Genomic DNA, 55,915 nt, shown 5'->3' with positions numbered 1-55,915 from the left:
CCTTCCGGCTGGCCACCGAGCCGGTGGAGTTCGACGGGGTGACCGTGCCGGCCGGGGCGATCGTCATGGTCAGCCTGCTGTCGGCCAACCACGACCCGCAGGTCTTCGCCGACCCGGAACGCTTCGACCCGGCGCGCACCGACAACCAGCACCTGGCGTTCGGCCACGGCATCCACTACTGCCTCGGCGCGCCGCTGGCCCGGCTGGAGGGGGAGATCGCGTTCAACGGCCTGCTGGACCGGTTCCCGAAGCTGCGCGCCACGCAGCCGCTGGACGAGCTGATCTGGCGTCCCGGAGCGCTGCTACGCGGCCTCGATCGGCTGCCGGTCATGGTGAACTGAAAATTCCCCCAAGATCAAAGCTCCACTTAGTGCCGATTTGGGCATCCGAGTGGAGCTTTGATGGCATAAAAAGACCCCACCCTGAGGCGATCCCGTAGGGGAAAATGACAGCAATTCGGACATGATGTGATGCACATCACAGCATCGCAAGACGTGATGAACCGACCAGTAAGCCACCAGAAGGGGAGGAAAGTTCACCCATCAGGGCAGATGATTCCTGGTCGCGTTGGTGAGTCCAGTCACTGAGCAGGCAGTATGGGCGCTCCCGAATCAAAGGTGATGACGGAAAGGCCCCCAACCCCCGTGACTTACTTCAAACGTGGCAAGCACAGCGTCCCCGGCACCCTCGACAAGAGCCGTGACCGCCTCGCCCAGACCGGCGGAATGGTTCGCGGAGGTCTCGCCCGGCACTCCCGCCAGGCACTGGCCGTCACCGCACTCGCGGGTGTCAGCGCCTTCGGCCTGATCAGCGGCGCCGCCAACGCCAACGACAACGACCCCACCCCCGCGGACGCCGCGAAGGCGATCACCAGCGTGGCATCCTTCGACGCGCTCGCCGAACGGCAGGCCGTCGCGGACGACGCGAGCCGATACCAGCGCTCCGCCCCCACCACGACCAAGCCCGCCGCCACCCCGCCCAAGCAGCCAGCCGCGGCCCAGCCGAAGCCGGCCACCGTCAAGACCGCGCCGAAGCCCGCCGCCGCCCCCCGGCCCGCCTGGCTGATCCCGATGAAGGGCGCCCAGGTGACGTCCTGCTTCGGCCAGCGCTGGGGTGTGCTGCACGCCGGCATCGACTTCGCGATGCCCAGCGGCACCCCGATCCGCGCCGTCGGCGCCGGCACCGTGGTCAGCGCCGGTTGGGCGTACAGCGGATACGGCATCTCCGTCGTGGTCGACCACCACAACGGCTACCTCACCCACTACGCCCACATGTCGCAGGACAAGGTGTCCGTCGGCGATGAGGTCAAGGCCGGCGACATCCTCGGCCTGGAGGGCTCCACCGGCGACTCGACCGGCCCGCACCTGCACTTCGAGGTGCACAAGGGCATGTGGAACCAGATCAACCCGGACGGCTGGCTGGCCGACCGCGGGATCCAGACCTCCTGCTGACCCGCCCGTCCCCATACCCCCATCCCTCCCCCCGACGAGAGGCCCGGATCAGCGTTGATCCGGGCCTCTCGCCTGTCCGGGGTACGCCGCGACGGACCCTTCGTCCGGCCGCCCGCCCGGTGGCCGGGCAGGATGGGCTTGACCCTGACACCGTGTCAGCCCCCAGGGTGGTTCTCGACATGTTCACCATCGGAGACTTCGCCAAGCTCGGCGGCGTGTCGGTCCGCATGCTGCGCCACTACGACGCGCTCGGGCTGCTCCCGCCGGCCTCGGTGGACCCGGTCAGCGGATACCGGCTCTACCGCGCCGAGCAGTTGTGGCGGCTCAACAAGCTGGTCGCGCTCAAGGGCCTCGGCTTCACCCTGCAGCAGGTGCAGGCGATCCTGGACGACCAGGTGCCCGTCGCCGAGTTGCGCGGGATGCTGCGGTTGCGCCGCGAGGAGCTGGCCGCGCAGGTCGCAGCGGACACCGCGCGGTTGGCCATGGTCGAGGCGAGGCTCCGGATGATCGAGAAGGAGGGCCGCATGGCCACCCACGACATCACCCTCAAGCAGGTCGCCCCGTTGCGGATCGCCGAACTCACCGCCGTCGCCGCCGGCTACAGCCCCGAGCACATCGGGCCGGCCATCTCCCCGCTCTACCCCGAGCTGATGCGCCGCCTGGACAAGGCCGGGGTGAGCCCGCTGGGCGCACCGGCCATCGCGTACTACGAGCCCGAAGGCGACGGGGTGCTCGTCCACGCGGCCCTGCCGGTGGCCGCCGGCCCGGTGCCCGGCCAGGACTTCGCCGTCGTCGACCTGCCCGAGATCCACGCCGCCACGGTGATCCATCGCGGTCCGATGGACGACGTGCTGTACAGCCTCCAGGCGCTGGCCCGCTGGGTCGAGCAGAACGGCTACCGCATGGTGGGCTACCACCGCGAGGTCTACCTCGACTACCTGCCGGACCACCCGGAGAACGGCGTGACCGAACTCCAGATCGAGGTGACCCGCCCTTGATCATCGAACCTGTCCGGCACCTGTGCGTATCTTGAGCGCGTATTCGCCCAGGTGCCCGGCAAGTCTGACGATCAGCTGAGAATTCGCGAAGTGGGACATACACGGAATAGGTGAGTTATACGATCACTCGTATTCACCTATTCCGTGCCGACACGCCCGGCGAGCCGGCCGTGAAGGAGGTACCCATGTCCTCGCGGCGCCTGGCAGTCGCCGTCACCACCGCGCTCCTGCTCGCCGTCGGCGCGACCGCCTGCGAGAGCGGCAACTCCGGCGGCTCGGCCAGCGGCGGCAAGATCGCACTGCTCCTGCCCGAATCGCAGACCACCCGGTACGAGCAGCACGACCGGCCGCTGTTCGAGGCCAAGGTCAAGGAACTGTGTGCCAACTGCGAGATCATCTACAGCAACGCCCAGCAGGACCAGAGCCGCCAGCAGCAGCAGGCCGAGGCCGCGCTCAACAACGGCGCACAGGTGCTGGTGCTCGACCCGGTCGACGGCGCGGCGGCGGCGACCATCGTGTCGCTGGCGAAGTCGAAGAACGTGCCGGTGATCTCGTACGACCGGCTCATCCAGAACGCGCCGGTCGACTACTACATCTCCTTCGACAACGAGCGCGTCGGCCAGCTGCAGGGCGAGACGCTGGTCAACCGGCTCAAGGAGCTGGGCAAGACCTCCGGCGACATCGTGATGATCAACGGCTCGCCGACGGACAACAACGCGAAGCTGTTCAACAAGGGCGCGCACTCGGCGCTGGACACCTCGGGTTTCAAGACCGTGCCGACGCCCGACTTCTTCACGCCCGAGTGGAAGCCCGAGAACGCGCAGAAGTTCATGGAGGGGCAGATCGCCCAGCTCGGCAAGGACGGGTTCGTCGGGGTGTACGCGGCCAACGACGGCACCGCCGGCGGCGCGATCTCCGCGATGCGGGCCGCGGGCATCACGCCCGTCCCGCCCACCACCGGTCAGGACGCCGAGCTCGCCGCGATCCAGCGCATCGTCGGCGGCGACCAGTACATGACCGTCTACAAGGCGTTCAAGCCCGAGGCGGACAAGGCCGCCGAGGTGGCGGTCGCGCTGCTCAAGGGCGAGAAGCCCAGCACCGACCGCACCGTGAACAACGGCGCGACCGAGGTGCCGTCGTTCCTGCTCGAACCGCAGTCGGTGACCAAGGACAACGTCAAGCAGACCGTGGTAGCGGACAAGCTCTACACGATCGAGCAGATCTGCACCTCGGCCTACGCCGCCGCCTGCAAAGCCGCCGGCCTGACCTGACAGACGTTAAGAAGGGCACCTTCCGCTACGCATGGCGATGTGAAGGTGCCCTTCCTTTCCAAGGGGGTGGGCGGTGAGTGGGGGTAGGGAGCCGATTCTTGCCTTGCGGGGGGTCAGCAAGCGGTTCGGCGCGGTGCAGGCGCTGTCCGAGGTGGATCTCGACGTGTACGCGGGTGAGGTGGTCGCGCTCGTCGGTGACAACGGGGCGGGCAAGTCGACCCTGGTCAAGGCGATCTGCGGGGTGAGTCCCCCGGACACCGGGACGGTCACGTTCGCCGGGCGGGAGGTGCGCGTCGAGTCCCCGCACGCGGCCCAGGAGCTCGGCATCGCGACGGTGTTCCAGGATCTGGCGCTCTGCGACAACCTCGACGTGGTCAACAACCTCTTCCTCGGGCGGGAGCTGCGGCGGGGCGCGTCGCTCGACGAGGTCGAGATGGAGCGGCGCAGCGGCAAGCTGCTGCGCGAGCTGGCCGCGCGCATCCCCAGCGTGCGGCTGCCCGTCGCGTCGCTGTCCGGCGGGCAGCGGCAGACCGTCGCGATCTCCCGTTCGCTGCTGGGCGACCCGAAGGTGGTGCTGCTCGACGAGCCCACCGCGGCGCTCGGCGTGGCGCAGACCGCACAGGTGCTCAACCTCATCGAACGGCTCCGCGACCGCGGCCTCGGCGTGGTCTTGATCAGCCACAACATGGTCGACGTGCGCGCGGTCGCGGACCGGGTGGCGGTGCTGCGGCTCGGCCGCAACAACGGCGAGTTCCGCATCCACGAGGTCACCAACGAGCAGATCATCGCCGCGATCACCGGAGCGACCCAGAACGTGGTCTCCGAACGGGTGGCCCGGCTGCGCGAGCAGTCCGCCGGCGACGACCCGCTGGCGGCCGGCTCGGCGGAGGGCGGTGCCTGATGGTCGACCCCGTGACGGAACCGGCCGTGCCCCCGCCCACTCCGGCGACGGAGCTGAGCAGCCCGAAGGAGGCGGTCGGCGGCTGGTTGCAGACGCTGCGCACCGGCGACATCGGCTCGCTGCCGATCATCATCGGGCTGATCCTCATCGTGATCGTGTTCCAGAGCCTGAATCCGACCTTCCTCAACGCGTTCAACCTGGTCAACCTGTGCCTGCAGATCGCCGCGCTGGGCATCATGGCCACCGGCATCACGCTGGTGCTGATGCTCGGCGAGATCGACCTGTCCATCGGCTCGGTCAGCGGCCTGGCCGCGGCGGTGCTGCTGGTCACCCACGTGAACCACGGCTACGCGCCACTGCTGGCGGTGCTGGTCGCGGTGCTCGTCGGCACGCTGGTCGGCCTGATCCAGGGCTCCATCTTCGCCAAGATCGGCGTACCGTCGTTCATCGTCACGCTGGCCGGCCTGCTCATCTGGCAGGGCGTGCAGCTGCGTGTGCTCGGCGAGCAGGGCACCATCAACCTGCCCCCGGCCGGCACGCTGGTGCGCTGGGCGCAGTTCTCCTTCGTGCCGCGCTGGCTGGCGATCACCCTGGCCGCCCTGGCGCCGCTGCTCTACCTGCTGCTCAGCCTGCTGACCCGGCGTCGCCGGGCCGCCGCCGAGCTCCCGGTCACCCCGCTGTGGCTGCCGATCGCGGTCGCGGTGATCCTGCTCGTGCTGCTCCAGCTCGTCGTCGCGAAGCTCTACCTGGACCGCGGGGTGCCGTGGACCTTCGTATTCATGGTGCTGGTGGTGGTCTTCTTCGACTGGCTGCTGCGGCGGACGGCGTACGGGCGCAAGATCTTCGCGGTGGGCGGCAACATCGAGGCGGCCCGCCGCGCGGGCATCAACGTCGACTGGATCCGCATCTCGGTGTTCGCGCTGTGCAGCACCCTCGCGGCGGTCAGCGGTGTGGTCGCGGCGATGCGGCTCGGCTTCGCCAACCAGCAGTCCGGCAGCGGCGAGACGCTCATCAACGCGATCGCCGCCGCCGTCATCGGCGGCACCAGCCTGTTCGGCGGCCGCACCCGCCGCTACGCCCCGCTGCTCGGCGCGCTCGTCATCGGCTCGATCGCCAACGGCCTGGAACTACTGAGCCTGTCCTCGGACGTACGCCTCATCGTCACCGGCACCGTCCTCCTGGCCGCCGTGGTCATCGACGCCCTTGTCCAACGCTCCCGCACCTCCCACGGCCGCTGACCCCCACCCCCCAAGATCGCGACGATCTTGCGCGAACTGTTGCCCATATGCCCGTTACACCCGTGTCGTACCCACAGCCCGCGCAAGATCGTCGTGGTGGGGGGGGTCAGCCCTGGAGGTGGGGGTTGACGTTGGGGGGGCGGTGGGGGGTGGTTTCGGACTCGGTTGTGGTGGTGAGGTCTTCGGGGGCGGGGCGGGGTGGGAGTTCGCCGAATCTGACGTGGCGGAGGAAGGCTGATTCCTCGTCGGTGAACTTCTCGCCGGAGTACCGGTTGTCGGTCATGGGTGGGTGCCTTTCTGCCCGGTGGTGTCGAACAGGCATACCGCGGCGGTGGCGTCGTCGCTGACCTTCTGGCGGGGCCAGCGGGTGCGGTCGGGGTCGGTGTGTTCGGCGGCGCGGGTCGCGGCGATGATGCCCGCCGGGCCTTCGCGGTAGGCGAGGTCAAGGTAACCGCGCCAGTCCAGTAGGGCGTAGTCCGTGACGAGCAGGGCCGCGCCGTCGGAGGCCAGCACCGCGCCGTGTACGCCGGGGACCGTGCCGGTGCGGGCGTGCGCGGCGGCCTCCGGTTCGGTGCGGGCGATCCAGTAGCCGCCGGGGGTGTTGCGCTGGGACTGCTGGTCGGCGATGAAGCGGGCCAGGTCGTCCCGGGTGCCACGGTCGGCCGCGGCGGCCAGGTGCGGCGTGGCGAGCGCCTTCCACGAGTCGTCGATGACGGCGACCGGCCCGTCCGCGGTGTCCAGCACCACCGGGGAATCGGCGAGCACGAGGTACTCCGCACCCTGCGGCGTCTGCCGCACGATCGACACCGTCGAGCCGGGCGAGCCGGGGTGCCGCAGGTCGCAGCGCGGATGCTCGGCGGCCACCTCCTCGATGGCGAGGGCGAGGCCGTCGGCGAGCGGCGTCGGGCCGTCGAGCCGGCGCAGCAGCCGCGCGCCGAGGCGGGCCACGTACCAGGCGGTGCCGTGCACGCAACCGGTCTGCGGACTCTCGGTCAGCCCGTCGAGCACCACGGCGAGCCGGGGGAAGGCCCCGGCCCAGTCCAGGTTGACCGCGCCCGGGGTGGCCGGTTCGCTGGCGATGCTGACCCGCATGTTGCGCTCCGTTCCCGGCCGCGAGGTCGCCGCCGCGGATCCACCCTCCCATGATCGGCTGATGCGGTCGCATCGGGTGTTACCTCGGGGCGGCGCCGAAGCGTCATGGGGAGCATGGGAATGGGGAGCACACATGGCGCCACCTGACACCGAGCGCGCCTTCGCGGAGTTCGTCGCGGCCCGGTCCGACGCGCTGCTGCGCAGTGCCTGGCTGCTGACCGGCGACGCCGGCCGGGCCGAGGACCTGCTGCAGACCGCGCTGGCCAAGGCCTGGCGGCGCTGGGCCGCGGTCGAGCGCGCCGACAGCCCCGAGGCGTACGTGCGGCGGGTCATCTTCACCACGTACGTCTCCTGGTGGCGGCGGCGCTGGCGGGCCGAGACACCGAGCGGGGACCTGCCGGAGCGGGCGTCGCACGCCGACCACGCCGGCACGGTCGCCGCGCAGGACGCGGTCACCCGGGCGCTGGGGCGGCTGTCGCGCCGCGCGCGGGCGGTCGTGGTGCTGCGCTACGTCGAGGACCGGCCCGTGGCCGAGGTCGCCGCGCTGCTCGGCAGCACCCCGGGCGCGGTCAAGGTGCTGGCGTCACGGGCGCTGGCCGCGCTGCGCGCCGATCCGGACATGCAATCCCTCGTGCTGGAAGGAGCACCCGCATGACCGAACAGGACATCGCCCGGATCGTCCTCGCCGCGGTGCCGCCGCTGCCGCCGCCGCCGGACCGGCTCGCGTCCGTGCTGCGCCGGGCCAGGGCGCAGCGGGTACGCCACGCCTCGGTCACCGCCGCGTTCGCCGTCACCCTGGCCGCCGCCGCCTCCGGCCTGGTGCTCACGGGACCGGGCGGCTCGTCGCCGTTCGGCGTCGCGTCGTCCGGCAGCCCGTCGCCGCTCGTGCCGTCGCCGTCCGCGGTCGTCGCTCCGTCCGCCGAGGTCTCGCCGTCGACCGTCCCGTCGCGCTCGGCGTTACCAGAGATGCCGAAGACCGTGGAAGTACGGCTGGAGGCGGCGTCGCGCGACGCGCTGCACCGGGCCGCGCCCGGCGCGAACCTCATCGGCGACCTGCGCTTCCAGGACTCGTTCAGCGGTGAGTACGGCGCGATCCAGCTGCTCACCGCCGCGGGCCGGACCGGCACGCTCGTGGTCGCCGCGCGCCGCGCCACCGGCGAGGAGACCTGTGCCAGCGAGGTCGCCGCCGGCTGTACGCAGTCGACCGGGCCGGACGGCGAGCGCATCCTGTCGGTGCCCGCCACCGGCGACGGCAGCAGCGACGGCAAGCGCAACCGCGCCGTCGTCGTGCTCGTCGTCCGACCAGCGGATCGGATCATGGTGACGGTGCAGGTCGACAACGCCACCGAGATCACCCGGTATCCGGACGTCTCGCAGTACACCATGGAGCGAACCGGTTATACCGGCGAGCTGCCGCCGCTCACGCCGGCCCAGGCGAAGAAGATCGCGCTGGAGGTGGCGGCGAAGGCCGAGCTGCCGTGACCTGTGGTGCGGTCGGCGCCGCTCAGCGGATGACGCCGCGGCGCCGGCCCTCCGCGGTGGCGGCGGTGCGGTTGTCCACGCCGAGCTTGGCGAAGACCTGCACCAGGTGGGACTTGACGGTGGCCTCGCTGATGAACAGCTGCCGGGCGATCGCGGAGTTGGAGTGCCCGCCCGCGACCAGCTGGAGCACCTGGGCCTCGCGCGGGGTCAGGCTGATCCCGGGGGCGCGCTCGCGCGACACCAGGCGCGTGGCCACCGACGGGGCCAGCACCGTCTCGCCCGCCGCTGCCGCCCGCAGCCCCCGCAGCAGGTCGGCCGGCTCGGCGTCCTTGAGCAGGTAACCGATGGCACCCGCTTCGATCGCCCGCAGGATGTCGGCGTCACTGTCGTACGTGGTCAGGATCAGCACACGTGGCGGATCGGGCAGTTCGCGCACCCGCGCGGTCGCGGCCGCGCCGTCGCCGCCCGGGCCGAGTTGCAGGTCCATCAGCACCACGTCGGGGCGCAGCGCACGGGCCAGGCGCACCGCCTCGTCACCGCCGGACGCCTCGCCGACCACGCGGAGCCCCGGATCGGCCTCCAGCGTGGCGCGCAACCCGGCCCGCACGATGGGATGGTCGTCCACCAGCAGCACGCTGATCACGGCCGGGCCTCCCCGGCGGCGACGGATGACGTGCCGGGAGTCCGGACCGCCTCCCCCGCGGGCGACGCGACCGCCGGCGCGCCCGCCGCCCCGGTCACGGGCAGCGGAACGGTGGCGCTGATCGCGGTGCCCTCCCCGGGGGTGGACTCCACGACCAGCATGCCGCCGACCTCGGCGAGGCGGCTGCTCATCGCCGACAGGCCGAGGCCGGTGCCCGAGGACGGTGACGCGGCCGGGTGCCGCGGGTCGAAGCCGACGCCGTCGTCGGCGACGTCCACGCGTACCGCCGCGGGTTGGAAGGCGAGGGTGACCACGACGGTGGCCGCACGGGCATGGGCGCGCACGTTGGCCAGCGCGGCCTGGGTGACCCGCAGCAGCGCGACGGCCACCGGGGTGGGCAGCGGCCCGGTCTCGCCGTCGACCACGAACCGGGCCTCGACGCCGAAGTGCCGGGCGTCGGCGACGGCCCGCGCCAGCGCCTCGGGCAGTGAGCGGCCGGTCAGCTCGGCCGGGGCCAGCGCGCGCACCAGCCGCCGGGTGTCCTCGAGCGCGCCCCGGGCCGCATGCTCGGCGATCTCCAGCTGCGGGCCGGGATCGGCCGCGTCGCGAGCCGAGCGCAGCAGCAGGATGATGCTGGACAGGTTCTGCGCGACGGTGTCGTGGATCTCGCGGGCGAGGCGCTCGCGCTCGGCGAGGATGCCCTCGCGGCGCTCGGTCGCGGCGAGCCGCTCCTGCGCTCGCGTCAGCTCGCGGACCAGTTCGGCGCGGGCCTCGCTCTCCCGGCGCAGCCGCCGGTAGACCGCGGTGATCACGATCGCGACGGCGGCTCCGAAGACCGGGCCGAGCACGGTGCCGGAGTCCAGCCCGCCGCGGTGCGCGCCCGCCGCGGCGACGGCGATGGCGGTCAGCGCGGCCACGCCGGGCAGGCCTGCACGTGGTGGCAGCAGTTGCAGGCAGAGCAGGTACAGCGCGAACGCGAGCCAGACGAACGACAGGGACAGGGCGAGCAGCGCGGTCCAGCCGGCCGTCAGCACGACCAGCCACAGCAGCGCCATCCGGACTCCGGCCGCGCGGCGCGACAGCGCCATGCCCACGGCGTACCAGGCGGCGACCGCGAGCGTCGTGAGCAGCACCGCCACGCGGTGACCGCCGTCGGCCCAGGCCTCGCCGGCGCCGATCGCCAGCAGCGCGGCGAAGAGCACGTGCTCGGCGCGGCGCAGCAGCGTCAGCGCGTCCTGCCCGCGTCCCGCCCTGCTCATGGCGTCAGAGCGTAGCCGCCGGGCAGGGGGCGCCGCGGCCGCCAGGGGCAGCGGCCGCGGTGGCCGGGGCGCGGCGCCAGGCCGCGCCCCGGTTCACAGATCAGGTCAGGCGATGACGCCGTCGACCTCACGCTGGGCAACCTCGCGCTTGGCAACCTCGCGCTTGGCAACCTCCTTCTTTGCAACCTCCATGATCACACCTCCTCCTCGGACCTTGAAGGGCGCGGCACAGCACGCTCCGATGTCTGCATGGTCTGTCACCGGAGCGCCCTAGTGGCGCGTTAGGGACTGTAGCGATTGTTGACTCCGCAGTGAAGTCCCTCAATATTGATCTTCTGAAAACTCGTCGTGAACTGTCCCAATAGACGGCAATGAGTGTCACTGTGCCGACACATCACGGGTGGCATCCATTGAAATCGGCACCTAAATCATTCTTACGACAATCACTTATAAAGATCGCCGGCTATTGTGCGGCGTCGATCGACTCCTTTAGCGTGGGCCGCGGACGGGTACGAAGCTGTGGAGGTCCGTTGCCGATCCTGTGCGCCGACGACTACCGTGCCCTCGCCCGGCCCCTGCTACCCGCGGACGCCTGGGACTACATCGACGGGGGCAGCGGCGCGGAACTCACGCTCCACGCCAACCGCCGCCTGTTCGACCGCATCGAGCTGCGGCCCCGGGTGCTCGTCGACGTGTCCCACTGCGACACGGCCGGCACGCTGCTCGGCCTGTCGCTGCCCACGCCGGTCGGCATCGCGCCCACGGCATACCACCGGCTGGCCCACCCCGAAGGCGAGGTCGCCACGGCCCGCGGCGCCCGCGGCGCCCTGTTCGTGGTGAGCATCTTCGCCAGCCGCAGCCTGGAGGAGATCGCCGCGGCCGCGACCGGCCCGCTCTGGCTCCAGCTGTACTGGCTGCGCCGCCGCGCCGCGCTCGCCGAGCTGGCCCACCGCGCCCAGGACGCCGGCTACCGGGCACTGGTGCTGACCGTCGACGCGCCGCGCATCGGGCAGCGCCTGCGCGATGCGCGCAACGGCTTCGCCGTCGACCCGGGGATCCGCGCGGTCAATCTCGACGGCGCGATCATGGCGGCCGCGCACGAGCGCCACGAGGGCGTGTCCGCCATCGCCGCGCACGCCGCGCAGACCTTCGACCAGAGCGTCACCTGGGCCGACCTGGCCTGGCTGCGCGGGCTCACCGACCTGCCGCTGGTGCTCAAGGGCGTGCTCACCGCCGAGGACGCCGACCGCGCCGTCGAGCACGGCGTCGACGCGATCGTCGTGTCCAACCACGGCGGACGCCAGCTCGACGGTTCGGTGCCCGCGCTACGGGCGCTGCCCGAGGTGGTCGCGGCGGTCGCGGGGCGCTGCCCGGTGCTGCTCGACGGCGGCGTACGCCACGGCCGCGACGTCTTCGCCGCCCTCGCCCTCGGCGCGAGCGCGGTGCTCATCGGCCGCCCGGCGCTGTGGGCGCTCGCGGTCGACGGCGCGGACGGCGTGGCCCGGGTGCTGACGATGCTCACCGGCGAGCTGGAACACACGATGGCGCTGGCCGGGCGGCCGCGACTGGGCGACATCGGCCGTGACGCGGTGCTGCTGCCCGACTGGCGAGACGGCTGAACGGAGCACGTGTCCATGGTGGAGCGAGCGGAGCGAGCCCCGCGGCCGCGCACTGCCGGCGGGCCGGTGGAGCTGGTCAAGGAGGCGATGCACGCCTCGGTGAGCGACCCCGTCGCCGCCTCGATGAACTTCCTCAACGAGGTCGCCGGGCGTTACCCGGAGGCGATCTCGCTGGCCGCCGGCCGGCCGTACGAAGGCTTCTACGACACCGCCGACATCGCCCGCTACCTCGACGTGTACGTCGCGTACCTCGGTGACCAGGGCAGCACGCCGGAGCAGATCCGCCGTGCCCTGATGCAGTACGGCCGCACCAACGGCCAGATCCACGGGCTCATCGCCCGCATGCTCGCCGTCGACGAGGGCATCGAGGTGCCCGCCGAGGCGATCTCGGTGACCGCGGGCTGCCAGGAGGCGATGATCATCGCGCTACGGGGCCTGTGCGCGGGACCCGACGACGTGCTGCTGGCGGCCGAGCCGTGCTACGTCGGCATCACCGGCGCGGCCCGGGTGCTGAACATCGACGTGGTGCCCGTGCCGGAGGGCCCGGACGGCCTGGACCCGGCCCGGGTCGCCGAGGTCGCCCGCGCGGTGCGCGCCCAGGGCCGCCACCCCCGCGCGCTGTACCTGGTGCCCGATTTCGCCAACCCGTCCGGCCGCTGCCTGGACCTGCCCGCCCGGCACGCGCTGCTCGACGTCGCCGCCGCCGAGGACCTGCTGATCCTGGAGGACGACCCGTACGGCCTGTTCGGCCTCGACGACCGCCCCCGGCCCCGGCTGAAGTCGCTCGACCGCGACCAGCGCGTCATCTACCTGGGCTCGTTCGCCAAGTCCTGCTTCCCCGGCGCCCGCATCGGCTTCCTGGTCGCCGACCAGACCGTCATCGACGCCACCGGCAACCGCACCCTGCTCGCCGAGGAACTGTCCGCGATCAAGAGCATGGTCACGGTCAACACCTCGCCCATCGCCCAGGCCGTGGTCGGCGGCCTGCTGGTCGAGTCCGGATGCAGCCTCAAGGCCGCCAACGTGGACAAGATCGCCTTCTACCGGCAGAACCTGCTGCGCCTGCTCGACGCCCTCGACCGGCACCTGCCCGCGCCCTGGCGCGACGAGGCGGGCATCTCCTGGAACGTCCCCGCCGGCGGCTTCTTCGCCGTGGTCGACGTGCCCATCCCCGCCGACGAGAAACTCCTGGAGGTCTCCGCCTCCCGCCACGGCGTCCTCTGGACCCCGATGAGCTTCTTCTACACCGACGGCGGCCACCACTCGCTCCGCCTGTCCTGCAGCGGCCTCGACCCCGACACCCTCGAAGAGGGCGTACGCCGCCTCGCCGCCCTCCTCCGCGACTCCCTAGCCTGACCCCCGCTCACCCCACACCCCGGCCCGCCCCACGCGGCCGGTGCGTCTCCATGCCCCCCACCCCACCCCGCCCCGCCCCACCCCACCCCGCGCCAAGATCCCGACGATCTTGCGCGAACTGTTGCTCATTTGACCGATTCACCCGTGTCGTACCCACGGTTCGCGCAAGATCGTCGCGCGGGGTGCCGACCGGGGTTGCCTCCTTGACAACTTTTGTTGTCGGTGGGAGGGTGGAGGCATGTTTGAAGTCGGTGTGATCGAAGACGCGGCGGTGGCCGAGGTGTCGCTCGATCCGGTTCGGGCGCGGTTGCTGGCCGCGCTGGCCGAACCGGGATCGGCGACCACGCTGGCCGCGCAGGCCGGGCTCACCCGGCAGAAGGTCAACCACCACCTGCACACGCTGGAGGCCCACGGGCTCATCGAGCTGGTCGAGGAGCGGCGCAAGGGCAACTGCACCGAGCGCGTGCTGCGGGCGACCGCGGCGTCCTACGTCATCTCCCCCGCGGCGTTCGCGGCGGTCGCGCCCGACCCGGAGCGCTCCCCCGACCAGCAGTCGGCCCGCTGGCTGCTGGCGCTGGCCTCGCGTCTGGTCCGCGAGGTCGGCGAGCTGATCATCGGAGCGCGGGCCGCGCGGCGGCCGCTGGCCACGTTCGCGGTGGACACCGAGATCCGCTTCGCCTCGGCGGGCGACCGGGCCGCGTTCGCGGCCGAGCTGACCGAGACGCTGGCCGCCCTGGTCGGCCGTTATCACGACGGGAGCGCCACCGGCGGCCGCCGGCACCGGCTGGTGGTCGGCCTGCACCCGAGTCTGCTGCTGCCACGCGCGGACGGCACCCATTCCACTGAGCAAGACACCGAGAAGGAGTAGCGCCATGGGCAAGAAGTTCGAGATCGTGCGCGAGGGCGAGCTGCGGACCACCCCGGAGGAGTACTGGGACGCCATCACCACCGGCAACGGCGGCTGGCTGTGGCCGATGGAGTTCGAGCCGCGCGTCGGCGGGGCGGCCGCGTTCGGCGGCACCGTCACCGCGTGGGAGCCGCCGCACCACCTCACCTCCCGGATGGACGGTGACAACGGCTGGTTCAACCAGGTCGAGCACACCGTCGAGGGCCGCGACGGCGGCAGGACCTGGTTCCGCTACGTGCACAGCGGCGTGTTCACCGACGACTGGGACAACCAGTACGACGGCGCCGGCCAGCACACCGACTTCTACCTGCACACCCTCGGGCAGTACCTGGCCCACTTCAGCCGCCGCCCGGTCGTCTACACCTCGACCGACGCGCCGGCGTCGTCGAACTCGCCCGACGGCTTCACCACGCTGCGCGGCGCGCTCGGCCTGACCGGCCAGACCAGGCAGGACGACACGGTCCAGGTCGCGCTGCCGGGCGGGCAGACCGAGGCGGTCGTCGACTACCTCCACCCGAACTTCGTCGGGCTGCGCACCCAGGACGCGCTGTACCGCTTCTTCGGCCGCAACGCGTTCGGCGCCCCGGTCGGCGTGGCCGTCCACCACTTCGACGCGAACGCCGACGCCGCCGCCGAGCAGAAGGCGCTCGAGGAGTGGCTGCAGGGCGTCTACGCGTGAGAGACGTCGCCAGGGGCTCCGCTCACGTCGTGGGCGGAGCCCCTGTCACGTGGTGAACCACTTGCGGAGCTGGTCGGCGGCCTGGGCCAGGGCGCGGCGGCCGGCGTCGAGTTCGCCGCCCATGCAGAAGAAGCCGTGCACCATGCCGTCGTATCGGGTCAGCGTCACCGGCACGCCCTCGCGGCCGAGCCGGCGGGCGTATTCCTCGGCCTGGTCGCGCAGCGGGTCGTACTCGGCGGTGACGACCAGGGCCGGGGGCAGCCCGGCGAGGCTGTCCGCCCGCAGCGGCGAGGCCAGCGGGTTGAGGCCGTCCTCGGGGGTGGCCAGGTAGTTGGCCCAGTACCAGGCGACCGAGGTGGCGTTGAACAGGTAGGGGTCGGTGCCCTCGCGCAGCGAGGCGGTGTGCGAGCGGTGGTCGGTGTTCGGATACACCAGCAGCTGGCCGGCCAGCGGCAGGTCGCCGTCCGCGCGGGCCAGCAGGGTGACCGCGGCGGCCAGGTTGCCGCCCGCGCTGTCGCCGCCGACCGCGATCCGGGCCGGGTCCGCGCCGATCGAGGCGGCGTTCGCGGCCACCCAGCGGACCGCGGCGTGGCAGTCGTGCACCGCGGCGGGGAACTTGTGCTCCGGGGCGAGCCGGTAGCCCGCCGCGACGACCAGGCAGCCGACCGCGTTGGCGAGGCTGCGGCACACCGCGTCGGAGGTGTCGATGGTGCCCAGGGTCCAGCCGCCGCCGAAGAAGTAGACCAGCACCGGCAGCTCGTCGCCGGGCACGGGACGGTAGATCCGGATCGGCAGCGGACCGTCCGGGCCGTCGATCTCGCGGTCGACGACCTCGGCGACCGGCTCGGGGTCGCCCCCGGACGCCTGGATCGAGGCGAGGTCGGCGGCGCGGGCCTCGTCCACCGACAGCGTGTACAGCTGCGGGGTGTCGCTGGCTTCGCGGCGCGCGCGCATCGCCTGGACCTGCGGGTGCAGTGGCATCGGACTCTCCTGATCGTGCTGGGCGACCGTGCCGGAGGCAGCTCGGCGGGCCGCGGGTGTCGCGTCGTCGCGGAGCTGCTGTCAGCCGTCCGCGGCGGCCGCGTGGGCGAAGTCGGCGTTGCGCGGGTCCGCGAACAGCTCCCGCAGCGTCGGGGCGAGCGGCAGCACCTCGATGTGCCGGCGGAACCAGTCGGCGAGTTCGGTGAGCCGCCGCTGGGCGGTCTCGGCGTCGGCGGTGTGCACGGTGACCTCGCCCATCCGGGCGAAGGTGTTGGCCGCGCCGCCCTGGATCCGCATGCCCTTGGGCACGAAGATCCGGGCGTGCACCACGTCGGGCTGCGCCAGCACCTGCTCGGCGGTCGGGTAACCGAGCACGATGCCGGGGCGCAGCGGCAGGAACGTGGAGGCGACCACGCCATCGCGGACCCGCACGTCCGGCTCGCCCACCGGCTCCAGCAGGGCGCGCACCCCGTCCGCGGCCAGGTCGACGCCGTACTTGTAGCGGATCTGGTCGCTGATCGGGCCGCCCGCGCGGCGGGCCGCGCACTCGCTGAACACCAGCCGACCCGTGTCGGGCTGGTGGAAAAGCTCCATGTGGAACACGCCGTCGGTCAGGCCCAGCACCCGCAGGGCGTCGGCGACCAGCGGCGCCGCCAGGTCGTACGCTCCCTTGTCGGCGACCGGGTCGAGGCAGAACGTCTGCACCGGCGCCTTCTCCAGCACCGCGCTCAGGCAGGGCTGGGCATACCGGCCCAGGCTCAGGAAGCGCAGCTCCCCATCGGACAGCAGGCCGTCGGCGAACCACTCCTCGCCCGCGACGAACTCCTCGATCACGAAGGTGCGCGCGGCGGTGCTGTTCGCCCGGCACTGGGCGCTGATCCGGGCCAGGTCGGCGTCGCTGGAGACCACGAACGTGGACTGCGTCGCCATCCCGGCGACCGGCTTGACCACGGCCTTCGGGTACGGCAGCCGGAAGCCGGCGGGCAGCTCGCGGATGTCCTCGACGACCGTGCACGCGGTCACCGGCAGCCCGGCCGCGCGCAGCGCCTGCTTCTGCAGGGACTTGTCCCGGAACAGGGCGACCGTGCGCGGCGGGACGCCGCGCGCGCCGAGCATGGCGGCCAGCGCCGCGGCGGTCATCAGCGCGGGGTCGTCGTAGGCGTAGACCGCGTCGAACGAGCCGGGGCCGAACCCCGCACGCAGCAGCCCGTTGACGGCGGCGTCGATGCTCTTGTGGTCGTCGACGAAGACGGTGCGGACGCCCGCGGGCAGCGGCAGCCAGCCGTCCTTCGTGGTCGCGCCGAGCAGCACGGTCACCTCGACGTCGGGACCGGCCGCGGCGATGGCGGGTAGATCCGCTCCGACCATGAGCAACCGCATCGACCGACCGCCTCTCCACGCCGACGGACGGGGCTGACCGCCCGCGGATCGAAGGTCACCGTATCGACGACGACGGTGGGTGTCCAGAGCCTCACCACTCGATACCTACGGATACTTCAATGGCGACCTTTCTTGCTGGTACAAAGAACGCGACCGGCTTGAGAAGGAGTTCCGTTGTCCATCGCGACATCGCCGTCGCCCTGGCGCAGCAGGGTCGCCATCCCCGGCCTGGTCGCCGCCGAGGCGATCTCGGTCATCGGCGGCCGGATGTCCTTCCTGGCCATTCCCTGGCTGGTGCTGGTGACCACGGGCAGCCCGGTCAAGGTCGGCGTGGTGGCGGGCGCCGAGACGCTGGCGTACGTGCTGAGCGGGGTGCTGGCCGCGCCGCTGCAGGACCGGATCGGCTCGCGGACCACCTCGCTGCTGTCCGATGCGGGCAGCGCCGTGGTGATGGGCGCGATCGCGGTGACCGGGCAGTTCGGCTTCGGCGTGCTGATCGTGCTGTCCAGCCTGGCCGGGATGCTCCGGGCTCAGGCCGACCGGTCCAAGAACAACCTGCTCAAGCCCCTGATGGACGCCGCGGGCACGGACTTCACCCGGGTGTCGGCGGCCCGCGAGGGCGTGCTGCGCACCTCCGGGCTGATCGGGGCCTCGGTGGGCGGCGTCGCCATCGCCGCGTTCGGCGCGATCGGGGCGATCTGGGTCGACGCGGCGAGCTTCCTCGTCGGGGCGGCGCTGGTGGCGTTCTTCGTGCCGGACCCGGCCCGCAAGGACGGCGAGCCCGCGACACCCGCTCCGGCCGAGCCCTACCTGACCGCGCTGCGCGGCGGCTTCACGTACTTCACCCGGGAGCCGCTGCTGCGGGCGGTGACCGGGATGCTGTTCTTCACGAACCTGTTCAACCAGGCCAGCTCCGTGGTGTTCGTGCCGATGTGGGTGCTGACGGTGCTGGACTCGCCGGTGGCGCTGGGGTCGGTGTCGGCGGCGTACGCCATCGGGATGATCGTGGGCAGTGTCGTGTTCGCGACCCTGGCGCCGTACCTGCCGCGCTACAGCGCGCTGGTCTTCGGCTACTTCGTGGGCGGCGCGCCCCGGTTCCTGGTCTTCGCGCTCACCGACAACCTGACCGTGATCGTCATCGTGACGTTCCTCAGCGGCATGGTGATGTGCTCGGTGAACCCGACCATCGGTGCGGTGATCTACCAGCGGGTGCCCGGCCCGATGCTGGCCCGCGCGGGCGGCATCATCATGGCCGTGGCCATGGCCGGCATCCCGCTCGGCGGCGTGCTGGCCGGGGTCGTCGTGGAGCGGCTGGGCTTCGTCAACGGGGTGCTGCTGGCCTCGCTGCTGTACTTCGCGGTCACCCTCACCCCGGTCGTCCGGCACCGGGTCTGGCGCGAGCTCAACGACGCCGGGGCCCGCGGGCCGACCGCCGACCCGGCAGCGGCGCTGCCCCGGGGGTACGGGCTGGCCGCGACGGCACTCGGCCCCCGGGTCACGCTGCGCTACACCGACGGCGAGTGGACGCTGCAGGCCAGGGCGGGACTGCGCCGGCTGGCCCCGCGGCGGGCGCTGCGCGCCAAGACGGCGGCCCACGCCCTGGCGCAGCTCGACGCCCCGGCCGTGCACGAGGCGGTGCGCGAGCTGGCGCGGCGCGAGCACGACGGGACCGGGCACGAGGCGGCCCGGCTGCGTGCGGAACTCGCCCGGATGGAATTCACGATGAGTCAGATAAATGTCGGATTGCGGCCCTCTCATCTGCCATGAAAAGCCCGAATTTTGGCTGGTCCATTCACGTATCGACAGACTTAAAGCGAGCATTGCAAGTACATCGATCTGCTTGCTAGTCTCCGGATTCACCGGGTCCGTCGGGGGCGCACGGCCCAGGTTCCAGCACCCTTGCGACACCCTGGCGGAGCAATTATGAGCAATTCGGGATGGGCGACCGGCGCGCCCTTGACGGCGACCCCCGACTGGGTGGACGAGCTCCTGCTCGCCGGAGACGACCGCGACGTCTGCCTCCACTTCGGCTCCCCCGTCGACCGGGCGGGTCTGCGCCACGCCGTCGCCGACCGCGAGGACACCCTGCGCCGGCTCGGGCTGGCCCGGGGCGGCTCGGTCGTGCTGCGGCTGCCGCCGTCCCTGGCATACGCGGCGAACCTGCTGGCCGCGTGGCGGATCGGGGCGCAGGTCGCGCTGCTGGACCACCGGCTGACCGCGTACGAGACCGACCGGGCTCTCGACCGGCTGCGGCCGCAGGTCGTGGTGAGTTTCAGCGGGACCCTGCCGGGCGGGCTGCGCGCCTTCTACGAGGTCGCCGACATCGCCGAGGCCCGCGACGGCCGTCCCGCCGAGACCGGGCACGCCGTGGTGCAGCTCAGTTCCGGCTCCACCGGCCCCTCCAAGGTCATCGCCCGGACCGCCGCGCAGCTGGTCGCCGAGATCGACCGCTACACCCGCATGGACGGGGTGCCGCTGCCCGGCGAGCGGGTGGTGCTGCTGGCCTCCGTGGTCCACGTGCTGGGCCTGGTCGGCGGCCTGCTCTACTGCCTGCACGCGGGCGTCGAGCTGGTGCTGCCGGAGCGGCTGACCGTCGACGCGATCCTGCGCGCGGTGGCCGCCGGAGAGGCGCCGACCACGCTGCTGGGCGTGCCGTTCCACACCGAGCTGCTGGCCTCCAACCCGAACCCGCCGAAGCTGCCGCAGCTCAAGCGCATGACCACCGGCGGCGAGCTGGTGCGCGCCGAGGTGGCGCAGCGCTTCACCGACCGCTACGGCATCGTGCTGGGCAACATGTACGGCATGACCGAGGTCGGGGTCATCGCCACCGACCTGTTCGGCGAGCACCGCCCGTCGCTCCTGCCCGCGCCCGGCATCACGGTGCGGGAGCTGGACGGCGAGCTGCTGATCGCGACGCCGGCGAGCCCGTACATCGGGCTGTCGGACCCGACCCGCTGGGTCGACGGCTGGCTGCACACCAAGGACGCGGGCCGGGTCGACCCGGCGACCGGCCTGATGACGGTGCTCGGCCGGCTGGACTCGCAGGTGTCGGTCGGCGGCCTCAAGGTCGACCTGACCGAGGTGGAGCACACGCTGGCGGCCCTGCCCGGCGTCGAGAGCGCGGTGGTCGTCTTCGACAGCGGCATCGAGGCCTTCGCGGTGGTGCCCGATCCGGCCGCGGCGGCGGCGCTGGAAGGCGAGCTGGCCGTGCGGCTGGCCCCGTACAAGCGGCCGCGGGTGCTGCACATCGTCGAGCAACTGCCCCGCACCGCGACGGGCAAGCTCGTGCGCGACCGCGCGGTGCTGCGCACGGCGGACCCGACGTCGGCCCCCTAGCGCACGCGCCGCCCGTCCCCCGACTGCCATCCCGATCCGGGCCCGTTGGGCCGTTCCACCATGGAAGGAAGTCAACATGAGCACCGACGTACGCCAGTTCATCATCGACGCGATCGCGGACATGAACTACCCGATCGACGACGTCGACGCCGACACGCCGCTGGGTTCGGCGGGCGTGGACCTGGAGTCGCTGGCCGTCGCCGAGCTCGCGGTGCGGGTGGAGGACACCTACGGCGTGAAGTTCAGCGACGAGGAGGCCGAGCAGATGGCGGCCATGACCGTCGGCGAGTTCGCCGAGGCGATCCGCGAGCGCGGCAACCTGGCGAGCGCGTGATGGACGCCCCTGTCGCTGCCGCCGGGTCCCTCGGCGTGCCGCGCCAGCGCGCGGGCGAGCCGGCCGCACCGGACCGGGCGGCGGTCGTGGCGATGCTGGCCGGCTACGGCGAGCGCAGCCCGGAGCAGGTGCGCGAACGCATCGACTCGCTGGAGCTGGCCTGGCTGGTGCACCAGGTCGAGCAGCGCCACGGGCGGATGCTCGACCTCGACGACGACGTGCTCATGCGCATGACGACGGTGACGGGCGCGGTCGAGGTGCTGGCCGAGGTGCTGGCGGAGCCTGCCGGTGACTGAACCGCGCCCTACCGGTGACCGCGCGCAGGTCGTGGTCACCGGGTTGTCGGCGGTCAGCGCGTACGGCCGGGGCGTCGCGGCGCTGTCGGCCGGGCTGCGATCGGGGCGGCCGGCGTTCGCGCCGGTCACCCGCTTCGACGTGAGCGGCCGGCGGGTGGGCGTCGGCGCGCTGCTGCCCGGCGCGCCGGTGCTGCTGGACGAGCTGCTCGCGGTGGTGGACGAGGCGGCCGCGTCAGCCGGGCTGTCCGCGGCGCAGCGGGCCACGACTCCCCTGCTGCTGGCCGTGCACGGCGAGCCCGACGGGGCCCGCGGCCTGCCCGACCGGCCCGGCCGCACCGGCGCGTTCACGCTCACCGTCGCCGAGAAGGCGGGGCTGTCCGGGTCCGTGCGCACGTACACCAGTGCCTGCGTCGCGGCCAGCACCGCGGTCGCCGACGCCGCTGCCGCGGTGGCCGCGGGCGACGCCGACCGGCTGCTGGTGGCCGCCGGATACCTGGTCGATCCGGACCAGTTCGCGCTGTTCGACGCGGGCCGGGCGCTCGCCGCCGACGGCGCGGTGCGCCCGTTCAGCGCGGGACGCAAGGGGCTGCTGCTCGGCGACGGGGTGGCCGCGGTCGTGGTGGAGTCGGCCCGCGCCGCGTCGGCCCGGGGCGCGGCACCGCTGGCCCGGCTGCTCGGCTGGGGCCGCGCCGGGGACGGCTACCACGTGGTGCAGCCGCGCCCCGACGGCGCGGGCCTGGCCAGGGCGATCGCATCCGCCCTCGGCCGTGCCGGGCTGGCTCCGGAACAGATCGGCTACGTCAACGCGCACGGCTCGGGCTCCGCGCAGAGCGACGCCGCCGAGTCGGCCGCGCTGCTGCGCGCCCTCGGCCCGCACGCGCCGGAGGTCGCCATCAGCTCGACCAAGTCCCTGCACGGCCAGGCCCTCGAAGCATCGCCGCTGCTGGAGCTGGTCGCGACGGTGCGGTCCCTGCGCGAAGGCTGCCTGCCGGTCAACGCTGGCTATCTCGGCCCTGACCCGGACTGCCCCCTGCGCGTGCTCACCGAGACGACCGCGACCGCCCCGGCCTACGCCCTCAGCCTCAACGCCGCCTTCGGCGGCGCGAACACCGCCCTCGTGGTCGGTGCGCCGTGACCCGCCCCCTCCCGCCGCAACGCTTCAAGACTTGGGGCCACCAGCCGCCCTCGAAGCCGCACCTCTTCAAGAGTTGCGCGGTGGGGGCCTTCGGGGCGGGTGGGCACAAATGGGCGGAGGGCGCATGACCAATCTTGTGGAACTCGCGCGGGGGGCGTGGCCGGAGTCCGAGGTGGACATGGAGCCGCCGGTGCTGGCGGGGTTCGTGATGTCGACGTTCAGTCCGCTGGTGGCGGAGGTCGCGAAGCGCTGCCTGACCCGTGCCCACGGGCAGCCGCCGGTGGCGGCGGAGCGCGGCCTGCGTACCGCGGTGATCGTCTCTTCGGCGACCGGAGACGCCGCGACCGCGGCGGAGGTCGCCAGGGCCGTCGACGGCGGGCGGCGGCTGGGTCCGCTGCTGTTCTTCCAGGCCGTGCCCAACGCGGTGGCCGGGTACGTGGCCGCGCGGTGGGAGCTGGGCGGGCCGGTGGTCTCGCTGAGCCCCGGCGGCGGACCGGACCCGGTCGCGGAGTCCCTGGCCGAGGGGCTGGCGATGGCGTCGCTGCTGATCCGCGACGGCGACGCCGACGAGGCCCTGATCGTGGTGGCCGAGCAGGCCCTGGGCGACGGCGGGCGCGACCGCGCGCTGGCCGTGCTCGTACGTGACAGCGAAGTGAACCGACCGAAGGAGTGCAGCTGATGGGAACCAACCTGCGGGCGATCCTCGCCGCCGACGCCGACCTCGGCGCGGGCAACGTCATCACCCGGCTGCTGGCGCACGGCGCGGACCCGGCCGGCCCCGGGTTGACCTTCGACGTGGACGTCGACGGCCATCCCGCGTGGGAGCCGCTGACCCTGGGGCAGCTCGACGAGCGGGTCGCGGCCCGCGCCGCGTGGCTGCACGGACGCGGCATCGGCTGGCGCGATCCCGTCGCGGTGTACGCCAGCACGTCGGCCGACGTCATCCTGTCGTTCCTCGCGCTCAACCGCATCGGGGCGATCCCGGCGCTGCTCAACGGCAACCTCAGCGGCGAGATCGCGGCCGAGTACATCCGCCGGCTGCGGGCCGAGGCGGTGCTGACCGACGCCAGGCACGCCGCGCTGCTGGAGGGCCGCGACTTCGGCTCCCGCCTGCTCGGCGACATCACCGAGATGGGCTCCGCGGACCCGGCCGCCGCTCCCCCGCCGTATCGGCACCACCCGGACGACCCGATCTCGATCACGCACTCCTCGGGCACCACGGGCCTGCCGAAGGCGATCGTGCACTCGCACACCACGCTGTTCGCGGCCACCCGCCGCATCCGGCTGTCCGGCCCCCGGGCGCAGGGCACCGAGCGGGTCGTGTGCGCGCTGCCGTCGGCGCACACCGCGGGCATCCTGTCCATCAACCAGGCCCTGTGCAACCGCGCCGAGCTGGTGTTCCTGTCCTCGCAGCGGGGCGACTACGTGCTCGACGCGATCGAGCGGTTCAAGCCCACGGGCGTCTTCGGCTTCGCGGTGACCTGGGCCGACATGGCCCGCCACGACCTGGGCGAGCGCGACCTCGATTCGGTGGCGATCTGGTTCAACACCGGCGACTGCGCGCACGAGGCGCACATCCGGCCGCTGGTCGCGGTGGGCAGCCACAACACGGTCACCCGCGAGGGGGTGACCCGGGTGAAGGGCTCGATGTTCATCGACGGCATCGGCTCGACCGAGATGGGCCACTCCGCGTTCCACATCACCCACCGGGTCGACACCGAGCGCTACGACCGCTGCATCGGGCGGCCGCACGTGTTCGCCGACGTGGCGGTGCTCGACGAGCACGGCGAGCCGGTGGCCGCGGGCGTGGTCGGGCACCTGGGCCTGAAGTCGCCGACGGTGAAGCTGATGTACTGGAACGACTCGGTCACCGAGTTCCGCACCCGCCAGTCGGGCTACTACCTGACCGGTGACCTCGTGTACTACGACGAGGACGGCTACTACTACCACGTGGACCGGGCGGTGGACTCGGTCGTGCTGGACGGCGGGCAGTGGCTGCACACGTCGCTGACCGAGGAGAAGATCCTGGCGAGCTGCCCCGACGTGCTCGACTGCACCGTCGTGGCGGTGCGCGAGGGCGGCACGGTGGTCACCGACGTGCTGCTGGTGCTCAAGGCCGGCGCCGACGCCGCGGCCGACCGCCGGGACGCCGTCGTCGCGGCGCTGGGCGAGCACGCCGCGCCGACGCTGCGCGACGTCAACGCGGTGCACGACGACGACATCCCCACCGGCGCCACCGGCAAGGTGCGCAAGCTGGTGCTGCGCGAGCGCGCCCTGGCGGGTGCGTCCCGATGACCGGCTCCCGTCGGCCTGCCTGGACGGCAGACTCCCGAGGACTCCCCACCAGCGTCCGTCCTGACATCGTCGTCACGGGTATCGGCCTGGTCACCCCGGTCGGGCAGGATCTCGACGACATCTTCGACGCCCTGTGCACCGGCCGGTCCGGGATCGTCGCCACCCCCGAGGGGCACTCCGCGCAGGGCTCCCTGGAGGTCATGGGCAAAGGCCCGGACATCGAGGCGGCCAGCGTGCTGCCCGGGCCGGAGGCGCGCACGCTGGACCGGTACATCGTGCATGCCCTGGTCGCCGCGGCGCAGGCGATGGCCGACGCCGACCTGGTGGTGGGCCGCGACGTGGACCCGTATCGGGCCGCGACCGTGGTGTCCGGCACGGGTGGGCTGGCCACGCTGGAGGCGCAGGTGATCACGCGCACGCAGAAGGGGCGGCTCGGGGTGAGCCCGTACCTGCTGCCCGGGATGCTGCCGAACATGGCCACCGCGCGCATCGCCATCAAGTACGACCTGCGCGGCTACAGCTCCTCCATCGGCACCGCCTGCGCGGCGGGGGCGCAGTCGATCGCCGAGGGCATGCGCATCCTGCGCAACGACGAGGCGGACGTGGTGCTCGTCGGCTGCGGGGAGGCCCCCCTGTTCCCGACCCTGGCCGACACGTTCGGCAACACCCGGGCGCTGGCCAAGGGCTGGGCCGACGACCCGGCGGCGGCGAGCCGCCCGTTCGACTCGCGGCGCAACGGGCTGGTGCTGGCCGAGGGGGCGGGCGTGTTCGTGCTGGAGCGGGCCGCCGACGCCGACGCGCGGGGCCGCCCGGCGTACGCCACGCTGCACGGCTGGGGGGCGACCACCGATGCCCACCACCCGACCACCCCCCGGCCCGACGGCGCGGGACAGGCCGAATGCATGCGGCGGGCGCTGGCCGACGCGGGGCTGTCCCCGGCCGACATCGGCTACCTCAACGCGCACGCCACCAGCACCAAGCTGGGCGACGTGGCGGAGTCGCTGGCGGTGAACACGGTGTTCGCCTCGGCCATGCCGCCGGTCAGCTCGAACAAGGCGGTTACCGGGCACATGCTCGGCGCGTCGGGGGTGATCGAGGCCGCCGCGACGATCATGGCGCTGGGCCACGGGCTGCTGCCGCCGACGGTGAACCTCGACGACCCCGATCCCGCGTGCGATCTCGACCATATTCGCGGCAAGGCTCGGCAAAGTCCCATCGGTTTTGCACTGTCCAATTCATTCGGATTCGGCGGACATAATGTGAGCCTTGTCCTGGGTCGACCCACCACGTCACTCAGCCGTTTTACCGAGTGAGGTGTCACCGAATCGTTTGCGACTGACAACATACTGTCGCAATTAAATATTTGCGTAGTTAGGTATTGAGGGACATCAGCATAACCCGCTAGCGTGACAGTCAGACGGCCCTCGCCGGAGCGTTCGGCTCCGGCGGGAGGGTCGTGAACAACGGACGTCACAGGGGCACGACGGCCAATCGGAGCGTGGTGAGTTCGTTTGGCGTGCGCCGCGACAGCGGCAGCGCCGGGACGAGTCATGTTCCGTGGACCCGTTCCGCGCCCACCACCTGGCGAGGAGCGAGTCCTAGCAGTCAGTGCAAAACAGGACATCGTACGCCAAGGGGTAGGTAGCAAATGAACATTCTCGGCATCGACCACCTGGAGTTCTACGTCGGTGACGCCCGTCAGACGGCCTACTATCTGTGCACGGCATTCGGGTTCCGGATCTGCGGGCAGGGTGGGCCACAGACGGGCCTGGCCGGGCAGCGCTCGCTGCTGCTGCAGCACGGGGACATCCGCATCGTGCTCACCTCCGGCCTGGTCGCCGACCATCCGGCCACGCTCTACGTCGGCCGCCACGGCGACGGGGTGGCCGTCATCGCCTTCGAGACCGACGACGCCGCCGGCCTGTACGACTACGTCGTCGGGCGCGGAGCCGCCGCGCTGTCCGCGCCGACCGTGCACGAGAACGGTGCGGGCCGGGTCGTCGAGGCGAGCGTCTCCGGCTTCGGCGACGTCACCCACCGCCTCGTCGAGCGGCACGGCTCCCGCTGGGAGTTCCTGCCGGGCACGATCGAGATGACGGTGCCCGAGCAGTCGCACGCCGACGACCTGCTGCAGGTCATCGACCACTGCGCGATCTGCGTGCCGGCCGGGGAGATCGCCGCCACCTCGCGCTACTACCAGGACGTCTTCGGCTTCGCCGAGATCTTCGAGGAGTACATCGAGGTCGGCGGGCAGGGCATGGACTCCAAGGTGGTGCAGAGCCCGTCGCGGCAGGTGACGTTCACGCTGATCGAGCCGGACCTGTCGCGCCGCCCCGGTCAGATCGACGACTTCCTGTCCTGGCACGCCGGGGCCGGGGTGCAGCACGTGGCCTTCCGCACCAACGACATCGTCACCGCGGTGCGCACCTTCGCCGAGCGGGGCGTGGGCTTCCTCAGCACGCCGGGCACCTACTTCGACGCGCTGGAGCAGCGCCTGGGCAGCGTCGACCTGCCCATCGCGGAGCTGCGCCAGCTCGGGGTGCTGGTCGACACCGACCACTACGGCGAGCTGTACCAGATCTTCACGCAGTCCATGCACGTGCGCCGGACGCTGTTCCTGGAGCTGATCGAGCGGCACGGCGCGCTGACCTTCGGCAGCAGCAACATCAAGGCGCTGTACGAGGCCAAGGAGCGCGAGCTGGCGGCCCCCGCCGAGGCGGTGCCGGCGCCCGCACAGGACGCCCGCCCCGCGGGCCTGGCCGCCGCCTGAGACCGGGACACCCCCGTGCACCACCACACCCCCACCCCCACCCTGGCGAGGAGTCACCCCATGGCCGAACAGTTCCATCTGACCGACGAGGAGCGGGAGCTGCTGCCCTCCGACGAGGACGTCGCGTTCTACGCCGCGCACGGCTGGTACCTGACGAAGAAGCTGTTCACCGATGCCGAGGTCGACGAGCTGGTCGAGGCCAGCGAGCGCTTCTACGCCGGGGAGCGCAGCCGCTCCCTGCCGCTGCGGCCGCGCCGCCTGGCCTACTGGGAGCCGCAGCACGGCGACGTGCAGCGGCACAACGACTACGTGCACTACGAGCACGACGGCCTGGCCAAGCTGCTGCGCAAGCCGCTGATCGGCGCGGTCGCGGCGCGGCTGGCCCAGGCCGACGAGATCCGGATCTTCCAGTCGACCCTGATCTTCAAGCCGCCGCGCCCGGACGAGCCGACCAACGTGGTGCCGTGGCACTTCGACCGGCACTACTGGGCGTCGTCGACCTCGGAGCGCATGCTCACCGCGTTCATCCCCTTCCACGACTGCGGCGAGGAGATGGGCACCATCACCATGGTCGACGGCAGCCACGCCTGGCAGGAGACCGGCAACGACGACTCCACCGCCAAGCACTTCGCCGAGCGCGACAAGGAGGACCTGGAGGTCCTGCTGGCCCGCAACGCCGAGTTCAACGGCACCCAGGTCACCAAGGTGCCGATGATCATCCCCAAGGGCCACATGAGCTTCCACCACTGCCGCACCTACCACGGCAGCGCGGGCAACCGCAGCGACCGTCCGCGCCGCGCGGTCTCGCTGCACCTGCAGGACGGCGAGAACCAGTACCGCCCGTACACCCTCAGCGACGGCTCCGTCGTCGGCTACAACCACGACGAGCTGGTGCGCCGTACGCCCGACGGCCGCCCCGACTACGCCGACCCCGACTACTGCCCGGTGCTCTGGACCTCGGCTCAGCACTGAACGACCACCCGATCGACAAGGAGAGAGCAATGTCGCGTTACGACTGGGGTCAGACGCATCCGGGCATCACCCGGCTGGAGGAGGCGGTGAGCGAGGCCCGCGACGCGGTCGTCACCCACCCGCTGTACGCCGCGCTGGACAACCACGAGGCCATCGTCACGTTCATGGAGCACCACGTCTTCGCGGTCTGGGACTTCATGTCCCTGCTGAAGTCGCTGCAGCGCCACCTGACCAGCGTCAACGTGCCGTGGATCCCGAGCGGCCCGACCGGCAGCCGGCGCCTGATCAACGACATCGTGCTGGTCGAGGAGAGCGACGAGCTGCAGGGCGGCTTCATCAGCCACTTCGAGCTGTACGTCGGCGGCATGGACCAGGCCGGCGCGGACACCGGCGTCATCAACCACCTGATCAAGCTGCTGGGCGAGGGCAGCACGGTGGAGCAGGCACTGGTCGGCGCGGACGTCAACCCCGTCTCGGCGGACTTCGTGCGCACCACCTTCCGGTTCATCGACACGCTGCCGATCCACTGCCAGGCCGCGGCGTTCGCGTTCGGCCGCGAGGACCTGATCCCGGACATGTTCCAGCAGGTCATCAAGGTCAACCAGGAGGGCGGCAAGCTCGACACCTTCGTCGACTACCTGGCCCGGCACATCGAGGTCGACGGTGAGTTCCACACGCCGATGGCCATGCAGATGGTCACCGACCTGTGCGGCGACGACGACGAGAAGTGGGCGCAGGCGGCGCAGACGGTCAACGCGGCGCTGGCCGCCCGGCAGAAGCTGTGGACCGGCATCCTCTCCGCGATCAACGCGAGCTGACCGGCCTCTCTTTTTTCAGTCGCGGCTCACAACCGGCGTCGTCCGCTTGTGAGCCGCGACTTCGGCACACCCTCACCCCGGCTCGGAGAGCACCATGAACGAAGCACTGGCCCGACGCAAACTCCTCGGCATCCTCTCCGGCAGCTGGGTCGCCCAGGGCGTGTACGCGCTGGTCCGGCTCGGCGTTCCGGACCTGATGGCGGACGGGCCGGTGCACGTCGGCGACCTGGCCCACCGGTGTGGCGCGGATCCCCGCGCGCTGGGCCGCCTGCTGCGGGCGCTGGCCCTGACGGGCCTGTTCACCCGCCCCGCCCCGGACACGTACGGGCTCACCCCCACCACCGAGCTGCTGCGCGCCGACGTGCCCGGCTCGGTGCGCCTCAACGCGCTGATGCAGGGCGACGAGGTGTTCCGCTCGTTCGCCGAGATCATGCACACGCTGCGCACCGGCCGCCCGGCCTTCGAAGCGGTGTACGGCCGGCCGTTCTACGACTACCTCGGCGACAACCCCGAGGCCGCGGCGGTGTTCAACGAGTCCATGGGCGACCAGCGCCCGCCGGAGGCGCTGGCCGGCTGCGACCTGAGCGCGGCCCGCATCGTGGTCGACGTGGGCGGCGGCAACGGCAGCCTGCTGGTCGAGCTGCTGGAGCGCTACCCGGACCTGCAAGGCGTGCTGCTGGAGCTGCCCGACGCGGCCGCGGCGGCCCGCGCCAAACTCGCCGAGGCGGGCCTGGCCGGGCGCTCGGCGTGCGTGGAGGGCAGCTTCTTCGACGGGGTGCCCGACGGCGGCGACGTCTACACGCTGGCCCGGGTGCTGCACAACTGGAACGACGACAACGCGGTCGCGATCCTGCGCCGGGTGCATGCGGTGCTGCCACCGCACGGCCGGGTGATCGTGCTGGAGGAGTTCCTGCCCGAGGAGGCCGATCCGGCGGGCCGCTCCGCCGCCGGGCTCGTCGACCTGCTCATGCTGGTCACCCTGGAAGGCCGTGACCGCACCGAGCACGAGTACCGGGAGCTGCTGGGCAAGGCCGGGTTCGAGGTCGTCACAGCCCGCGCGGGAGTCCTGGAGGCCCGCGTCGCATGACCGGACCGCTCGAGATCGCCGGACTTGCCCGGCACACGTGCGTATCTTGAGCCCGCTTTCACCCACCTGCCTGGCAAGTCGAGCGATCTTGAGAAAGGAGAGGGCATGCGCGAGCGAGGCGACATGGACACCGGGCTCTACCGGACGATGCGGCTGATCCGCAGGTTCGAGGAGCGGGCGATCGAGCTGGTGCACGCCGGGGAGATCATCGGCGGGATCCACCCGTACATCGGGCAGGAGGCCATCGCCGCGGGTGTCTGCGCGGCCCTGCGTGCCGACGACGTCATCACCAGCACCCACCGCGGGCACGGGCACGTGCTGGCCAAGGGCGCCGACCCGGTGCGCATGCTCGCCGAGCTGACCGGCCGGGCCACCGGCCTCAACCAGGGCCGGGGCGGCTCGATGCACGCCGCCGACTTCAGCAAGGGCATCTACGGCGCGAACGGCATCGTCGGCGCGGGCGGGGCCATCGCCACCGGTGCCGCGTGGGCCGCGGTCAGGGAGGGCAGCGACCGGGTCGCGGTCAGCTTCTTCGGCGACGGCGCGGTCAGCCAGGGCGTGCTGCTGGAGACGTTCAACCTGGCCGCGCTGTGGCGGCTGCCGGTGCTGTTCGTCTGCGAGAACAACGGGTACGCCACCACGCTCACCGTGGCGCAGTCCGTCGCCGGGTCGATCACCGGCCGCGCCGAGGCGTTCGGCATCCCGGCGGTCAGCGTGGACGGGGTCGACGCGGCGGCGGTGCTGGACGCGGCCCGCGACGCCGTGGCCCGCGGCCGCGCCGGGGCCGGGCCGAGCTTCATCGAGGCCACCGCGTACCGCTTCGACGCCCACCACACCTGGGAGCACAAGGCCCGGGTGCGCTACCGCAGCGACGAGGAGGTGGCGGCCGGCCGGTCCCGCGACCCGCTGGACGTGCACGGCTCCCGCCTGGACGCCGACACCCGGGCCGGGATCGACGCCGACGTCGAGGCGCTGATGGCCGAGGCGGTCGCGTTCGCGCTGGACAGCCCGCGCCCCGACCCGGCCGGCGCGCTCGACCACCTGTACGCCACCGGCCTGCGCGGCCGCGACGGCATCGGACTCCTCGACACGGCGGTGCGCTGATGGCACGACTGTCCTACCTCAAGGCCCTGCAGCGGGCGCTGGCCGACGAGATGGCCCGTGACGCCACCGTGTGCGTGCTCGGCGAGGACATCGGCGTGGGCGTCAACAACGTCACCACCGGCCTGCTGGCCAAGCACGGTCCCCTGCGGGTCGTCGACACCCCGCTGTCCGAGCAGGCGTTCACCAGTTTCGCGACGGGCGCGGCGCTGGCCGGGCTGCGGCCGGTCATCGAGTTCCAGATCCCGTCGCTGCTGTTCCTGGTCTTCGAGCAGATCGCCAACCAGGCGCACAAGTTCTCGCTGATGACGGGCGGGCAGGCGAAGGTGCCGGTGACCTACTTCGTGCCGGGTTCGGGCTCCCGCAGCGGCTGGGCCGGCCAGCACTCCGACCACCCGTACGGGCTGTTCGCCCACGTCGGGGTGAAGACGGTGGTGCCGGCGACGCCGGAGGACGCGTACGGGCTGTTCCTGACCGCGATCCGGGACGACGACCCGGTGGTGCTGTTCGCCCCGGCCGGGGCGCTCGGGGTGCGGGCCGACGTGGACATGGACGCGCTCGGCCCGGTCCCGCTCGGGGTCGGCCGGGTGCACCGGGAGGGCACGGACGTCACCGTGGTCGCGGTCGGCCATCTCGTGCAGTCGGCGCTGGCGGTCGCGGAGCAGCTCGCCGACCAGATCTCGGTGGAGGTGTTCGACCCGCGCACGCTCCACCCGTTCGACTGGGACGGGCTCGCGGCCTCGGTGGCCAAGACCGGGCGGCTCGTGGTGATCGACGACTCCAACCGGATGTGCGGCATCGCCGGGGAGATCCTGGCCACCGCCGCCGAGCAGATGCGGCTGACGGTGCCACCCAAGCGGGTCACCCGCCCCGACGGCGCGGTGCTGCCGTTCGCCCGCGAGCTCGACCTCGCCGTCCAGCCGCAGCAGGATCAGCTGCTCACCGCCGTGCAGGAGGTCTACAAGTCCAGCCGCTGACGCCGACGGCAGCCGCCGGGTGGGATCCGGCGGCTGCCTCACCTGAGGAGGAGGCCTCAGTAGACGCTCACGCCGTAGACGCTGAGCGGCTCGGTGACGGGCTGGAAGTAGGTCGTGCCGCCGGAGCTGCAGTTGCCACTGCCGCCCGAGGTCAGGCCCAGCGCGACGGTGCCCGCGAACAGCGAGCCGCCGCTGTCGCCGCCCTCCGCGCACACGTTGGTGCGGATCAGGCCGGTGACGGTGCCCTGCGGGTAGTTGACGGTCGCGCCGGTGCCGAGCACGCGGCCGCTGCGCAGGCCGGTGGTGCTGCCGCTGCGGTACACGGTCTGGTTGACGGTGGCGTTGCCGGCGCTGGTGATGTCCTGGTAGCTGCCGTTGTAGAGGTAGACGTCGCCCGGGTGGGAGATCGAGCTGTCGTAGCGCACGATGCCGTAGTCGTTGCCGGGGAAGCTGGTGCCCACGCGGGTGCCGATCAGCTGGGTGCGGGCCGAGTTGGCGTACCAGCTCGTGGCCAGGTTGGTGCAGTGGCCGGCGGTGAGGAAGTAGTAGACGCCGCTGGCGCTGCGCACGTTGAAGCCGAGGGAGCAGCGCGAGCCGCCGCCGTAGATGGCGTTCCCGCCGGAGATGGTCGGGCTGAGCGTGCCGGCCGTGGTCTCCACCCGCACGGCATCGCCGAGACGGTCGGTGACGGCCTTCAGCTTGGCCAGCTTCGACCCGGTGACGGTGCTGTCGGCGGTGACCACGACCTGGTTGCTGATCGGGTCGGTGTACCAGGAGGTGCCGGAGATGCGGGCGAGCCGGTCGAGTTCGGCCTTGGCGCCGTTCAGCTGCGCGGCGCTGCGGGCGACGAGGCGGGCGACACCGCCCGCGGCGCGGACCCGGTCGGCGGAGGCGCTGTCGGTGACGGTGACGACGATCTTGCCGGCGTTGTCCTGGTAGACGCCGGCCGAGTCGACCTCGGCCGCGAGAGCGGTTGCCGTGTCGGCGGTCAGCGCGGGCCCGGTGCCGCCGGCGGGGGCGGCCTGGGCGGTCGCCGGGACCAGCAGACCCGCGGCGAGCAGGGCGGCCGCGGCCGCGCGCACGGCGATACGCCGGAACGGGGATCCGGTGTGGAGCATGGTTCCTCCTCGGGGTTATGGCATGTGGTGACATGCCGGAGGTGACCGGGTTGCCCGGTTGGGGCGCTCGGTCCTGGAACACGATGCCAAACGTTGCAAGAATCTTCAATATTTAGCTTGCTAAATGGATGTGCCAACTCTGCTCAGCGTGCAACCCTGACGGCTCCGGGAGCGTCCCGCCACGGCCACGAATGATCGCGGCACGTCACGGCGGAGTAAGATCGACTCGTGACCACCGCTCTCGTTCTGATCGACCTGATGCCCCGCATCGTGGCGCTGCCCGTCGAGCCCCACTCCGGCGACGACGTGCTGCGCCGGTGCACGCGGCTCGCGGACGCGTTCCGGGCGGTGGACCGGCCGGTGGTGCTGGTGCGCGTCGAGCGGCCCGACGTCACCGTCCAGCCGCCCGGCAGCGACCTGGTCGAGGGCCTGGCCCAGCCCGGTGACGTCGTCGTGGTCAAGCGCACCATCGGCGCGTTCCAGGGCACCGACCTGCAGGAGCAGTTGCAGCGGCGCGGCGTGACCACGCTGGTGCTGGCCGGGCTGGTCACCACCATGGGCGTGGAGTCCACCGCGCGGGCCGCCGGCGACCTCGGCTACGACCTGGAGTTCGTCGAGGACGCCATGTCCGGCCTGGCCACCGACGAGCACGAGATGGCGGTGCACCGCACCTTCCCCCGCCTGGGCCGGGTCCGCACCACCGCCGACTACCTCTGACCGTCCCCCGGTCAGGCCGTGCCGTCACGGCCCAGGTGGAGGCCGAGGCGGCGCACCGTGAGCGCGGCGCAGATGCTGTGGCTGCGCAGGTTGCCGTGTACGCCGTCGGCGCTGTAGCTGGCCGGGTCCCGCTCGGCCGGATGACCGGTGCAGTTGACGTGGATCGCGCCGAGCCGCCGGGCCAGCGCCGCGGTGCGCGTCGACAGCATCCGCATCCGCTCCCCCACCTGCTGCTTCACCGGCTCCGGGAAGGACGGCGCGAAGGACACGTCGAACATGCCGACCGTGATGACATCCGCACCGGCCGCGCGCAGCGCGATGATCATCGCGGCCAGTTCCTCGTCCACCGCGTCCGGCTGGTACGAGCGACGCATCGCGTCATTGCCGCCCGCCGAGATCAGCGCCAGATCCGGCGCGAAACGCAGCGCGCGGTCCAGCTGCTGCGCACGGATCTCCGCCGCGCGCAGCTCGCGCACCCCGAGGTTGAGATAACACAGGTCGGGCTGCTGCTCGGCCAGCTCACTGCGGATCCGGTCGCACCAGGCCTGCGCCACGTAACCGGGCACCGGATCGCCGACGCCGGAGGCGACGCTGTCGCCCAGCACCACGAAACGTTTCCAGGGATGCCCGGCCAGCAGCGCCGCCGCCTCGCCGGGGCGCAGGCAGTACGGGTCGGCCGCCTCCAGGGTGGCGGCGTACCCGTCAGCCATGGCTGGTCGCCTTGCTGTTGGGGTTCTGCTGCACCGGCAGGCGCACCTCGCTCAGCTCGGCCATCTCCGACAGCCCGGCCAGCTTCGCCTCCAGCTCGGCCAGCTCGCTGCGCATCCGCTCGGCCTGCCGGGACGCCTCGGTCTGATCGACGGTGAGCGCCTCCTCGACGCTGCGGCGCACCCCCGGCACGTCCAGCAGGGCCAGCATGTTCAGCGCCTCGGAGCTCTTCACCAGGTGTCGCGAGCCGAGCAGGGCACGGCCCTTGCGCACCTCGACCAGCCACTGGCCGTTGGCGTAGGCCAGTGTCACGGACAGGCGGGCGGGCAGCCGGGCCGCGCCGGTCAGCACGGCCGGCGCGCCCGCGCTCAGCTGCCGCCAGGTGCGGTACGCGAAGACCGGGGCCAGCAGCGCCACCAGGTACGCCCCGGCCGCGGCGGCCAGCGCCCAGCGCAGCTCCAGCCGGGGCAGCGCCCAGGCCGCGGCGGCCGTGCCGAGCGGCACACCCAGGTAGGCGAAGCCGGCGGCGAACCCGCCGACGCGGCTGCGCACCGGCACCGGCACCCGCTGCGACAGCAGCATGCCCAGCGGCGGCGTCACGGACGACAGGGTCGCCCCGCACACGGCCGCGACCACGGCGATGATCAGCTGCACGGGCGGCAGCCCGGCGACGACGGCGGCGGCCCCGCCACCGGCGAGGAAGGCCAGCGCCGGCAGCAGGTGGCGCGACGGTGTCCGGGTCAGCCCGGTCAGCACCACCGACCCGGCGACCGCGCCCAGCGCGAACGCCCCGCCGACCAGGCCGAGCAGGTCCGGCTCGCCCAGCACGTGCGCCATCCACGCCGCCACCAGCAGCACCGCCCCGCCCTGCACCATCAGGTTGGTCACGAACAGCACTGCCGCCAGGCGGCGCACCAGCCCGTCGGCCCGCAGCTCGGCCATGGCACTGCGCCGCAGGTCACGCGCCTGGGTGCGGGCGATCGGCAGGGCCTGCCGACCGTCCCCGGCCGGGCGCGGCTCCTCCGCTGCATGCCGCCCACGCGTGCCCGAGGCGTCGCCGCCCCGATCGGTGGCGGTAGCTGCCGAGGCGTCGCCCGCCCGATCGGTGGCGGTAGCTGCCGAGGCGTCGCCCGCCCGATCCGCGCCGGTGGCCGTCGACGCGTCGTCGGCCCCGCCGGTGGCCGCCGAGGCGTCGTCCGTCCGCGGCGCGGCCGTCACCCGGCCGTTGAGCGGCGCGTCGCCCGCGGCCCGGGACGCGACGGCGACACGGCCCCCGCCCGCCGCATCGTCCGCATCGGACGCCGTGGTGTCGCGGTCAGCCGTGCGCGCCCCCTCATCGGAGCGGGTCGCGGCGGGACCCTGCGTGGCGCCCGCCGCGCTCCCCGAGCCGGATTCGGCGGGCAGCACCTCGCCGCTGAGCACTTCGGACGGCGGCGACGCGGCATCGGGCCGCGGCCGCACCGTGACCGCCTGCACCAGCATCGCCGCGCCGAGCGCGCACAGCACCGCGTCGAGCCACAACACCCCGGCCGGGCCCAGGCGCACCGCCAGCACACCCGCCGCCGCGCCGCCCGCGAGCACCACGATCACCTGCAGCGCACGGACCACACCGGACCGCGGTGGCCGTACGCCGTCGTCACCGGCGTCGCGGCGCACCGCGTTCCGGGCCCGGTCACCGATCGCGCGCAGCGCGCCGGCCAGCGCCGCCAGCGCGCCCAGCCCGGCGGCGCCGAGCAGTCCCGGCGCTGCCGCCAGGGCCGAGTCCGGCAGCGCGAAGTACGCGATCCCCGCCAGCGCCGGCGCGCTGAGCAGGTCGGCCGACACCGCCAGCCGCACCGGGCGCAGCCGGTCGGCCAGGGCCACGCCCACCGGCCCGGCCAGCAGGTATGCCAGCACCTGCGCCGCCGAGACCAGTCCGACGGCACGCCAGTCGGCGTCCGCGGCGAGCATCAGCCACGGCACGACCAGCAGCGACATCCGGGTGGCCAGGGTCGACACCGCCTCGGCGGCCAGCACCGGCAGCGCGGCGGCCTGCTCGGCCTGCTCCGGTGCCGGGTCGCCGACCGCGGGTGCGGCGTTGATCGTCATCAGTGCCCTCCAGGACCGGTGCGGGCGGCGTACCGCTCCCGCAGAACCTTCTTGTCGACCTTGCCGGACTCGGTCAGCGGGAACTCGTCGATGAACTCGACCTGCTGCGGCGCCCACATGGCGTTGAGCTCGGCGGTGGCCAGCGCGATCAGCTCCGCGGCGGTGACCGTGCCGTCGGGCGTGCGCACCACGTACGCGTGCACCGCCTCGCCCTCCAGCTCGTGCGGCACGCCGATGACCGTCGCGGCGACCACCTCGGGATGGGCGGCCAGCGCGTCCTCGACCGGGCGGCAGAAGACGTTGGTGCTGCTCAACCCGGTCACGATCATGTCCTTGACCCGGTCCAGCAGGTACAGGTAGCCGTCGGCGTCCAGCCGGCCCACGTCCCCGGTGCGCAGCCACCCGTCGACGAGCGTCTGCGCGGTCAGTTCGGGCATGCCCCAGTAGCCGCGCATGAGCAGCGAGCCGGTGATCCAGACCTCGCCGACCTCGCCGGGCGCCAGCACGGCCCCGTCCTCGCCCCGGACCTGCACGCGCACGTCGCCGTACGGGATGCCGCACGAGGACAGCCGCTCGGGGTGCGCCGGGTCGTGGTCGAGCCCGGGCAGCGCCGAGATGAACGGGGACTCGCTCATGCCGTACACGATGCGCAGCACCGGGCCGAAGCGCTCGATGGCCTGGGTGAGCCGGGCCGGGGAGGCCGCCGCGCCGGACACGGTCAGCGTGTGCAGGCTGCTGAAGTCGACCCCGGCCGACTTCGGGTCGTCGAGCAGCACGTACAGCAGGGGCGGGGCGAGCAGGGTGCTGTTGATGCGCTCTCGCTCGACGGTGTCGTAGAACAGCGGGTAGTCCAGGCCGTCGTGCAGGAACGCGGTGCCCCCGGTGAACAGCGTCATGAACACCGCCGTCTGCGCGCTGACGTGCCAGGTGCCGGCGACGAGCAGGTGCCGCAGGGTGGGCTGGCCGCCGCTGAGGTAGTACTCCGACAGGGCGTGCAGCGCGGCGAAGAAGCGGTGCCCGTGGTGCACCAGCTTCGGCGAGCCGGTGGTGCCGCCGGTCTGGAACAGCGACGACGGCTCGTCGGTGACGGCGGCCGGGTCGAACGGCAGCTCGGTCGCGGGCGGCCCGGCGGTGAGATCCGGCCCCGCGCCGCCCGGCCCGAAGCAGAACACCGGGCGGGGCGCGGCGAGCGCCGCCAGCTCCGCGCCCATCTCGGGCAGCTTGCCGGCGTCGTAGACGAAGGCGTCGACCTCGGCCAGGTCGAGGAAGCCGCGCCGGAAGCGCGGCGGGGCGTTGTTGGCGATCCACGCGGTACGGCAGCCCATCAGCCCGGCCGCGAGCTGCAGGAAGACCGACTCGGCGGGGTTGCGGGCGAGCACGCCCAGCGCCTGCCCGGGACGGATGCCGTGCGCCCACAGCGCCCCCGCCATCGCGATCACCTCGGCGCGCACCTCGGCGTAGGAGTAGCGCCGGCCGTCGACCGCGACGAGCGCTTCGGCGTCACCGTATCCGGTGAATAGCGTCAATGCCTTCGCGGCGTAGTTGTCTGCCGGATCGTATGTCCGATCGCCCACGGTCGAGTCACCCCAGTTCGGTCAGGAGACAGCGGATTCGCTGGTGGCAGGCCGGTTCCGGGAGTGTGGCAGCGGCCTACGCGGGGACGATACCGCCGCCGGGATGAATCAGCCACCACCTAGGGTCGTCGATTCGTACAGCCGTCATTTTCCAATCGGGACATTTGCGTATGCAGACGTCTTGAGCGGACGGTCCATCGATTCCGATGGTGCCAACGGCGCTTCGATCGGCTTAGACTGCCGACCTGAACACCACCGAGCCCGGTGCGCCGCCGGCGCCTGCGGCCGCATGGCGACGCCCGGATCCCGGTGACCGATGGTCGACACACCCCTCAGCGACCGAGGAGCTTCGCGCCGATGAACAGCCCCCGGCAACGGCAATTCCTGATGGCACTGGTCACCCTGGTGACCGTCGGCTCGACCCTGCTGGTCGCCACCGCGAACAGCCAGGCCGTCGCCCCCGAGCCGGAGGCCTGGACGGGCTCCTGGTCCGCGGCGCTGACCCCGGCCGGCGCCGGCAAGTCCAAGGACGGCTTCTCCGACCAGACCATCCGGATGTTCGTGCACACCTCGGTCGGCGGCACCCAGGCCCGCATCCGGCTGTCCAACCGCTACGGCACCGCGCCGCTCACCATCGGCCGCGCCACGCTCGCGCTGCCGTGGCCCGAGGCCGGTCCCGGCGACCTGAAACCCGGCTCGGTGGTCGACGCCACGTTCAACGGGCAGAAGCAGGTGACCATCCCCTCCGGCGGCAGCGCGGTCAGCGACCCGGTGCCGATGGAGGTCCCGGCCTCGCAGGACGTCGCGGTGACCCTCTACGTGCCGGCCCAGCCGAAGCCGAACCCGGCCACCTGGCACATCTACTCCCGGGAGACCACCTACATCGGCACCGGCGACCACGCGAGCGAGGCCAGCGGCGCGAAGCTCGCCGAGACCCGCAACAACTGGTACTACCTCGCCGGCCTGGACGTGCTCAACCGCAGCGGGCAGGGCTCGATCGTGGTGCTCGGCGACTCGATCACCGACGGGCTGAAGACGACCGTCAACGCCGACCGCCGCTGGACCGACTACCTGGGCGCGCGGCTGGTCAAGGAGGCGCCCGAGGGCCGGGCCCCCGGCATCCTCAACGCGGGCCTGTCCGGCAACCGGCTCACCCTCAACGGCGCCGACCTCGGGGTCAACGAGCTCGGCATGAACGGCGCGTCCCGGTTCCACTTCGACGTGCTCGGGCAGACCGGGGTGCGCACCGTCATCCTCGCCCTGGGCATCAACGACGTCTGGCTCAGCCAGGACACCGCGGACAACATCATCGCGCGCATCCAGCAGATGGCGTCGGTGGCCCGGCAGTCCGGGCTGAAGGTCATCGTGTGCACGCTGAGCCCGTGGAACGCCTTCGAGTCCGCGCCGGGCGTGGTCGCGTACACCCCGACGCTGGACTCGGTGCGGCTGCAGGTGAACTCGTACATCCGCACCAGCACCGAGTTCGACGGGATCATCGACTTCGACGCCGCGCTGCGCGACCCGGCCAACCCGACCAAGCTGCGCCCCGAGTGGGACAGCGGCGACCACATCCACCCCAACGACGCCGGCAACGAGGCGATGGCCAAGGCCGTGCCGCTCGACCTGCTCCTCGCCGACGACGCCGACGAGGACTGACGTGGCCGCCGAGGTCTCGCTGGCGGCGCTGCACACCGACGAGGTGCGCCGCGACCCCTACCCGTTCTACGCCGAACTCCACCGCCACGGCCCGGTCTGCCGGGTCGCGCCGGGCGACCGGTACGGCTACGTGGTGCACGGCTACGAGGCCTCGGCGGCCGTGCTGCGGGACTCGGCGACGTTCAAGGTGATGGACTCCACGCTGCTCGGCGCGAAGCCCACCTGGGAGGGCAACCGGGCGCACGCCGTGTTCATGAACTCGGTCTTCTTCACCAACGCGCCCCGGCACACCCGCATGCGCAAGATGTTCAACCAGGCCTTCACCCCGCGCCGCATCAACGCGCTCGAACCGGCGCTCGACCGGATGACCGCGGACCTGCTCGACCGGCTCGCCGCACAGGCAGCCGGCGGCGCGAAGGTCGACTTCATGAGCGAGTTCGCGTTCCCGCTGCCCGCCAACGTCCTCGGCGAGCTGCTCGGCGTGCCCGAGGCCGACCGCGCCTGGTATCGCCCCCGCGCGCTGGCGCTCGGCGCGATCCTGGAACTCGGCGGCGCGACCGCCGACAACGTGGCCGCCGCCGACACCGCGGCCGAGGAGATCACGGCGTTCTTCGCCGACCTGGCCGCGCAGCGGCGCAGGGACCCGCGCGACGACATGATCACCACGCTGGTGCAGGCGCTGGAGTCCGACGGGACGCCGCTGAGCGAGGAGGAACTGCTCGCCAACCTGATCGTGGTGTTCAATGCCGGGTTCGTCACCACGACACACCTGCTCGGCAACGGGCTCACGCTGCTGCTGGAGCGGCCCGACGAGCTGGCGCGGCTGCGCGCGGACCTGTCGCTGGCGCCGCGGTACGTCGAGGAGATCCTGCGGTACGAGGTGCCGACGCACTTCTCCGTACGGTGGGTCGCGCAGGACACCGAGGTCGCGGGGGTGCCGATCCCGGGCGGTTGCTGGGTGCTGGTGCTGCTGGCGGCCGCGAACCGGGATCCGGCGCAGTTCGACCGGCCGGACGTGTTCGACCCGGATCGGACCGAGCCGGCGACGCTCAGCTTCGGGGCGGGAGCGCACTACTGCCTGGGCGCCGCGCTGGCCCGGCTGGAGGGCCAGCGCGGGCTGGCGATGCTGCTGGACCGGTTCGGCGACATCCGGCTCGCCGCGCCACCGGGTACGCCTCGGCAGCTCATGCTGCGGGGCCACGAGCAGCTGTGGCTGACCCTGGCCTGACCAGGCCCGCCGTGGTGGACGGCCGCCACCGGCCGCGACGCCGGATCAGGCCGGCGGCTCGCCGCTCGTCACCGGGGGGCGCGGCGGGAGTTCGGTCTGGATGCGGCGCCAGTGGTAGATGTAGACCGGCACCGCGATGGCCAGCGTGGTCGCCGAGCCGACGATGCTCAGCACCGCCTGGCGGCGCTGCGAGTCGCGGGTCAGCTTCTCGATGCGTTTCTGCTCCACGGCGAACGCCGCCTCCTCGGCGGGCGTGCATGCCTGACCCGGCTTGCTCTCGGCACAGCGGGGCACGTAGCCGTAGTAGCCGGGGTCGGGGTAGAGCAGCTCGACCGTGCTGCGGACCAGGTTCACCGCGGCGAAGATGGAGATCACGAGGGTGATCAGGCAGACGAGGTACAGGTACATGTTGCGCAGGGTCATGCGGTCCTGAAAGGCCATCGCGACTCCTTGCCTCGCCCGGCGGCAGGGCACCGGTACTGCGCACATTGTCCAACAGCGATGGCCCCGCGCGCGGCAGGTATGCGTCTTCCGGTCACCGGCCGATCAGGTTGAGCCCGATCGTGCAGACCACCGAGAACAGGATCGAGACCGCGATCATGGCGAGGCAGCCCCACGCCCCGCCGACCGGTCTGATCTCCGTGTTGCCGATACGCATCATGCCCCGCCGGCGAACTCGGCTCCGGCCGCGGCGAGCGCCGCGCCGACGATGCCGGCCTCGTTGAGCAGGACCGCGGGCACCGCCGGGGTGCGGATGTCGATCAGCGGAAGGAACTTCTCGGACTTCTTGCTGATGCCCCCGCCGATGATGAACAGGTCGGGGTTGAACAGGTTCTCCATCTCGCGCAGGTATTCCTCGACGTGCTTGGCCCACTTGCTCCAGCCGAGCTTGTCCACCTCGCGCGCGTGCGCCGACGCCCGTTCCTCGGCGTCCTCACCCTTGATCTTCAGGTGCCCGAACTCGGTGTTCGGCACCAGCCGGTCGTCGATGAAGATCGCGCTGCCGATGCCGGTGCCCAGCGTGAGCATGATCGTGACACCCTTGCGGCCGCGGCCCGCGCCGAAGGTCATCTCGGCGACGCCGGCCGCGTCGGCGTCGTTGAGCACGGTCACCGGCGCGCCGACGGCCTGGCTGAACAGGTCGCGGGCGGGGGCGCCCAGCCAGGACTTGTCCACGTTGGCGGCGGTGCGGGTCACCCCGCCGAGCACCACGCCGGGGAAGGTGACCCCGATCCGCTCGGTCGCGTCGAAGTGGGCGACCACCTCGGCGACCGCGGCCACCACGCTCGTCACGTCGGACGGCTGCGGTGTCTCCACCCGGAACCGCTCCTCGACCAGGCTGCCGGTGGTGATGTCCACCGGGGCCCCCTTGATGCCGGAGCCGCCGATGTCGATACCCAGAATCGCCATTGCCCCAGTCTAGGCCGCACCGACCCGCGTCCACGTCCCACAAGCGACCAGCCGGCCGCGGAAAACGGCGTGATCAGGTCAGCGGACCGCGCGGGAGACTCCCGCCAGCGCCTCCCGCAGCAGCGCGGCGCGGCCCTCGGCGTGGGCGTATTCGGCCAGCACCGCGCTGAGGTTCACCGCCAGCACCCGCGCCCGTGCCTCGCGCTCGGGCGAAACGGGTCCGTAGGCATCGAGCAGAGCGGCTCGGGCGGGGCCGGCGAAGCCGCTGTATGCCAGAGAGAGGTCCACGGCCGGGTCGGCCAGGCACACGTCACCCCAGTCGATGACGCCGGTGGCCTGCCCGTCGTCGCCGAGCAGCAGGTGCCGCTGGTGCAGGTCGCCGTGGACCAGCACCGGAGGGCCGTCGGCCGGGCCGAGCGGCTCCGCCTCGTCGAGCAGCCGGAACACGGCCGGGTCGGGCTGCCACACACCCGACGCGGCGAGCCGGGCCAGCCACTCCCGCGCCTGCGGCCCCCGCACAGCGGGGTCCCCGCGCCGCATCGGATCGTGCGGCAACACCGCTGCCGGACCGGACGCGCTCATGACCAGTGCGGCCAGGGCCGGGTCGTGCAGTGCGCGGAGAAAGCCACCCAGGTCCACGGCGGCGCGGGTACGCCGGTCGTCGGGCAGGCCGGTGTCGGCCAGTTCCACCCCCGGCACCAGGCGAGCGCCCCAGAAAGGCCACGGGAAGCGGGCCGACGGCACGCCGATCAGCTCGGGGAACGGGATCGGCAGCGGCAGCCTCCCGACGAGCTGTGGCAGCACCGCGGTCTCGTGGGCCAGCAGCCGCAGGGCGATCGCGCGGCGCGGGAACCGGAACACCCACTCGCCGCCGACCAGGTGCACGGTGTTGTCCCAGCCGGTGGCGAACAGCGTCACGGAAGCCGCGCGCAGCGCGGGGAACTGCTCGGCGAGCAGCGCGGCCGCCTGCTCGGCGTCGACCTCGTGTTCGGGCGTCCAGGCGGGTGTGACCGGGCCCGCGCGTTTGCCGGCCTCGTGCGCCGGTGGCACGGCGGGGGTGGTCATCGGGCGGCGGCGCGCCGTACGGCGGCGATCGAGGCGGCCACGTCGGCGTCGTCGGTGGACCAGTTGCTGACCGACACCCGCAGCACGTCACGGTCGTGCCAGCGGGAGCCGGACATCCAGGCGGTGCCCTCGGCCAGCAGGCGCGCGGTCACCTCCCTGGTCCGGGCGTCGTCGGCGAAGGCGGCGCAGACCTGCGTGAACACGACGTCGTTGAGGACGGTCGCACCCTCGATCGCGCCGATGCCGTCGGCCAGTGCGCGGGCGTGCCGGGTGAGCCGCTCGACCAGGTCGGCGACGCCGGTGCGGCCGAGCGAGCGCAGCGCCGCCCACACCGGCACGCTGCGGGCGCGGCGGGACAGCTCGGGGACCTTGTCCTGCGGGTCGGCGGGGCCGGCTACGGCGCGTACCAGGTAGCTGGCCTGCGTGCCCATGGCCGCCCGCAGCGCGGCGGGGTGCGCGACCGCGACGATGCCGCAGTCGTAGGGCACGTTGAGGATCTTGTGCGCGTCGGTGGCCCAGGAGTCGGCCAGCTCGTGCCCGGTGAGCAGGTGCCTGGTGGCCGGAGAGGCGGCGGCCCAGAGCCCGAACGCGCCGTCGACGTGCACCCACGCGCCGTGCTGCCGGGCGAGCGCGCAGGCCGCGCCGATGTCGTCGTACGCCCCGGAGTGGATGTTGCCCGCCTGCAGGCACAGGATGGTCGGCCCGGTGCCGCGGGCCAGTTCGTCGGCGAGGGCGTCGAGGCGGATGCGGCCCTGGCCGTCGGCGGGCACCAGGATCGGCGCGCCCAGGCCGAGGTAGCGCAGCGCCTGGTCGAGGGTGGCGTGGCGTTCCGCTCCGGCGATGACGCGCACCCGGGGCGCGCCGGTCAGGCCCAGCGTGTCGAGGTCCCAGCCGGCCTGCGCCAGCACGTGCTGGCGTCCGGCGGCCAGGCCGGTGAAGTTGGCCATGGTCGCGCCGGTGACGAACCCGACGTCGGCGTCGCCGGGCAGGCCCAGCAGGTCGAGCACCCAGGCCGCGGCGGCTTCCTCGATCGCCGCGACGGCGGGCGTGGCGTACCGCAGCGTGGCGTTCTGGTCCCAGGCGCTGACCAGCCAGTCGGCGGCGAGCGCGGCGGGCAGCGTGCCGCCGATGACCCAGCCGAAGAAGCGGCCCGACGGCATCGCCATCAGGCCGGGCTCGGCCTGGCGCGCGAGCTGGTCGACGACCTCTGCCGCGTCGGTGGGAGCGTCGGGCAGCGGGCCGCCGAACACGGCCGCCAGCTCGTCGGCGTCGGCGCGTGGCCGCACCGGGCGGTCGGGCAGCGAGGACAGCCAGGCGAGGGTATGGGCGACGGCGTGGTCGAGCGCGGGCGCGTAGTCCTCGGGTCGTGCGGTCATACCTGCACTCTGCTACATCGGACCCCGGCCGCGATCGACGGGCGCGCACGTGGGAGCGCTTCCAGGTACTCTGCCACGCATGACGATCATCCGTCCGTACCGGCCGAGCGACCACGACGCGGTGTACGACATCTGCATCCGCACCGCCCACCACGGCGGCGACGCCCGGCCGCACTACCGCGACCCGGGCATCCTCCCGGAGATCTTCGCGCTCCCGTACGTCCACCTGGAGCCGCAGTTCGCCTTCGTGCTGGCCGACGCCGACGACCACGCCGTCGGATACGTGCTGGCCACCGGGGACACCGAGTCGTTCGTGGAGCGGTTCCGGCACGAGTGGCTGCCGCTGGTGGCCGACCGCTACCCGCCGCCGGACGGCGCGGAGCCCCGCGACGGCGACGAGCTCATGCGAGACCTGCTGCACCGGCCGGAGCGGATGGTGGTGCCCGCGCTCGCGGCGTACCCGGCGCACCTGCACATCGACCTGCTGCCCGAGCACCAGCGGCAGGGCCACGGCCGGGCCCTGATCGGCCGGCTCGTGCTGGCGCTGCAGGAAGCCGGCGTGCCCGCGGTGCACCTGGGCATGGCCACCGAGAACACCGCCGCGCGGGCCTTCTACGACCGGATCGGCATGCACGTCGTCGACGTGCCCGACGCCGGCCCGCTGACCTACCTCGGCCTCAAGGTCTGATCGACGTCCATCGACCGTTACGCCACAGTAGACGGTCCGATGGTCGCTTGAGCGGGCGTTCCGCCGCCCCGACGCTGTGCGGATGGGCCGACACATCGCTTTCGTCAACGCGCCGACGGTCGGCGAGGTCTACCCGACCCTGCCGATCGTGGCGGAACTGGTCCGGCGGGGCCACCGGGTCGGCTATGCCACCGTGGCGGCGCGCGCCGAGGCGGTGTCGGCGGCCGGTGCGCTGGTGGTGCCGTACACGTCGAGCCTGCCCGCCGAGAGCGACCGCGACCTGCGGCGGCCCGACCGCGCCGACTACATCACCGCCGTGCGGGAGGGCTTCCTCGGCGAGGCCCGCGCCACCCTGCCGCAGCTCGCGCCGTACTTCCGCGACGACCGCCCCGACCTCATGGTCTTCGGCATGCAGAGCCTCGCCGGGCGGCTCATCGCCATCCGCGACGGCCTGCCCGCGGTGCAGTTCCAGAGCTTCCAGGCCGCCAACGAGCACTGGTCCATCGCCCGGCACCTGGCGCTGACCGTCACCCCCCGCCCGGGATTGCCCGACCACCAGGTGCAGCTCGACGACTTCGTGGCCGCCCAGGGCATCGAGCCCGACGCGGTCCGCGCCTTTGCGCCGTCGGCCCAACTGCTGCTCTACCCGCGGTTCATGCAGTTCCGCGCGGACACGTTCGGCGAGCGGTGCCACTTCGTGGGGCCGTGCACCGGCCCGCGGCCGTTCCAGCCGCGGTGGGCGCCGGCCGACCGGGACCGGCCCGTCGTGCTGATCTCGCTCGGCACGGTCTACAACCGGCTGCCCGGCTTCTACCGCACCTGCGTCGAGGCGTTCGCCGGCACACGCTGGCAGGCCGTGCTGGCCGTGGGCGAGCGCACCGACCCGGCCGAGCTGGGTCCCGTGCCCGGCAACGTGACCGTGGCGGCGACCGTGCCGCAGCTGGACGTGCTGGCGCACGCGGCCGCCTTCGTCACGCACGCCGGCATGGGCGGCATCCTGGAGGCGATCCGGGCCGGGGTGCCGATGCTGACCGTGCCGCAGACCCCCGAGCAGGAGGTCAACGCGCTGCGCGTGGCCGAGCTGGGCGTCGGCCGCCCGCTCGGCTCCACCGCGCCGACCGCCGGCGCGCTCCGCGCCGCCGTCGAAAACATGACCACCGACCAGGGCGTACGCGAAGCGCTGACGCGCCGGCAAGCCGAGATCCGCACCTACGGCGGCGCGACCCTGGCCGCCGACGTCATCGAATCCGCCCTCCCCTGACACCGCGAGGTGAAGGCGCCCTTCCGTCAGCCGGTGGCACCGGCCACGCGGCGGGCGCGGAGGGCCTTCTTGTCGACCTTGCCCACGTCGGTGAGCGGAAGTTCGCGGATGAACTCGACGGCGTACGGGGCCCAGAGTTCGTTGAGTTCGGCGACCGCCCATTCACGCAGCTCGGAGGCGGTGACGGTGGCGTCGGGGGCGGGGACGACGAAGGCGTAGACCGCCTCGCCCATGCTCTGGTGCGGCACCCCGATCACCGCGGCACCCCGCACCTGCGGGTGGCGCATCAGCGCGTCCTCGACCGTGCGGGAGTACACGTTGGTCGACGTCGCGCCGGTGACGATCATGTCCTTGCGGCGGTCGACCAGGAACAGGTAGCCGTCGCCGTCGACGCGGCCCAGGTCGCCCGTGCGCAGCCAGCCGTCCACGATGGTGCGGCTGGTCAGCTCCGGCTGGCCCCAGTAGCCGGCGGTCATCAGCGCCGCGGACACCCACACCTCGCCGACCTGCCCGGTCGGGGCGACCGCACCGCGGTCGTCCCGGATCTCGACCCGCACCCCGGGGTAGGGCCGCCCGCACGAGCCGAGCCGTTCCGGATGTGCCGGGTCGTGGGCCAGGTTCGGGTACGCCGCGATGAAGGTGGCCTCGCTCATGCCGTACACCGGACGCAGCACCGGCCCGAACCGCTCCACGGCCTCGGCCAGGCGCGACGGCGCGGCGGCGCTGCCCGCGCAGGACAGCGTGAGCAGGCTGCCGGTGTCGGTCTTGGCCAGCCGCGGGTGGTCGAGCACCTGGTAGAGCATCGGCGGCGGCAGGATGGCGCTGGTGATGCGCTCCTGCTCCAGGGTGGCCAGGAAGTCCTCGGCGACGAACCGGTCGTGCAGCACCAGCACCCCGCCGGTGAACAGCGTGATCATCGCGGCGACCTGCTGGCTGGAGTGCCAGAATCCGCCCACGGCCAGGTGCCGCAGCGGGCGGCCGTCGGTGACCTGGTAGCTGGCTGCGACCGCCTGCACCGCCTTGAAGAAGGCGTGCCGGTGGTGCACCAGCTTCGGCCGGCCGGTGGTGCCCCCGGTCTGGAACAGCGACTGCGGTTCGCGCACCGACGGCGGCAGGCCGAGCTGCGGCGCGCCGGGCCGTCGCGGCGCGGCCAGGTCGACCCCCGCGCCCGCGCCGAAGCAGAACACCGACAGGTCACCCGCCCCGGACGCGAGCTGCTCGCCGAGCACGGCTTGGGTGCGCGCGTCGTACGCGAACGCGTCGACGTCGGCCAGGGCCAGGTAGTCGGCGCACAGCTGCGGGGGCGCGTTCGGGGCCAGCCACACCGAGCGGCAGCCGAGCAGGTGCAGGGCGAACTGCACCTGGATCGACTCGGGCGGGTTGCCGGCCAGGATGCCGACCGCCGAGGAGGAGCGCACGCCGTGCTCGTACAGCGTCGCGGCCATGTCCCGGATCCCGGTGGCCAGGTCGGCGTAGGTCAGCCGGCGGGACCCGTGGACGATCGCCTCGGCCGAGCCGAATCCCTCGAAGACGGCGAGCGCCTGGGCCGCGTAGTTTTCCTGGTCGCGCTGGTCCATCGCGGACACTCCCGTGGCTCGACCGATCACTGGGCGCACTGGCGACGTTGACATGGCGCGCTTGTAGAACCGGCACCATAGCGCTGGTTACGAGATCGCAACCATTCGTCGACAATCGAGATGCATATGTCTCCTCAGTGGACGCAGCTCGGTCGGAACTGTGCTATGGAGCGCTTTCCCGGTCAGGCGTGCTCAAGTCCGAGCTGGTCGGCCAGCTCCCGGGCGCGCTGCCGGGTGCGCAGCCACGGCGCGTCGAGCGCCTCCCGGACCGTCGCCGCGGCCTGCGCCGGGTCGCCGGTCAGCTCCCACAGCGCGCCCGCGGCCGCGAACCGGTCCTTGAGGTCGGCGTCGCTGTCGCGGATCTCGCGCAGGCGGGCCGCCACGTCGGGATCGGCGTCGCCGAACACCTCGGCGGCGGCGACCGCGGCCAGCACGTCCCGGCGCGGGGCCACCGCGATCGCGGCCCGCAGCGGCGCGTCGTCGCCCCCAGCCAGCCACAGCAGCCGCAGGTAGATGACCTCGCCGTTGGCCATCGCGCCGATCGCGTCGAGCACCTCGGGGTTGCCGCGGCCCGCCTCGGCCAGGAACTCGGCCACCCACAGCCGGGCCGGCCAGGTCATCTGGGCCAGGTGCCGGGCCAGCGTGCCGACCACCGCCGGGTCGGCGGCGGCACCCAGCACGCGCAGCAGTCCCACGAGTTCGCGCTGCTCCTTGGCGGTCGCCTTGGGCGAGCGGTTCACGTCGATCGTGGTCGCCAGCGCGACGGCCCGGCCCAGCACCGCCTCCCGCAGGGACCCCTCCGGCGGCGGGAGCTCCGCCAGCGCGCCGGGCAGGCGCGGTGGTGTCCAGCCCTGGCGCAGCGCGTCCTCGGCGTGCGCGCGCCAGCGCGGGTCACCGACGCGGATCAGCGCGTCCAGCGCCGAGCGGCGCATGCGGGCCCCGCGCGCCACCGCGTCGGCCAGCCAGTCGGCCTGGCGTCGGGTCAGCGTGTCATCGGCGACCACGGCCCGGTACGCGCAGCGGCGCACCCGCTCCTCCGGGTCGTCCAGGAACGAGCAGAGCAGGGCCTGCAGCGCCACCGGCAGGCGCTGCCCGGCGGCGCGGTCGGCCAGGGTCTGCGCGACGTCGCGGCGGGCCTGCGCCTGGCCGTCGCGCGCGATCGTGGTGAGCAGCTCGGCGTCGCGCCCCGGGTCGCCGCCCGCGGCGTACTCGACCAGGTCGGCCAGCCTGCCGCGGCGGGTCGTCCAGCGCAGCGCGTCCGGGTCGGCGGACCAGCCCGCGGCCAGCGCCGCGGCAGCCTGCGCGGTGGGCGCCAGCCCGGCCTCGCGCATCGCCAGCACCGCCGCGACCCGGACCGTGGACGACCGCGACGGGTCGAGGAACTCCGGCAGCCAGCCCGCCGCGGCGGCCGGATCGAGCTGCGCCGCGGTCACCAGCGGGGTCACCCGGCGATAGTCGTCGGCATACTCCCGGGCGCGGGCCAGCAGCACGGCCGACAGCTGCGGATCCGGGCCGCACCAGCCGAGCAGGGCGGTGGACTCCTCGACGACGCTGTGATCGTCGAGATCGGACAGACTACGCAGCGTGACGGTGAAGGCGCGCAACTGCTGGCGCACCGGCTCCCCGTCGGGGTGCGCCGCCAGCTCGCGGACCAGCATCAGCAGCTGGTCGGGCAGGCGGGTCTTGAGGTCCGCGGCGAACGCCAGGATCGGCGCGACCAGCTGCGCGGCCAGCGGATGCAGGCCGTCGGCGGGCAGCAGCACCTGCTCCAGCTCGTCCATGCTGTCGTAGTCGTGCGCCGCGGATCCGATGAGCCGCAACAGATCCACTGGTTCCACACCCTGGGTCACCGACTGATAGTAGGCCCGCGGGACGACGCTACGCATGCACGCCCGTCTACGATCACCCGATGCGCAGGCTGGTGCGGTCGTTGCTCGTGTTGCTGGCGCTGGCACTGACCGGCGTGGCGGGGATCGAGGTGTCCCGGCTGCACGCGGCGAGCCCGCTGGCGCGCACCGACACGGAGATCGTCGCGGACGCGCTGCCGCGCCTGGCCTTCCAGCGCGAGGCGCTCGACGGCGGCAGCGCCGCGCGGATGCAGCAGCTGTTCCCCGAGGGCTGGTTCTTCAGCTACACGCTCTACGGCCTGACCTGGCTCGACGTCGGCGCGCGCAGCACGCCGCTGCGGGCGCGGGCGCTGGCCGAGGCGCGCTGGGCGCTGTCCCACGTGGACTCCGCGGAGGGCAGCGCCGCCTTCGACGCCTCGCTCGACCCGCCGTACGGCGTGTTCTACCAGGGCTGGGCCACCTGGCTGCGGGGTGGCGTGGTCGCGCTCGACGGGCCGGGCGCGCCGGAGCGGGCCCGGCTGGCCGCCGACGCCGACGCGCTGGCCACGGCGTTCCGGCGGCAGCTCGACGCGACCGGGTCGCCGTTCCTGACCGCATACCCGGGGCAGGCCTGGCCCTGCGACAGCGCCGTCGGCATCGCCGCGGTGCGGCTGGCGGGCACGCTGACCGGCGTCGACCGCGCGGGCCTGGTCCGCGCCTGGCTGGCCGCCGCGGACACCCGCCGCGACCCGGCGACCGGGCTGCTCCCGCACACCGTGGACCCGGCGACCGGCCGGCCGACCAGCGGCGCGCGCGCCACCTCGCAGGTGATGGTGCTGCGCTTCCTGCGCGAGGTGGACCCCGCGGTCGGCGCCCGCGACTGGGCCGCCTTCCGCGCGCGGTTCGCGTCGACCGTGCCGGGCGCGCCCGGCATCCGCGAGCACCCGCGCGGCGTCGACCTCGCGGGCGACGTCGACTCCGGGCCGCTGCTGTGGGGGCTGAGCACGTCGGCGAGCGCGGTCGCCCTCGGCGACGCCGTCGTCTACGGCGACGCCGAGGCGGCCGCCGCGCTCACCGGCCTGGCCGAGGGCAGCGGACTGGCCGTGCAGTGGGACGGCACGCGCCGCTACCTGGGCGGCGCGCTGCCCGTCGGCGACGCGTTCCTGGCCTGGTCGCTGGCGGCACGGCCGTGGACCGGCGGCAACGTCACCGCCGCCACCGGCCCGTCGTGGACCTGGCGCCTGCCCTGGTATGCCGCGCTGACGGCCCTGCTCGCCCCGGCCTGGCTGCTGGCCCTGGTCGCCGCCCGGATCCCCCCGTTCGGCCGGGCCCGGCTCAGAGCACTCGATCCAGCGCGGTGAGGCCGGGCACGGCGACGGTGCCCAGGCGCTGCCCGGTCGCGGCGTCGAACCAGGCCACGGCGTCGGGCAGCGCCGCATACACCCGCTTGCCGTCGGGGCTGGCGCCCAGGCCGCGTACCACGCCCCCGGCCTCCCAGGTGCGCCACACCGGCGCACCGTCGCGCGGCAGCACGTGCACCGTGCCGCCGACCGCCACCAGCACCTGCCGGAACGTCGCCGCGGCGAACGCGGTGCCGGCGCCCTTCGGCCCGTCGACGATCTCGCGGACGGCGAGCTGCTCGGTCCCGACGACCGCGAACCGCCCGCTGGTCACGTCGGCGACGTAGAACTCGCCGCCCTCCGGCGACATCGCCAGCGCGTGCCCCGCGCCCGGCCCCTGCCCGAACGGCGCGGGCAGGTCGACGCAGAACGCCCACTGCTCGCCCAGGTGCAGCGTGTGCACGAACGCGTGCACGTTGCCCGGCCGTCCGGCGATCAGGTCACGGGTGTGCCGGTGGTCCGGCTGGTGCGTGTAGAGGGTGTAGAGGACCTGCCGGTTCGGCGCGTACACGGCCATCCGGCCCTCGCCGCTCATCTCCTCCTCGGCCCCCGGCGGGACCGCCGACTTCACCCGCGTCAGCAGCGCCGAACTCTGGCCGGTGGCCACCTCGACCTGGCGCACCCGGTACCGGTCCGGCGCGGTGGCGGGCAGCCAGTCCAGCACGTACAGGCGCTCGCCGCCGGTCGAGAACGCGTCCGGCACGATGTTGCCGGGCAGCTCCAGCCGGGCCACCTCGCGGCCCGTGTCCGCGACCACCAGCGGGGTGCGCGCCCGGCCCGAGGGCACGTGGGTGACCTCGCCGGAGCCCGGGGCGGCCAGCGCCACCAGCCGCCCGTCCGCGGAGGCGACCCGCGGCGTCCACGCCCCGGCCAGCCGCGGGCCCGCGGTGCGCCGCCCGGTCCGGGTCTCGATCGCGGTCAGCTCGGTGTCCACGCCCGCCGCGGCGGCCGCGTACACGGTCGCGCCGTCCGGGGTGGCCAGACCGGCCCCGATCCGCTCCATCCCGGACGGCCGCAGCACGGTCAGCCCGCCTTCGGCCCGCACCAGCAGCAGGTCCGGCACGGCCGTCCCCGCCGTCGGCGTCGCGCTGCGGCACCCGGCCAGCGCCGCCGCCGCGCCCACGCCGAGCAGGGCCAGCACATCACGTCTCGTCGTCATGCCCGGTCGAGTCGCCGCGCCGGGCCCCGGTTCCCGGACGACGGCGATCGATATGGCGTGGCATGCGGGCCGCACGGCGGGCCGGGTTGACCGTCGGCTCCGGATTTGCTGACCGAGCGGCCGGTGCGCGACAGGCACCCGCCCACTACGTTTCTCGCTCGTAACCGTGGCAGACGGCAGACGAGAGACGGCAGGCATCCGGCGGTGGAGGACGATTTCGGGTACGAGGGCCGGCGGCGGATTCGCATACCGCTGCTGGAACGGCTGCGCGCCCTGCCGCTGGTGGCCACCGGAGTGTTCACCGCCGCGCTGATCGCGCTCATCCTCACCACCGTCCACCGGCCGGCGACCTGGAACGACGCGCTGCCGTGGGAGGACCAGCCGAGCGCCGCGCCCGTCGTCGCGCCGGTCAACCCGGACGCCCCGGCGGCGCACACCCCCGCACCGCGTACGCCCGCCGCCCGGCCCGCGACGACCGCGTCGGCGTCGGCCGTCCCGTCGGCCGGAGGCACCGCGCCGTCACCGATCACGGCCACGTCCCCGGCACCCCCGCCGTCACCGTCGCCCTCGCCGTCGCCGCCCGTGCCACCGCAGCAGCGCACCACGCGCTACGAGGCCGAGTCGGCGAGCCGGTCCCAGGCCCGCACCGCCAACGACCACACCGGCTACAGCGGCTCGGGCTTCGTCGACTACGACAACACCACCGGCGGATACCTGCAGTGGAACGTGCAGGGTAAGGCCGGCACGGCCACGCTGCGGCTGCGCTTCGCCAACGGCGGCTGCTGCCACCGCACCATGGACATCAGCGTCAACGGCGGCACCGTGCACCGCGGTGTCCGCTTCGACCCGATGCCCCGCTGGGACGCCTGGAACACGGTCACCGTCACGGTCACCCTGACCGCGGGCGCGAACACCGTCCGGGCCACCGCCACCGGTCGTGAGGGCGGCCCGAACGTCGACTACCTCGAGGTAGTCCAGTAGCTCACGGGATCAGCAGCAGCTTGCCCGTGGTGCGCCGCGAGGTCAGATCCTCGTGTGCCCGTGCCGCCTCGGCCAGCGGATACCGGCCGCCGATCGACACGTGCAGGGTGCCCGCGTCGACCCAGCCGAGCACGTCCGTGGCCCGCTCCAGCAGCTCCTGCCGCGAGTCCACGAAGTCGCCGAGCGTCGGCCGGGTCAGCACCGCCGAGCCTGCCTGCATCAACCGCAGCGGGTCCACCGGCGGCACCGGGCCGCTGGCCGCGCCGTACAGGGCCAGCACCCCGCGCCGGCGCAGCGAGGCCAGGCTCGCGTCGAACGTGGACGCGCCCACTCCGTCGTACACCGCGGCCACGCCCTCGCCGCCGGTCAGCGCGCGTACCTGTGCCGCCAGGTCGTCGACCTGGTCGTAGCGGATCACCTCGGCGGCGCCCGCGCCCCGCGCCAGCCGCTCCTTCTCCTCCGTGGACACCGTGCCGATCACCCGGCCGCCCAGGTGCGTGACCAGCTGCGTCAGCAGCAGCCCCATGCCGCCGGCCGCCGCGTGCACCAGCACCGTCTCACCGGCCCGCACCGGGTGCACGTCGTGGGTCAGGAAGTGCGCGGTCATGCCCTGCAGCAGCACCGCCGCCGCGGTCTCGTCGGACACCCCGTCGGGCAGCGGCACCAGCCGGTCCACAGGCACGGCCGCGGCCTGCGCGTACGCCCCGGGCGCCAGCACCCAGCCGACCCGGTCGCCGAGCGCCACCCCGGTCACGTCCGGCCCCAGCGCGACGACCCGCCCCGCGGCCTCCACCCCGGGGATGAACGGCAGGGGTGTCGGGTAGCGGCCCAGGCGGTGGTACACGTCGATGAAGTTGACGCCCGTCGCGGCGATCTCGACGACCGCCTGACCCGGACCCGGCACGGGCAGGTCGACGTCGGCGGCGGTGAGCACCTCGGATCCGCCGTACTGCGTGATCTGAACAGCCTGCATGGTCCGAGCCTGCCTCATCGGGGCCGGATGCGGGGGGCCGGGGCGCGCCTGCGGAGGGACAATGAGAGCAGCATCGCAGGAACGGGAGGAGGCGCGTCATGACCACCGCGACGATGACCACGACCTGGATGGTGGAGCTGCGGTATGAGGAGGACGCGGATCTGACCAGGGCGACCGCGTCCATGCGGCTGCCGTCGGGGCGGTTGCTGACCGCCGAGGGGCAGGCCCGCCGCAACCCGGTCGATCGGCCGCGGGCTTCGATCGGCGAGGAGATGGCGGGGGCGCGGGCGCTGTCGGGGTTGGCGCACCGGTTGTTGGAGGCTGCCGCTGACGAGGTCGAGACGAATGTGCACGGGGGTGATCCGGCGGTTTAGGCCGGTCTCGGTTCGTCGGGGGGCGCTCCGCGGGGTGGTGCCCGGCTGCGCTGGGGGCCTGCGGCCCTTTTACGCTCCGCCGGGCACCACCCCGCTCCGCTTTGGCGTCAGGCGGTGGTGGCCAGGGTGAGTGGGAGGACACCTGGGGCGCCTGCCTGGAGGAGTTGGCGGGCTACGACGGCCATGGTCCAGCCTGAGTCGAGTTGGTCGTCGACGAGGAGGACGGGGCCGGACAGGTGGCGGAGTCTGTCAGCCATGTCCTCGGGGATCGTGAAGGCGTCGTGGAGGGCTTTGACACGTTGGGCGCTGTTGGCGCGGGGCTGGTCCGGCGGTGGGCCGCCCGCGACCGTGCCGAGGA

The 55,915-nt window shown here is 73.0% G+C and carries 54 protein-coding genes (2 of these 54 only partly in view); 34 read left to right on the top strand and 20 right to left on the bottom strand.

The window, feature by feature from the left end; genetic code table 11:
- The 6 genes from HAV39_RS23275 to HAV39_RS23250 all read left to right on the top strand — a co-directional run.
- A protein-coding gene (locus tag HAV39_RS23275) for a cytochrome P450 family protein (protein WP_191841263.1) crosses the window boundary here: on the top strand, positions 1–341 show its final stretch. The gene continues 841 nt to the left of window position 1, outside the view; only the last 341 of its 1,182 coding nucleotides appear in the window; its start codon lies off the left edge, out of view; the stop codon is at positions 339–341.
- A 384-nt stretch (positions 342–725) separates the two neighbouring features.
- On the top strand, positions 726–1,451 hold the full coding sequence (locus HAV39_RS43315) for a M23 family metallopeptidase (RefSeq protein ID WP_120321410.1): 726 nt from the start codon (positions 726–728) through the stop codon (positions 1,449–1,451).
- A gap of 179 nt (positions 1,452–1,630) precedes the next feature.
- Positions 1,631–2,449 (top strand): MerR family transcriptional regulator, encoded by an 819-nt coding sequence (locus HAV39_RS23265; protein ID WP_191841323.1) that lies wholly within the window; start codon positions 1,631–1,633, stop codon positions 2,447–2,449.
- Positions 2,450–2,634: 185 nt separating this feature from the next.
- Entirely contained in the window at positions 2,635–3,720 is a 1,086-nt protein-coding gene (locus HAV39_RS23260; protein ID WP_191841262.1) for a sugar ABC transporter substrate-binding protein, read from the top strand.
- Between the two features lie 103 nt (positions 3,721–3,823).
- A complete protein-coding gene (locus HAV39_RS23255; protein WP_239120278.1) occupies positions 3,824–4,621 on the top strand; it encodes an ATP-binding cassette domain-containing protein in 798 nt (265 codons plus the stop codon).
- 11 nt (positions 4,622–4,632) lie between these two features.
- Positions 4,633–5,859, top strand: a complete 1,227-nt coding sequence (locus HAV39_RS23250) for a sugar ABC transporter permease (RefSeq protein ID WP_170213012.1) — start codon at positions 4,633–4,635, stop codon at positions 5,857–5,859.
- Positions 5,860–5,965: 106 nt separating this feature from the next.
- Here HAV39_RS23250 and HAV39_RS23245 read toward each other — a convergent pair whose 3' ends face one another.
- Both HAV39_RS23245 and HAV39_RS23240 read right to left on the bottom strand, forming a co-directional pair.
- Complete coding sequence (locus HAV39_RS23245; protein ID WP_191841261.1) at positions 5,966–6,142, bottom strand: hypothetical protein; 177 nt, start codon at positions 6,140–6,142, stop codon at positions 5,966–5,968.
- Entirely contained in the window at positions 6,139–6,951 is an 813-nt protein-coding gene (locus HAV39_RS23240; protein ID WP_191841260.1) for a protein phosphatase 2C domain-containing protein, read from the bottom strand. Before HAV39_RS23240 ends, HAV39_RS23245 begins: the two co-directional genes overlap by 4 nt.
- Positions 6,952–7,084: 133 nt before the next feature.
- Between HAV39_RS23240 and HAV39_RS23235 the strand changes: the two genes are divergently transcribed.
- Together HAV39_RS23235 and HAV39_RS23230 are read left to right on the top strand one after the other, a co-directional pair.
- Positions 7,085–7,606, top strand: a complete 522-nt coding sequence (locus tag HAV39_RS23235; protein WP_191841259.1) for a SigE family RNA polymerase sigma factor — start codon at positions 7,085–7,087, stop codon at positions 7,604–7,606.
- The gene (locus HAV39_RS23230; RefSeq protein WP_191841258.1) at positions 7,603–8,433 is read left to right on the top strand and encodes a hypothetical protein; all 831 of its coding nucleotides are present in this window, start codon (positions 7,603–7,605) and stop codon (positions 8,431–8,433) included. The genes HAV39_RS23235 and HAV39_RS23230 overlap by 4 nt, the downstream gene beginning before the upstream one ends.
- Before the next feature lie 22 nt (positions 8,434–8,455).
- Here the strand turns inward: HAV39_RS23230 and HAV39_RS23225 are convergent, their stop codons facing one another.
- Both HAV39_RS23225 and HAV39_RS23220 read right to left on the bottom strand, forming a co-directional pair.
- Positions 8,456–9,076: a response regulator gene (locus HAV39_RS23225; protein ID WP_191841257.1), complete on the bottom strand. Its 621-nt coding sequence runs from the start codon at positions 9,074–9,076 to the stop codon at positions 8,456–8,458.
- Positions 9,073–10,335, bottom strand: a complete 1,263-nt coding sequence (locus HAV39_RS23220; protein ID WP_191841256.1) for a sensor histidine kinase — start codon at positions 10,333–10,335, stop codon at positions 9,073–9,075. Before HAV39_RS23220 ends, HAV39_RS23225 begins: the two co-directional genes overlap by 4 nt.
- Before the next feature lie 536 nt (positions 10,336–10,871).
- On the opposite strand from HAV39_RS23220, the gene HAV39_RS23215 reads away from it, so the two are divergent.
- The 4 genes from HAV39_RS23215 (at position 10,872) to HAV39_RS23200 (ending at position 14,896) form a co-directional block, all read left to right on the top strand.
- Positions 10,872–11,954: an alpha-hydroxy acid oxidase gene (locus HAV39_RS23215; protein WP_239120297.1), complete on the top strand. Its 1,083-nt coding sequence runs from the start codon at positions 10,872–10,874 to the stop codon at positions 11,952–11,954.
- A 15-nt stretch (positions 11,955–11,969) separates the two neighbouring features.
- Entirely contained in the window at positions 11,970–13,310 is a 1,341-nt protein-coding gene (locus tag HAV39_RS23210) for an aminotransferase-like domain-containing protein (RefSeq protein WP_239120280.1), read from the top strand.
- Between the two features lie 238 nt (positions 13,311–13,548).
- A complete protein-coding gene (locus HAV39_RS23205) occupies positions 13,549–14,178 on the top strand; it encodes an ArsR/SmtB family transcription factor (protein WP_191841254.1) in 630 nt (209 codons plus the stop codon).
- 4 nt (positions 14,179–14,182) lie between these two features.
- Positions 14,183–14,896 carry an SRPBCC family protein gene (locus HAV39_RS23200; RefSeq protein ID WP_191841253.1) on the top strand — a complete coding sequence of 238 codons (714 nt, stop codon included), beginning with the start codon at positions 14,183–14,185 and terminating at the stop codon, positions 14,894–14,896.
- A gap of 45 nt (positions 14,897–14,941) precedes the next feature.
- On the opposite strand, the gene HAV39_RS23195 is transcribed toward HAV39_RS23200, so the two are convergent.
- Both HAV39_RS23195 and HAV39_RS23190 read right to left on the bottom strand, forming a co-directional pair.
- Positions 14,942–15,877 (bottom strand): alpha/beta hydrolase, encoded by a 936-nt coding sequence (locus HAV39_RS23195; RefSeq protein WP_191841252.1) that lies wholly within the window; start codon positions 15,875–15,877, stop codon positions 14,942–14,944.
- A gap of 81 nt (positions 15,878–15,958) precedes the next feature.
- Positions 15,959–17,257 carry an ATP-grasp domain-containing protein gene (locus HAV39_RS23190; protein WP_191841251.1) on the bottom strand — a complete coding sequence of 433 codons (1,299 nt, stop codon included), beginning with the start codon at positions 17,255–17,257 and terminating at the stop codon, positions 15,959–15,961.
- A 174-nt stretch (positions 17,258–17,431) separates the two neighbouring features.
- On the opposite strand from HAV39_RS23190, the gene HAV39_RS23185 reads away from it, so the two are divergent.
- The 14 genes from HAV39_RS23185 to HAV39_RS23120 all read left to right on the top strand — a co-directional run bounded on the left by HAV39_RS23185 (position 17,432) and on the right by HAV39_RS23120 (position 32,378).
- A complete protein-coding gene (locus tag HAV39_RS23185; protein ID WP_191841250.1) occupies positions 17,432–19,024 on the top strand; it encodes an MFS transporter in 1,593 nt (530 codons plus the stop codon).
- 156 nt (positions 19,025–19,180) lie between these two features.
- Positions 19,181–20,593: a class I adenylate-forming enzyme family protein gene (locus HAV39_RS23180; protein WP_191841249.1), complete on the top strand. Its 1,413-nt coding sequence runs from the start codon at positions 19,181–19,183 to the stop codon at positions 20,591–20,593.
- A gap of 76 nt (positions 20,594–20,669) precedes the next feature.
- Positions 20,670–20,927: an acyl carrier protein gene (locus tag HAV39_RS23175; protein ID WP_120316423.1), complete on the top strand. Its 258-nt coding sequence runs from the start codon at positions 20,670–20,672 to the stop codon at positions 20,925–20,927.
- Positions 20,928–21,019: 92 nt separating this feature from the next.
- Positions 21,020–21,223, top strand: a complete 204-nt coding sequence (locus HAV39_RS23170; protein WP_120321414.1) for a hypothetical protein — start codon at positions 21,020–21,022, stop codon at positions 21,221–21,223.
- Positions 21,216–22,358, top strand: coding sequence for a beta-ketoacyl synthase N-terminal-like domain-containing protein (locus HAV39_RS23165; RefSeq protein ID WP_191841248.1), 1,143 nt, complete (start codon positions 21,216–21,218; stop codon positions 22,356–22,358). The genes HAV39_RS23170 and HAV39_RS23165 overlap by 8 nt, the downstream gene beginning before the upstream one ends.
- Positions 22,359–22,482: 124 nt before the next feature.
- Positions 22,483–23,037: a beta-ketoacyl synthase chain length factor gene (locus tag HAV39_RS23160; RefSeq protein ID WP_191841247.1), complete on the top strand. Its 555-nt coding sequence runs from the start codon at positions 22,483–22,485 to the stop codon at positions 23,035–23,037.
- Entirely contained in the window at positions 23,037–24,653 is a 1,617-nt protein-coding gene (locus HAV39_RS23155; protein WP_191841246.1) for a class I adenylate-forming enzyme family protein, read from the top strand. Before HAV39_RS23160 ends, HAV39_RS23155 begins: the two co-directional genes overlap by 1 nt.
- Positions 24,650–25,966: a beta-ketoacyl-[acyl-carrier-protein] synthase family protein gene (locus tag HAV39_RS23150; RefSeq protein WP_191841245.1), complete on the top strand. Its 1,317-nt coding sequence runs from the start codon at positions 24,650–24,652 to the stop codon at positions 25,964–25,966. The genes HAV39_RS23155 and HAV39_RS23150 overlap by 4 nt, the downstream gene beginning before the upstream one ends.
- A gap of 335 nt (positions 25,967–26,301) precedes the next feature.
- Positions 26,302–27,423, top strand: a complete 1,122-nt coding sequence (gene hppD, locus HAV39_RS23145; protein WP_191841244.1) for a 4-hydroxyphenylpyruvate dioxygenase — start codon at positions 26,302–26,304, stop codon at positions 27,421–27,423.
- 60 nt (positions 27,424–27,483) lie between these two features.
- Positions 27,484–28,395: a phytanoyl-CoA dioxygenase family protein gene (locus HAV39_RS23140; protein ID WP_191841243.1), complete on the top strand. Its 912-nt coding sequence runs from the start codon at positions 27,484–27,486 to the stop codon at positions 28,393–28,395.
- A gap of 29 nt (positions 28,396–28,424) precedes the next feature.
- Positions 28,425–29,213 (top strand): DUF3050 domain-containing protein, encoded by a 789-nt coding sequence (locus tag HAV39_RS23135; protein WP_191841242.1) that lies wholly within the window; start codon positions 28,425–28,427, stop codon positions 29,211–29,213.
- 94 nt (positions 29,214–29,307) lie between these two features.
- Complete coding sequence (locus tag HAV39_RS23130) at positions 29,308–30,300, top strand: methyltransferase (RefSeq protein WP_191841241.1); 993 nt, start codon at positions 29,308–29,310, stop codon at positions 30,298–30,300.
- Positions 30,301–30,405: 105 nt separating this feature from the next.
- Positions 30,406–31,404 (top strand): thiamine pyrophosphate-dependent dehydrogenase E1 component subunit alpha, encoded by a 999-nt coding sequence (locus HAV39_RS23125; protein WP_239120282.1) that lies wholly within the window; start codon positions 30,406–30,408, stop codon positions 31,402–31,404.
- Positions 31,404–32,378: an alpha-ketoacid dehydrogenase subunit beta gene (locus HAV39_RS23120; protein WP_191841240.1), complete on the top strand. Its 975-nt coding sequence runs from the start codon at positions 31,404–31,406 to the stop codon at positions 32,376–32,378. Before HAV39_RS23125 ends, HAV39_RS23120 begins: the two co-directional genes overlap by 1 nt.
- A 56-nt stretch (positions 32,379–32,434) precedes the next feature.
- Here HAV39_RS23120 and HAV39_RS23115 read toward each other — a convergent pair whose 3' ends face one another.
- Entirely contained in the window at positions 32,435–33,496 is a 1,062-nt protein-coding gene (locus HAV39_RS23115) for a S1 family peptidase (protein WP_191841239.1), read from the bottom strand.
- A 228-nt stretch (positions 33,497–33,724) separates the two neighbouring features.
- Between HAV39_RS23115 and HAV39_RS23110 the strand changes: the two genes are divergently transcribed.
- Positions 33,725–34,213 carry an isochorismatase family protein gene (locus HAV39_RS23110; protein WP_191841238.1) on the top strand — a complete coding sequence of 163 codons (489 nt, stop codon included), beginning with the start codon at positions 33,725–33,727 and terminating at the stop codon, positions 34,211–34,213.
- Positions 34,214–34,224: 11 nt separating this feature from the next.
- Here HAV39_RS23110 and HAV39_RS23105 read toward each other — a convergent pair whose 3' ends face one another.
- The 3 genes from HAV39_RS23105 to HAV39_RS23095 are packed head-to-tail and all read right to left on the bottom strand — an operon-like array spanning position 34,225 to position 38,583.
- Positions 34,225–34,923 (bottom strand): SGNH/GDSL hydrolase family protein, encoded by a 699-nt coding sequence (locus HAV39_RS23105; protein ID WP_191841237.1) that lies wholly within the window; start codon positions 34,921–34,923, stop codon positions 34,225–34,227.
- Positions 34,916–37,009 carry an MFS transporter gene (locus tag HAV39_RS23100; protein WP_191841236.1) on the bottom strand — a complete coding sequence of 698 codons (2,094 nt, stop codon included), beginning with the start codon at positions 37,007–37,009 and terminating at the stop codon, positions 34,916–34,918. Before HAV39_RS23100 ends, HAV39_RS23105 begins: the two co-directional genes overlap by 8 nt.
- The gene (locus tag HAV39_RS23095) at positions 37,009–38,583 is read right to left on the bottom strand and encodes an AMP-binding protein (protein WP_191841235.1); all 1,575 of its coding nucleotides are present in this window, start codon (positions 38,581–38,583) and stop codon (positions 37,009–37,011) included. Before HAV39_RS23095 ends, HAV39_RS23100 begins: the two co-directional genes overlap by 1 nt.
- Positions 38,584–38,940: 357 nt before the next feature.
- Here HAV39_RS23095 and HAV39_RS23090 point away from each other — a divergent pair, with 357 nt between their 5' ends.
- Both HAV39_RS23090 and HAV39_RS23085 read left to right on the top strand, forming a co-directional pair.
- A complete protein-coding gene (locus HAV39_RS23090; protein WP_191841234.1) occupies positions 38,941–40,239 on the top strand; it encodes an SGNH/GDSL hydrolase family protein in 1,299 nt (432 codons plus the stop codon).
- 1 nt (position 40,240) lies between these two features.
- Positions 40,241–41,467 (top strand): cytochrome P450, encoded by a 1,227-nt coding sequence (locus tag HAV39_RS23085; RefSeq protein WP_191841233.1) that lies wholly within the window; start codon positions 40,241–40,243, stop codon positions 41,465–41,467.
- A gap of 45 nt (positions 41,468–41,512) precedes the next feature.
- Here the strand turns inward: HAV39_RS23085 and HAV39_RS23080 are convergent, their stop codons facing one another.
- The 5 genes from HAV39_RS23080 to HAV39_RS23065 all read right to left on the bottom strand — a co-directional run bounded on the left by HAV39_RS23080 (position 41,513) and on the right by HAV39_RS23065 (position 45,318).
- Positions 41,513–41,908 (bottom strand): hypothetical protein, encoded by a 396-nt coding sequence (locus tag HAV39_RS23080; RefSeq protein WP_191841232.1) that lies wholly within the window; start codon positions 41,906–41,908, stop codon positions 41,513–41,515.
- Between the two features lie 94 nt (positions 41,909–42,002).
- Positions 42,003–42,128, bottom strand: a complete 126-nt coding sequence (locus HAV39_RS43310; protein ID WP_275413905.1) for a hypothetical protein — start codon at positions 42,126–42,128, stop codon at positions 42,003–42,005.
- Positions 42,125–42,877, bottom strand: coding sequence for a polyphosphate--glucose phosphotransferase (gene ppgK, locus HAV39_RS23075; RefSeq protein WP_191841231.1), 753 nt, complete (start codon positions 42,875–42,877; stop codon positions 42,125–42,127). Before ppgK ends, HAV39_RS43310 begins: the two co-directional genes overlap by 4 nt.
- A 78-nt stretch (positions 42,878–42,955) precedes the next feature.
- On the bottom strand, positions 42,956–43,942 hold the full coding sequence (locus tag HAV39_RS23070; protein WP_191841230.1) for a phosphotransferase: 987 nt from the start codon (positions 43,940–43,942) through the stop codon (positions 42,956–42,958).
- The gene (locus tag HAV39_RS23065) at positions 43,939–45,318 is read right to left on the bottom strand and encodes a pyridoxal phosphate-dependent decarboxylase family protein (protein WP_191841229.1); all 1,380 of its coding nucleotides are present in this window, start codon (positions 45,316–45,318) and stop codon (positions 43,939–43,941) included. Before HAV39_RS23065 ends, HAV39_RS23070 begins: the two co-directional genes overlap by 4 nt.
- Before the next feature lie 79 nt (positions 45,319–45,397).
- On the opposite strand from HAV39_RS23065, the gene HAV39_RS23060 reads away from it, so the two are divergent.
- Positions 45,398–46,006, top strand: coding sequence for a GNAT family N-acetyltransferase (locus HAV39_RS23060; RefSeq protein WP_191841228.1), 609 nt, complete (start codon positions 45,398–45,400; stop codon positions 46,004–46,006).
- 82 nt (positions 46,007–46,088) lie between these two features.
- A complete protein-coding gene (locus HAV39_RS23055; RefSeq protein WP_191841227.1) occupies positions 46,089–47,267 on the top strand; it encodes a macrolide family glycosyltransferase in 1,179 nt (392 codons plus the stop codon).
- A 26-nt stretch (positions 47,268–47,293) separates the two neighbouring features.
- On the opposite strand, the gene HAV39_RS23050 is transcribed toward HAV39_RS23055, so the two are convergent.
- On the bottom strand, positions 47,294–48,844 hold the full coding sequence (locus HAV39_RS23050) for an AMP-binding protein (protein WP_191841226.1): 1,551 nt from the start codon (positions 48,842–48,844) through the stop codon (positions 47,294–47,296).
- Positions 48,845–49,026: 182 nt separating this feature from the next.
- Positions 49,027–50,694, bottom strand: a complete 1,668-nt coding sequence (locus HAV39_RS23045; protein WP_191841225.1) for a hypothetical protein — start codon at positions 50,692–50,694, stop codon at positions 49,027–49,029.
- A gap of 59 nt (positions 50,695–50,753) precedes the next feature.
- Here HAV39_RS23045 and HAV39_RS23040 point away from each other — a divergent pair, with 59 nt between their 5' ends.
- The gene (locus HAV39_RS23040; RefSeq protein WP_191841224.1) at positions 50,754–52,031 is read left to right on the top strand and encodes a hypothetical protein; all 1,278 of its coding nucleotides are present in this window, start codon (positions 50,754–50,756) and stop codon (positions 52,029–52,031) included.
- On the opposite strand, the gene HAV39_RS23035 is transcribed toward HAV39_RS23040, so the two are convergent.
- A complete protein-coding gene (locus tag HAV39_RS23035; protein WP_191841223.1) occupies positions 52,006–53,229 on the bottom strand; it encodes a YncE family protein in 1,224 nt (407 codons plus the stop codon). The two genes, HAV39_RS23040 and HAV39_RS23035, sit on opposite strands and share 26 nt — an antisense overlap.
- Positions 53,230–53,433: 204 nt before the next feature.
- Here HAV39_RS23035 and HAV39_RS23030 point away from each other — a divergent pair, with 204 nt between their 5' ends.
- On the top strand, positions 53,434–54,210 hold the full coding sequence (locus HAV39_RS23030; RefSeq protein ID WP_191841222.1) for a carbohydrate-binding protein: 777 nt from the start codon (positions 53,434–53,436) through the stop codon (positions 54,208–54,210).
- A 1-nt stretch (position 54,211) separates the two neighbouring features.
- On the opposite strand, the gene HAV39_RS23025 is transcribed toward HAV39_RS23030, so the two are convergent.
- Complete coding sequence (locus tag HAV39_RS23025; RefSeq protein ID WP_191841221.1) at positions 54,212–55,183, bottom strand: quinone oxidoreductase family protein; 972 nt, start codon at positions 55,181–55,183, stop codon at positions 54,212–54,214.
- Between the two features lie 98 nt (positions 55,184–55,281).
- On the opposite strand from HAV39_RS23025, the gene HAV39_RS23020 reads away from it, so the two are divergent.
- Positions 55,282–55,557: a dsRBD fold-containing protein gene (locus HAV39_RS23020; RefSeq protein WP_191841220.1), complete on the top strand. Its 276-nt coding sequence runs from the start codon at positions 55,282–55,284 to the stop codon at positions 55,555–55,557.
- Positions 55,558–55,664: 107 nt separating this feature from the next.
- On the opposite strand, the gene HAV39_RS23015 is transcribed toward HAV39_RS23020, so the two are convergent.
- On the bottom strand, positions 55,665–55,915 hold the final stretch of the coding sequence (locus HAV39_RS23015) for a RecQ family ATP-dependent DNA helicase (RefSeq protein WP_191841219.1). 1,885 nt of this gene lie beyond the right edge of the window; 251 of the gene's 2,136 nt are visible here — the last part of the coding sequence; its start codon lies beyond the right edge, outside the window; it ends in the stop codon at positions 55,665–55,667.

Origin of the sequence: Catellatospora chokoriensis (genome assembly GCF_011297315.1) — a bacterium.
Classification (GTDB): domain Bacteria; phylum Actinomycetota; class Actinomycetes; order Mycobacteriales; family Micromonosporaceae; genus Catellatospora; species Catellatospora citrea.
This window is presented reverse-complemented; position numbering and strand designations above follow the sequence as displayed.

Excerpts from the sequence above, each read along its gene's own strand:
- HAV39_RS43310 (WP_275413905.1), bottom strand. The coding sequence starts at position 42,128 with ATGATGCGTATCGGCAACACGGAGATCAGACCGGTCGGCGGGGCGTGG.
- HAV39_RS23160 (WP_191841247.1), top strand. The coding sequence starts at position 22,483 with ATGACCAATCTTGTGGAACTCGCGCGGGGGGCGTGGCCGGAGTCCGAG.
- HAV39_RS23265 (WP_191841323.1), top strand. The coding sequence starts at position 1,631 with ATGTTCACCATCGGAGACTTCGCCAAGCTCGGCGGCGTGTCGGTCCGC.
- HAV39_RS23245 (WP_191841261.1), bottom strand. The coding sequence starts at position 6,142 with ATGACCGACAACCGGTACTCCGGCGAGAAGTTCACCGACGAGGAATCA.
- HAV39_RS23140 (WP_191841243.1), top strand. The coding sequence starts at position 27,484 with ATGGCCGAACAGTTCCATCTGACCGACGAGGAGCGGGAGCTGCTGCCC.
- HAV39_RS23150 (WP_191841245.1), top strand. The coding sequence starts at position 24,650 with ATGACCGGCTCCCGTCGGCCTGCCTGGACGGCAGACTCCCGAGGACTC.
- HAV39_RS23025 (WP_191841221.1), bottom strand. The coding sequence starts at position 55,183 with ATGCAGGCTGTTCAGATCACGCAGTACGGCGGATCCGAGGTGCTCACC.
- HAV39_RS23035 (WP_191841223.1), bottom strand. The coding sequence starts at position 53,229 with ATGACGACGAGACGTGATGTGCTGGCCCTGCTCGGCGTGGGCGCGGCG.
- HAV39_RS23125 (WP_239120282.1), top strand. The coding sequence starts at position 30,406 with ATGCGCGAGCGAGGCGACATGGACACCGGGCTCTACCGGACGATGCGG.
- HAV39_RS23235 (WP_191841259.1), top strand. The coding sequence starts at position 7,085 with ATGGCGCCACCTGACACCGAGCGCGCCTTCGCGGAGTTCGTCGCGGCC.
- HAV39_RS23220 (WP_191841256.1), bottom strand. The coding sequence starts at position 10,335 with ATGAGCAGGGCGGGACGCGGGCAGGACGCGCTGACGCTGCTGCGCCGC.
- HAV39_RS23155 (WP_191841246.1), top strand. The coding sequence starts at position 23,037 with ATGGGAACCAACCTGCGGGCGATCCTCGCCGCCGACGCCGACCTCGGC.
- HAV39_RS23190 (WP_191841251.1), bottom strand. The coding sequence starts at position 17,257 with ATGCGGTTGCTCATGGTCGGAGCGGATCTACCCGCCATCGCCGCGGCC.
- HAV39_RS23115 (WP_191841239.1), bottom strand. The coding sequence starts at position 33,496 with ATGCTCCACACCGGATCCCCGTTCCGGCGTATCGCCGTGCGCGCGGCC.
- HAV39_RS23105 (WP_191841237.1), bottom strand. The coding sequence starts at position 34,923 with ATGGCTGACGGGTACGCCGCCACCCTGGAGGCGGCCGACCCGTACTGC.
- HAV39_RS23065 (WP_191841229.1), bottom strand. The coding sequence starts at position 45,318 with ATGACCGCACGACCCGAGGACTACGCGCCCGCGCTCGACCACGCCGTC.
- HAV39_RS23205 (WP_191841254.1), top strand. The coding sequence starts at position 13,549 with ATGTTTGAAGTCGGTGTGATCGAAGACGCGGCGGTGGCCGAGGTGTCG.
- HAV39_RS23260 (WP_191841262.1), top strand. The coding sequence starts at position 2,635 with ATGTCCTCGCGGCGCCTGGCAGTCGCCGTCACCACCGCGCTCCTGCTC.
- HAV39_RS23120 (WP_191841240.1), top strand. The coding sequence starts at position 31,404 with ATGGCACGACTGTCCTACCTCAAGGCCCTGCAGCGGGCGCTGGCCGAC.
- HAV39_RS23050 (WP_191841226.1), bottom strand. The coding sequence starts at position 48,844 with ATGGACCAGCGCGACCAGGAAAACTACGCGGCCCAGGCGCTCGCCGTC.
- HAV39_RS23210 (WP_239120280.1), top strand. The coding sequence starts at position 11,970 with ATGGTGGAGCGAGCGGAGCGAGCCCCGCGGCCGCGCACTGCCGGCGGG.
- HAV39_RS43315 (WP_120321410.1), top strand. The coding sequence starts at position 726 with ATGGTTCGCGGAGGTCTCGCCCGGCACTCCCGCCAGGCACTGGCCGTC.
- HAV39_RS23060 (WP_191841228.1), top strand. The coding sequence starts at position 45,398 with ATGACGATCATCCGTCCGTACCGGCCGAGCGACCACGACGCGGTGTAC.
- HAV39_RS23170 (WP_120321414.1), top strand. The coding sequence starts at position 21,020 with ATGCTGGCCGGCTACGGCGAGCGCAGCCCGGAGCAGGTGCGCGAACGC.
- HAV39_RS23230 (WP_191841258.1), top strand. The coding sequence starts at position 7,603 with ATGACCGAACAGGACATCGCCCGGATCGTCCTCGCCGCGGTGCCGCCG.
- HAV39_RS23040 (WP_191841224.1), top strand. The coding sequence starts at position 50,754 with ATGCGCAGGCTGGTGCGGTCGTTGCTCGTGTTGCTGGCGCTGGCACTG.
- ppgK (WP_191841231.1), bottom strand. The coding sequence starts at position 42,877 with ATGGCGATTCTGGGTATCGACATCGGCGGCTCCGGCATCAAGGGGGCC.
- HAV39_RS23100 (WP_191841236.1), bottom strand. The coding sequence starts at position 37,009 with ATGACGATCAACGCCGCACCCGCGGTCGGCGACCCGGCACCGGAGCAG.
- HAV39_RS23180 (WP_191841249.1), top strand. The coding sequence starts at position 19,181 with ATGAGCAATTCGGGATGGGCGACCGGCGCGCCCTTGACGGCGACCCCC.
- HAV39_RS23070 (WP_191841230.1), bottom strand. The coding sequence starts at position 43,942 with ATGACCACCCCCGCCGTGCCACCGGCGCACGAGGCCGGCAAACGCGCG.
- HAV39_RS23240 (WP_191841260.1), bottom strand. The coding sequence starts at position 6,951 with ATGCGGGTCAGCATCGCCAGCGAACCGGCCACCCCGGGCGCGGTCAAC.
- HAV39_RS23130 (WP_191841241.1), top strand. The coding sequence starts at position 29,308 with ATGAACGAAGCACTGGCCCGACGCAAACTCCTCGGCATCCTCTCCGGC.
- hppD (WP_191841244.1), top strand. The coding sequence starts at position 26,302 with ATGAACATTCTCGGCATCGACCACCTGGAGTTCTACGTCGGTGACGCC.
- HAV39_RS23135 (WP_191841242.1), top strand. The coding sequence starts at position 28,425 with ATGTCGCGTTACGACTGGGGTCAGACGCATCCGGGCATCACCCGGCTG.
- HAV39_RS23200 (WP_191841253.1), top strand. The coding sequence starts at position 14,183 with ATGGGCAAGAAGTTCGAGATCGTGCGCGAGGGCGAGCTGCGGACCACC.
- HAV39_RS23020 (WP_191841220.1), top strand. The coding sequence starts at position 55,282 with ATGACCACCGCGACGATGACCACGACCTGGATGGTGGAGCTGCGGTAT.
- HAV39_RS23195 (WP_191841252.1), bottom strand. The coding sequence starts at position 15,877 with ATGCCACTGCACCCGCAGGTCCAGGCGATGCGCGCGCGCCGCGAAGCC.
- HAV39_RS23175 (WP_120316423.1), top strand. The coding sequence starts at position 20,670 with ATGAGCACCGACGTACGCCAGTTCATCATCGACGCGATCGCGGACATG.
- HAV39_RS23055 (WP_191841227.1), top strand. The coding sequence starts at position 46,089 with ATGGGCCGACACATCGCTTTCGTCAACGCGCCGACGGTCGGCGAGGTC.
- HAV39_RS23080 (WP_191841232.1), bottom strand. The coding sequence starts at position 41,908 with ATGGCCTTTCAGGACCGCATGACCCTGCGCAACATGTACCTGTACCTC.
- HAV39_RS23090 (WP_191841234.1), top strand. The coding sequence starts at position 38,941 with ATGAACAGCCCCCGGCAACGGCAATTCCTGATGGCACTGGTCACCCTG.